Below are 54,688 nucleotides of genomic sequence, written 5' to 3'. Positions count from 1 at the left end.
GCGTGAGGAACATCTTCATCTGCTCGACGGTGGTGTTCTGCGCCTCGTCGAGGATCACGAAGGCGTTGTTCAGCGTGCGCCCCCGCATGAAGGCCAGCGGCGCGATTTCCAGCGCGTTGCGCTCGAATGCCTTCTGCACCTTCTCGTAGCCCATCAGGTCGTAGAGCGCGTCGTACAGCGGGCGCAGGTACGGATCGACCTTCTGCGTCAGGTCGCCCGGCAGGAAGCCGAGCCGCTCGCCCGCTTCCACCGCGGGCCGCGTCAGCACGATGCGCTGCACGGCGGCGCGCTCGAGCGCATCGACCGCGCAGGCCACTGCAAGATAGGTCTTGCCGGTGCCGGCCGGCCCGATGCCGAAGGTAATGTCGTGCTTGGCGATGTTGTCGAGGTACAGCGCCTGCGTGGGCGTGCGCGCGCGCAGGTCGGTGCGGCGGGTGACGAGCATCGCGAGGTCGTCGTCGCCGTCGAGCATCGAGCCGTCGCCGGCCAGCGTGAGCTGCACCACGGCCGGATCGATGACGCGCTGGGCGATTTCGTACAGCGCCTGCAGCACGTCCATTGCGCGCTGCGCGGAGGCCTTGGGGCCGTCGACCTTGAACTGTTCGTGGCGGTGCGCGATCTTCACGCCCAGCGCTTCCTCGATGCGGCGCAGGTGCGCGTCCAGAGGTCCGCACAGGTGGCCGAGGCGCGAGTTGTTCAGTGGGGTAAAGGTGTGTCGCAGAATCACGCCGGACATTTCAAGGAAAAAGGGCACCCATGATAGGCAAACTGACCGGCACGCTCGCTGAGCGCAATCCGCCGCAGGTGGTGGTGGACTGCAACGGCGTCGGCTACGAGGTCGATGTGCCGATGAGCACGTTCTACAACCTCCCCGGTACCGGCGAGCGCGTGTCGCTGCTCACGCACTTCGTCGTGCGCGAGGACGCGCAGATTCTCTATGGCTTCGGCACGGCCGAGGAGCGGGCGGCTTTTCGCCAGCTCATCAAGATCACCGGCGTGGGGCCGCGCACGGCCCTGGGCCTGCTTTCGGGCATGAGCGTGGGCGAACTGTCGCAGGCGATCACGACGCAGGAACTGGGCCGGCTCGTGAAGATCCCGGGCATCGGCAAGAAGACCGCCGAGCGGCTTCTGCTGGAACTCAAGGGCAAGCTCGGTGCCGACATCGGCCTGCCTGCGCACGCGGCGTCGGACGCGCAGGCCGACATCCTCCAGGCGCTGGTCGCGCTCGGCTATAGCGATAAGGAAGCTGCGCTCGCGCTCAAGGCGCTGCCGAAGGATGCGACCGTGAGCGAGGGGATCAAGCTGGCGTTGAAGTCGCTGGCGAAGTGAGCGTGATTCAGGGCGCGCTCACGCCAACGGGGGACATTCGCGGAGGAGAGCACCCGGTGGCCTTCGCACGCGCCCCAGAAGGGGCACTCAGGGATGGATCTTCTCGCCCTTGGCCAGCATCTCCACGAACTGCGCAATGCGCCGCGCCCGCGTCTCGGGCTTCTTCGCGCCCTGGGTACGGAACAGCACCGCGAAGCGGTTGCGCGAATCGAGCGTGGCGAAGAACTTCGCGGCCTTCTTGTTCGCATCGAGCGCAGCCTGCAGGTCGGGCGGCACCGTCGCCGCGCTGACGCCCTCATAGGCCGCGTCCCAGCGGCCGTCGGCCTTCGCGCGCTCGATCTCGGCATGGCCGGCCGGTTGCATGCGGCCTTCGTCGATGAGCTTCAGCACCTTGGCGCGGTTGATCCGCGACCAGATACTGCGCCTGGTGCGCGGCGTGAAGCGTTGCAGGAAGTACTGCGCATCCTCGCTCTTGCGCTGGCCGTCGATCCAGCCCCAGCACAGCGCTTCTTCCAGCGCGGCGGGATAGTCGATGGAGGCGATGCCGCTGTCCTTCTTGGCGATGCGCAGCCACACGCCGGCGGCGCTGGCGTGGTGGCGCTTGAGCCAGCGCGCCCACGACGCAGCGCTGCTGCACTCGATCGGCGTGTCGTGCGGAACGCGTTCCGTGCTCACGGCACCCACCAATAGCGCAGCGCGTGGAAGTAGATCGGCGCCGCGAAGATCACCGAGTCGAGCCGGTCGAGCATGCCGCCGTGGCCCTCGATCATCGAACCCCAGTCCTTCACGCCGCGGTCGCGCTTGATGGCCGACATGACGAGGCCGCCGAAGAAGCCCATCAAACAGATGGTGAGCGCCATCAGCGCCGCCTGCCACGGGTTGAACGGCGTGGCCCAGTAGAGCGCCGCGCCCAGCGCGGTGGCGCTTGCCACGCCGCCGACCAGGCCTTCCCAGGTCTTGGAAGGCGACAGCTCGGGCGCCACCTTGCGCCTGCCGAAGAGCTTGCCCCACACGTACTGCAGCACGTCGCTGCCCTGCACCACGATCACGAGGAACGCGATCAGCAGCAGGTTGCGGCCCTCGAAGCCCGGAATCTGCAGCGTGAGCAGCGCGGGCACGTGGCTGATGCAGAACACGCACACCATCAGCCCCCACTGGATCTTGGAGGTGCGCTCCAGGAAGCGCTGCGTGTCGCCGCCCATCGCCGCCAGGATGGGCAGCAGCAGGAAGGCATAGACCGGGATGTAGATCGAATACAGCCCGTACCAGTCGATCCAGATCAGGAAGTACTGCCCCGGCAGCGCGACGAAGAAGGCCAGCGCGATCGCCGCGTGGTCGCCGCGCCGCGTGTAGGCCAGGCTGATGAATTCGCGCAGCGCATAGAACGAGATCAGGTAGAACAATACGATCACGCCGCCCTTGCCGAAGGCGAAGGCAATGCCGATCACCGCCACCATCACCCACCACGCATTGACGCGCGAGTTGAGGTTGTCGATCACCGAATGCGGCTGGCCGCTCGCCACCCGCCACTTGAGCAGCGCGCCGATGGACGAGGCCAGCACCAGCACGCCGAAGACGCCACCGAAGAGCCTGAGCGTGGTCCACGCGAAAGGAGAGAGCTCGATCATGCGGCCGTCCCTCCGTCCTGCCTGCTGTTGGGTTCGAGGCGGTCGTATTCGGGGCGCAGGTCGAGCATTGCCGCGCGCGCGCGGGCCAGGAACGACACCTTCTCTTCCCCTTCCGCCAGCGTGATCGGCGTGCCGAAGCGCACCGTGCAGGCCAGCGGAATCGGCACCAGCACGCCCTTGGGCAGCACGCGCTTCAGGTTCTCGATCCACACCGGCACCAGCCGCACGTGGGGGCAGGCGCGCGCCAGGTGGAACAGCCCGCTTTTCAGCGGCAGCAGGATGTCTTCGCCCGTGTTGCGAGTGCCCTCGGGGAACATGATGAGCGAGTCGCCGCCCTCCAGCGCGTCCTTCATCTGGTCGACCGGGTTGCCGCCCTGGCCCGAGCCGTCGCGCCGGATCATCAGCGCGTTGAACACGTCCTTGCCGATGAAGTTGCGCAGCTTCGAGGCTTCCCAATAATCCTGCCCCGCCACCGGCCGCGTGAGTCCGCGCAGGTCGGGCGGCAGCGTGGCCCACAGCAGCACGAAGTCGCCGTGGCTCGTGTGGTTGGCGAAGTACAGCGTCTGCTCGGCCTTCGGCGTGGTGCCCGACCAGATGGCGCGCACCCCGGTCAGCAGCCCGGCGGCGCCGATGATGAGCTTGCCGGCCACGACGGCGAGGCCGCGCCGCAGCACCGTGCTGTCGGGCTTTTCTGTCCTGTCGCTCAAAGTGCTGCCTCCGGTGTGCGCGCTTGGTTCGGTGCGCACCGCGGAACCGGCTTCGCCGGGCCGCCGGTGCGGCCCCCGGCGAGGGGGGAGGAGGCCACACGCAGTGGGCAAGCCTGGGGGAGAGTCATGACAAGTCCTGTGTCATCAAGGCAAGTAGGAACAGCGCGCTCTGGCAGGCCACCACGATGGCGTGGCGCTGCATGAGCTGGCGGGTGCCCTGCACGCGGTCGTCGAGCGGGCGGGGGGCGTGCTGCGACGGCGGCGGCTCGCGCAGCCCGAGGGCCGAGAGCGCGCGATCGAGCGCATCGAGCGAGGCGACGGTGCCGCGCGCGAGGCCGTCGAACAGGGCCTCGTCGAAGCGCAACCGGAACGCGAAGTAGCGCTCCAGCGCGCCGAGGATCACGACCGCGCCGAAGCCCATGGTGGCTGTGGTCGAGAGCGAGCGCAGCGTCAGCGCGAGCACCAGCGCCGAGATGCAGGTGAGCGCGAAGCCCCAGAGGGCCAGCAGCGCGATGGCGCGCAGCAGGCCCGCCAGCGCGGCGCAGGTGGTTCGTTCGTTGTCATCGGTCATGGGGCGGCACCTCCGGCAAAGGCTTGAAGGGCTCCAGCGACAGGCGCCACGCACCTCGCAGCACGATCTGCGGCCGTGCGCGGCGCACCGCGTCCTCGGCCTGGGCGACACCGCCGGCCGCGCCGTAGCGGCCCAGCCAGGCGATCGCCGCGGCCGCGCTGCGCGAGAAGCCGAGTGCGCAGCAGACCCACACTGTCGCACCATCCGCGCTGCGCCGCTGGCCTTCGATGACGGCCGCCGCGCGCTGCAGGCGCACGGTGGGCGGCACCGTGAGGTCGAGCAGCGGCACGCAGCGCGCATGCGGCACGACGGCCGGCATCTGCAGCTCGGCGCACAGGCTCACCAGCCGGGGCTGCCCGGCGGCCAGCCATTCGGCGTGCGTCGGGCGGCGGCCGAGCCGCAGGCCGGGCACCACCTCGACCGAGGCCGGCAGCCTGCGCGTCCAGAGCCAGGCGTTGACGGCAGCGCCGAGCCGGTAGGGCGCCAGCATCCAGCGCGCCGCCCAGGCCATGCGGCCATGGCCGTCCATTTGAAAGCCGCGGGCGCCGAAGCCGGCGTAGTTCAGCGCCACCAGCGCGAGCGATGCGGCCGGCCATGCGAGCCACAGCGCGACGCCGCCGCCAAGCAGCGCGGCAGCCAGGAACAGCGCCGCGCCGGCCGCATAGAACCCCGCCAGCTTCCAGCGCTGGGCGTCCCGCGTGCAGCACCATGCGCGCGGCATCGACACCACGCGCTCCAGCGGCCACAGCCACACGCAGAACAGGCCGAGCAGCGCGCCGGTCGGAATGTCGATGAAGTGGTGCTGCCACGTCGTGAGCACCGAGGCGCAGATGGCGAAGGCCCACAGGTGCAGCACCAGCCGCGCCCACAGGGGCCGAATGAACTGGCGGTACCAGTCCCACAGGATGACCGCCAGCGCGATGTGCAGCGAGGGCGCCTGATTGAACGGCTGGTCGAAGCCGCGCAGCGCATTGAACAGGAAGGCTGGTGCCCCCTCGACCGGCGGCTGCCCGAAGCTGAAGTGCAGCGGCCAGACGATGAAGCAGCTGCAGGCGATGAGCGTGGCCGTCACCAACCGCAGCGCATGCCGGTCCAGCGTGTGCCGGCTGCGCGCGAGGAACAGCGACAGCGCGTAGAAGACGTTGATCGTCCAGTACGGGAAGATCGTCCACGGCCAGAAAGGCAACTGCCGCTCCCACTCGAAAGCCATCGACGGAACGTTGGCGCGCGTGGTGGCCCACCAGTTGGCGAGGCCGTAGGTCGCATAGAACAGCGGCCCCAAGAACACCAGCCATGCGGCCGCGCGCTTCCAGGGCCGTCGTGCCGCAGAGGCGATCATTGCGCGACGCGCACCGCCAGCGACACGGTGAAGATGCCCCACTCGTCGACCCGCTGGTCGATCTTGCGGAAGCCCGCTTCCTCCACCAGCTGGTCCATCTCGTGCTGCGTGCGGCGGCGCATCACCCAGGCTTCGCCCTGGCGGTGGCTGGTGAGGGCGCGCGCGATCATCTCGAGCTGCGGGTGCCAGGGCTGACCGGTGTAGACGAGATAGCCGCGGTCTTCCACCGCATCACCCACGCCCGCGAGCGAGCGGCGCACCATCTCGTTGTCGGGGAACAGCTCGTACAAGCCCGACACCACGGCCAGCGTGGGGCGCGGCGCCACGGTGGCGAGGCTCATGCGGTCGAAGGCGTCGGCCTGCACGAACTGCGCGACGTCTTCCAGGCCCTTCTCGGCGATGAGTGCGCGGCCGTCGCGCACGTTGATGTCGCTGTAGTCGCGCAGCAGGATCGAGCTGGCCTTCACGGGGCTTGCGAGCACCGCATCGAGCACGTAGCGGCCATGGCCTGCGGCGATGTCCATCACGCGCACCTCGCGGTGCATTTCGGCCAGGCGCTCCATGGCGACGCGGATCAGCTCCTCGACGTGGATCTTGCGCTGGCGGATGCCGCGCCAGCCGATGGAGTTCAGGTAGGTGTTGTCGATGGAGCGGCCGATGGCCGAGCTGCCCTGCGGGTGGTTGCGGTACACGTAGTCGAGCGTGCTGCCGGAGTCGAAGCCGGTGGCGTGGCCCAGCTTGATGCCTTCGGACATCGTGCCGCCCAGCTTCAGCCCGGCGCGGGTCATCGCCCAGTAGGCGCCGCGCGGCGACAGGGGCGACAGCGGCTCGGACAGCGCGCGCGACTCGTCGGCCGTGTCGCCGCTCAGGTGCGCCTCGCGGCGGTCGACCGGCACGGCCGGCTCGTCGAAGCGCTGCAGGATGAATTCGCGGATCGAGGCCACCGCCGGCGCCCGGTCTTTCTCACCCAGCGTGTCGTGGAAGAAGCCCGGCAGCTCGGTCTTGGTTTTCACCGCGCTGCCCAGGCGCTCGAAGAACTGGTGCTGCGGCTTGTGGTGTACCACCCAGTCGGCGCCCGAGATCAGCAGCTGCACCGGCAGCGTGATCGCATTGGCGTCGGTCACCACGCGGTCGGCCGCCTCGTACAGGCCCAGCAGGATGTTGACCGCGATGGGGCGGGAGATCAGCGGGTCGCTCTCGTAGCTTGCGATGCGTTCGGGGTCGTGCGTGAGGAACTTCGCCTTCACGTAGCTGTTGACGAAGAACAGGCCGCGCAGCTTGTGCATCAGCCCGAGCCCGGCGCGCGCGAACGGCACATACAGCTTCACCTTGAAGGCCGGCGAGGCGAGCGTGAGACCGCGCACCTTGGGTGCGTAGTCGTGCGCCCAGGTGGCGATCAGCACCGCGCCCACGCTCTGCGCGACGACGTGGATGTCCTGCTCGGGCACGCCGTGCGCGCTGCCGATGTGCTGCACGAAGGTCTGCACGTCGCGCACCGAGGTGCCGAAGCTGGGGCTGTAGCCGCGCTGCCCGGGCGAGCGGCCGTGGCCGCGCGCGTCCCAGGCGAAGAAGTCGAAGTCGGGCAGGTCCAGCTCGTCGACCAGATGCGCCATGCGTGCACCGTGCTCATGGCCCCGGTGGAACAGCGCGATGGCGCCGCGCCGCGTGGCGCCGGTGGCCGGCCAGTGGCGGTAGAAGAGCGATTCGCCGTCGTGCGTCTGGAAGTGATGCTCGGCGGCAAGGCGTGGAGTGGTGTCGTTCATTGAATCCCTGTGATCCTTGGATCTTGTCTTGTTCAGTGGCGGCCGGCCGCGTCGGCTTCGGCCAGCGCGCGGCGGATGCGGTTGACGGTGGTCCAGGCCACCAGCGCGGCCAGCAGCGGCATCAGCCAGGCCGTCCAGCCCGGCAGCGGCCAGCCCAGCGCCACGTACAGGCCGAGCGCGCCGAACACGAAGGCCCGGTCGCTCTTGCCCAGCGGGCCGTCGTAGCGGCGCGAGGCGCCTACCGTGGGGCCCAGCGCACCGGCGAATTCGCTCAGCCCGGCCAGCACGATCACCGCGCCGACCCAGAACGGGCTGAACGGCGCCACCAGCGCAAAGGGCAGGTAGAGCGCTGCGTCGGAGACCACGTCGGTCAGTTCATTGAGAAAGGCGCCCAGCCTGCTCTGCTGGTTGTGCTCGCGCGCCAGCATGCCGTCGATGGCGTTGAAGGCCATGCGCAGGAACATCCACAGCGCAATGAGCGCGAAGGCACGCAGAGAAGGCGCCGCGAAGAAGAGCCAGAGCCCGAGCGCGACCGACACCACGCATGCCGCCAGCGTGACCTGGTTGGCGGTGACGCCCATCGCATGCAGGCGGACCACCAGCGGCCGCAACAGGGCCTGGAAACGCGGCTTCAGTTCGTAGATCGACACGTGCTGGCTTCTCCTCGCTTGTTATATGGCCGGATACACGGCCGGAGCATTCTGCCAGTGTGGCAGGCACTAAACTCGCCGTCGAAGAACCCCCTCGCAATGACCATCCAGACCGACGACTTCGCGCCCGCCCCCCAACGCGTGGTGTCCGCTGCCCCCGCTTCGCCCAACGAAGAGGCGATCGAACGGGCCCTTCGACCGAAGCTGCTCGACGAGTACGTCGGCCAGGCCAAGGTGCGCGAGCAGCTCGAGATCTTCATCGGCGCCGCGCGCAAGCGGCAGGAAGCCCTCGACCACGTGCTGCTGTTCGGCCCGCCGGGCCTGGGCAAGACCACGCTGTCGCACATCATCGCGGCCGAGCTCGGCGTGAACCTGCGCCAGACCTCCGGCCCCGTGCTCGAGAAGCCCAAGGACCTGGCCGCGCTGCTGACCAACCTTGAGCCGAACGACGTGCTCTTCATCGACGAAATCCACCGGCTGAGCCCGGTCGTCGAGGAAATCCTGTACCCCGCGCTGGAGGACTACCAGATCGACATCATGATCGGCGAGGGCCCGGCCGCGCGCAGCATCAAGCTCGACCTGCAGCCCTTCACCCTGGTGGGCGCCACCACCCGCGCCGGCATGCTGACCAACCCGCTGCGCGACCGCTTCGGTATCGTCGCGCGGCTGGAGTTCTACACGCCCGAAGAGCTGGCGCTGATCGTGCATCGCAGCGCGGGCCTGCTCAAGGTCGAGACCGACACGGCCGGCGGCTTCGAGATCGCCCGCCGCTCGCGCGGCACGCCCCGCATCGCCAACCGCCTGCTGCGCCGCGTGCGCGACTACGCCGACGTGAAGGGCAATGGCCGCATCACCGAGGACATCGCGCACAGGGCGCTCGCCATGCTCGACGTCGACCCGCAGGGCTTCGACCTGATGGACCGCAAGCTGCTCGAAGCCGTGATCCATCGCTTCGACGGCGGCCCGGTGGGGCTCGACAACGTCGCGGCCAGCATCGGCGAGGAGCGCGACACCATCGAGGACGTGATCGAGCCCTACCTCATCCAGCAGGGCTACCTGCAGCGCACGCCGCGCGGGCGCATCGCCACGCTGGCGGCGTACCGGCACCTGGGCGTGGCGCCGCCTTCGGGCCGCGCCGAGGGGCCCGATCTTTTCGGAGCTTGAACCTTATGCACACCCATGACCTGAGCGCCTGGCAGCACGATCATCATTTCGGCGCCGACACCTCTTCGGCCGAGCGCAGCACGCGCCTCGTGATGTGGATCACCGCCGCAATGATGATGGTCGAGATCGGCGCCGGCTGGTGGTTCAATTCGATGGCGCTGCTGGCCGACGGCTGGCACATGAGTTCGCATGCGCTGGCCATCGGGCTGAGCGCGTTCGCGTATGCGGCAGCACGCCGTTATGCGCGCGACCCGCGTTTCGCCTTCGGCACCTGGAAGATCGAGGTGCTCGGCGGCTTCGCGAGCGCGCTGGTGCTGCTGGGCATCGCGGTGCTGATGGTGGCCGGCTCGCTGGAGCGGCTGTGGTCGCCTTCGGCGATCCTCTACCCCGAAGCCATTTCGGTGGCAGTGCTGGGGCTGGTGGTCAACCTGGTCTGCGCGCGGCTGCTGGGCGGGGCGCATCACCACCATCATCACGGGCACGACCACGGACATGGGCACGACCACGACCACGACCATGCACACGGCGATCACGGCCACGATCTGAACCTGCGCTCTGCCTACCTGCACGTCGTCGCCGACGCCGCCACCTCGGTGCTGGCCATCGCGGCGCTGCTCGGCGGCTGGTTCTACGGCTGGGCCTGGCTCGACCCGGCGATGGGCATCGTCGGCGCGGTGCTGGTGGCGGTCTGGGCCAAGGGGCTGCTGAAGCAAACCGGCAAGGTGCTTCTCGACCGCGAGATGGACCACCCCGTCACCGGAGAAATCCGCGAAGGCGTCGAGACGATGCTGGCCGGTTCGAAGACGCGCGTGGCCGACCTGCATGTGTGGCGCGTGGGGCGCGACGCCTATGCCTGCGCGCTGACGGTGGTGACGCATTCGCCCACGCTGACGGCCGACGAGGTGCGCGCCTGCTTCTCGATGCACGAGGAAATCCGCCACTCGACGGTCGAAATCCAGCGCTGCGTGGATTGAGTGGGTCTTGCTCCTTCCCGTTCCGGGGGAGGGAGAAATGCGAAGCCAAGGGCCAGTCACGCGTCACCGGAGTGTCACGGCAGCGCCATCATGCGGTCACGCCGCGGTGGGAGCCTACCCGTCCATGCAACGCGACGACGCTTTCCTTCGCGCATGGCGCGACACCGCGACCCGGGCCCTCGACCCGGAGGACGACGATCGCGCTCGTCCACCCCTGCAATTCCGTACCCTGTGGATCTCCGACCTGCACCTGGGCACGCCCGGCTGCCAGGCGCGTGCGCTGCTCGACTTCCTGAAGCACACCGAGTGCGAAACCCTGTTCCTGGTCGGCGACATCATCGACGGCTGGCAGCTCAAGCGGCACTGGTACTGGCCGCAGGCGCACAACGACGTGATCCAGAAGCTGCTGCGCAAGGCGCGCAAGGGCACGCGCGTGATCTTCATTCCGGGCAACCACGACGAGTTCGCGCGCAAGTACCTGCACCACAACTTCGGCGGCATCGACGTGGCCGATGAATGGATTCATGAAACCGCCGACGGCCGCAAGCTGTGGATCATCCACGGCGACCTGTTCGACGGCGTGATCCAGTGCGCCAAGTGGCTCGCCTACGTGGGCGATTCGCTCTACGAATTCACGCTCAAGCTCAACCGCCACCTCAACTCGCTGCGCGCACGCATGGGGCTGCCGTACTGGTCGCTTTCGAAGTACCTCAAGGGCAAGGTCAAGCGCGCGGTGAGCTACGTGGGCGACTTCGAAATGGCCGTGGCCCGCGAAGCCCGCAAGCGCGGCGCGCAGGGCGTGGTCTGCGGTCACATCCACCACGCCGAGATGCGCGACATCGACGGCATCCTCTACTGCAACGATGGCGACTGGGTCGAGAGCCTGACCGCGCTGGCCGAGCATGCCGACGGCACGCTGGAAATCATCGACTGGGCAAAGCACATGCCCGTGCCGGCGAAAGCCGTGCCGCAGCGCGAACCCGTCGCGACCTGAACGACGCGCTCAGCCCTTGCGGGCCGGGCCGTCCGCCGTATGGCCGAGCTGGTCGCGCCAGGTGTCGTAGTGCCTGAACATGCTCTTGCCCAGTTCGTCCATCCACAGCCACCAGGCCAGGGCGAGGTTCTCGGGCCCAGGAGGTTCCGCTGCTTCCCGCAGCGCAGGGGCCGGTGGTTCGGGCAGTTCGTAGTCGCACAGCCGTTCGACGCTGGCATGCGAGAAGCCGGGAATGACAGAGCTCAAGGTTGCTTCCTTCGAAGGTGGCGCACTTTTTCTGTGACGCCCGGAACGACTCCCGTACGAATTGAAACATCTGCCGGCGCGGCGGGATATCGGACTATCCCGAGTAAATGAAAACAAAAGTCTGCGCTAGTGATTGGCGCGAAGCGCGGCTCATCGCGTGCGCATTCGTCGCTTCCGACGATGCCTGCGGGGCGCCTGGGCGCCAAGATGGCGCCACACGGCAGGCGTTCCGCGCGGAGCCGAAGGAGACGAGGCATGGCGGGTCCACTGCAGGGGTTGCGGGTCATCGAGATGGCGGGCATCGGCCCCGGCCCGTTCTGCGCGATGCTGTTCGCCGACATGGGCGCGGAGGTGATCCGCATCGCCCGCCCGGGCACGCAGCCCGATGCGCATGACATCCTCGCGCGCGGCCGCAGCACGCTGCAGACCGACCTGCGCGCGGAAGGCGCGGCGCAATCCGTGCTCGATGCCGTCGAGAAGGCCGACGTGCTCATCGAAGGCTTCCGCCCCGGCGTCATGGAGCGGCTGGGCCTCGGCCCCGCGCCCTGCCATGCGCGCAATCCGCGCCTGGTCTACGGCCGCATGACCGGTTGGGGCCAGCACGGCCCGCTGGCGCATGCCGCGGGGCACGACATCAACTACATCGCCATCAGCGGCGCACTGCATGCCATCGGCCGCGCGGGCGAGCCGCCCGTGCCGCCGCTCAACTACGTGGGCGACTTCGGCGGCGGCGCGATGCTGCTGGCCTTCGGCATCCTCGCCGCGCTGCACGAGGCGAAGCAGTCGGGGCAAGGGCAGGTGGTCGATGCCGCCATGGCCGATGGCACGGCGCTGCTGTCGGCCATGATGTACGGCCTCAAGTCGGCCGGCCGGTGGAGCAACCAGCGCGGCGAGAACATGCTCGACGGCGGCGCGCATTTCTACGACACCTACGCCTGCGCCGACGGCAGGTACGTGGCCGTGGGCGCCATCGAGCCGCAGTTCTACGCGCTCCTGCGCGAGCGCTGCGGCATCGCCGACGACCCCTCCTTCGACGCGCAGATGGACGCCGACCGCTGGCCGCTGCTCAAGCTGCGCATGGCCGACCTGTTCCGCACCCGCACGCGCGACGAGTGGTGCGTGCTGCTCGAGGGCAGCGACGCCTGCTTCGCGCCCGTGCTCGATTGGGACGAGGCCCCAGAACATCCGCACAACGTGGCGCGCGGCACCTTCGCCAACGTGGGCGGCGTGGTGCAGCCCGCGCCCGCGCCGCGTTTCAGCCGCACCGCGCCGGTCGTGCCTCCGGCCGCCGCGCGCGACGACGGCGAGACCGTGCTGCGCCGCTGGGGCGTGGCGGCCCACGCCATCGCACCGCTGTGCGCTTCCTGACGAAGCAAGCCGACGACAAACGAAGAAAGGCGACATGGCCATCGATTTCCGCCGCTCCTGGAGCGATGAAGACCTGGAGCTGTACCGCGACAACGTGGTGCGCTTCATCGAAACCGAAGTGCTCCCGCACGACGAGGAAGCCCGCAGGCGCGGCCACGTGGGCCACGAGGTCTGGCGCAAGGCCGGCGCGCTCGGCCTGCTGTGCGCGGACATTCCCGAGCAATACGGCGGCGCCGATGGCGACTTTCGCCATGAAGCCGTGTTCTACGAGGAGATGTCGCGCCGCGCGCTCACCGGCATGGCCAGCTCGGTGCACAGCATCGTGGCGCACTACTTCCTCAACCACGGCACCGAGGCGCAGAAGCGCAGCTATCTGCCGCGCATGGCGCGCGGCGAGTTGGTCGGCGCCATCGCCATGACCGAACCCGGCGCAGGCTCCGACCTGCAGGGCGTGCGCACGCGCGCCGAGAAGAAGGACGGCGGCTATGTCGTCAACGGCTCCAAGACCTTCATCACCAACGGCTTCCTGGCCGGCGTGGTGCTGGTGGTGTGCAAGACCGACCCGACGCAGGGCGCCAAGGGCACCTCGATCCTCATCGTCGAGACCGAGGGTTGCAAGGGCTTCCGCGTGGGCCGCGTGCTCGACAAGATCGGCATGAAGGCGCAGGACACCTCCGAGCTCTTCTTCGACGACGTGCGCGTGGGCGCCGACGCGCTGCTCGGCGGCGTCGAGGGCCAGGGCTTCTTCCAGCTCATGAGCGACCTGCCCTATGAGCGCACCATCATCGGCCTGAGCGCGCTGGCCGCCATGGAAGGCGCCTACCAGGCCACGCTGGACTACGTGCGCGATCGCAAGGCCTTCGGCAAGCCGATCGCCGAATTCCAGAACACCCGGTTCAAGCTGGCCGAGATCGCCACGCAGATCAAGGTGGGCCGCGCCTTCATCGATCGCTGCGTGGAAGACCTCGTGGCCGGCAGGCTCGACACCGCCACCGCCTCGATGGCCAAGCTCTGGGGCTCGGAGGCGCAAGGCCGCGTGATAGACGAGTGCCTGCAGCTGTTCGGCGGCTACGGCTTCATGAACGAGTACATGGTGGCGCGCATGTACGCCGACGCGCGGGTGCAGCGCATCTACGGCGGCACCAACGAGATCATGAAGGAGGTGATTTCGAGGGCGTTGTGAGCAGCGCGTTCAGGAGAGCCGTCGGATCTCCGCCCGCGCAATTTCGCGGTGGTGGTACGACGGCGAGAGGCCGATGAACTGCGTGTACTTCTCGCGTGCCGCATCGGGATGGCCCGCGTCTTCCAGCTCCAGCGCTTCCAGCGTGAACTGGGTGAAGAGCCGGTTGGCATCGTTCTCGCGCGGCGAAGCGGCCAGCGACCCGGGCTGCAGCTCGGGCTGCGCGGTGTAGATCTTCCGCTGTACCTCGATCACCTCGATCAGCGCGCGGCCGATGCGCTGGATGTTCTCGTCCACGGGACCGAGATCGGTCGCCCGCACATCCGCCGCGGCCTGGTCCAGCAGGTGCGAGGCCACGCGCAGCAAGCGGTGAAGCTGCTTGTATTTCATGGGCGGGCCGCTCCGTGCATGCGGCTGCCACTGGTTTTCGCCGCTTCCGCGAAGCCGTTTTCTTGCAGCACTCTCATCCGCCGGCCCGTTTCGCGCCGGAGGCCGTGCGCTGCGAGGCCGCAGTCGCCGCGGCTTCCTCGGTGCGCTGCTTGTCGGCGAGCTGGCGCTCCCGCTCGGCGATGGCCAGGCTCTTGGCCACGTCGGTGCCGTGCACCTTCACCGAGAACGCCTTGCTCACGCTGCCCTTGCCCGTGGTGTAGGTGATGGCCAGCCAGTAGCCGGGATGGTTCGGCTTGGGCGTCTTGAAGTGGACACCGCTCACGCCGCTGGTGTTGTTGCGCCGGGTGATCTCCGACTTCGAGCGCTTGGCCGTGCGCGGCCCGGGCGCATGGGCCGACAGCCCCATGCGGATCGCCTCCTCGGCCGGGTGTATGCGCGCCAGCCCCGTCATGCGCTTGAGCTGCTGCGCGCGCTCCTGGACCGCCAGCGCCTGCGCGGCGTCGCCCAACTCCGCGACGGGGAAGTCGGTGCGAAGGATTTCGTCCGGTGCGATGTAGGTCTTGGCCATCCACGCCCGCACCCGGCCGCCCGGTGCCAGGTGGTGGAACACGCCTGGCACGCCGGTGCTGTTGTTGGCGCGGCGCTTCTCGGCCCGCACGCGGCGCGCCTGTGGCGGCACGTTGCGCACGATGAAGTCGCGCCAGTCCTGCGCATGGAGCAGCGCCTGCTCCGCGCCGCCATAGCTGGCCTTGCCGAACAGGCGGTGGTGGCGAACACCGTTGCGTACGATGGAAACTTCGAAACCCCAGGGCCTGGAGTAAATGCCATACATGGCTGCCGGATTGGGGATTCCTTTGGGCATTCTCGACGTGATGCTGCTCTCAGCGGTGCTGATTCCGATGGACTCCCCGAGTTGCCTGCCGCTCGTTGGCGCACGCATTTCGCAGCTATTTTGGCCGAAGCGCAATGACAACTCCGCGGAGGCAGTCATGCACCGGAAAATGCAGAAAAAGGGCCTCACTGCTGCGGCCTCGCCTCGACGGCGGCCTGGCCGTGCCGGCTGGCCCCCCGCCGAAGGGAAGGGGCGAGCGTGCCGGTGTCAGGCATCAGCTTCTGCTCGAGTTGGCGCTCGCGCTCCTCGATGGCCAGCAGCTTGGCCTTCTCGGGGCCGTGCTCCTTGATGGAGAAAGCCTTGCTCACGCTGCCCTTGCCCATGGTGTAGGTGATGGCGAGCCAGTAGCCCGGGTGGCCGGGGTTGGGCGCCTTGAAGTGCACGCCGCTCACGCCGCTGGAATTGGTGCTGCGCTTGATCTCGGACTTCGAGCGCTTGGGCGACAGCAGCCCGGCGGGAAAGGCCGGCGGGCTCTTGCGGATCGTTTCCTCGGCCGGATGCAGCCTGGCCAGCCCGGCCATGCGTTCCAGCTGCCGTGTCCGCTCCTCGACGGCCAACTCCTGCGCGGCCTCACCCACCGCGTTCACCGGAAAGTCGGTGCGCAGGATCTCGTCGTGCCCGATGTAGGTCTTGGCGACCCAGGCCCGCACTCTGCCGTCCGAGGCGATCTGGCAGAAGACGCCGGACACGCCGGTGTTGTTGTTGATCCGCAGCTTCTCGGCCCGGGTGCGCCGCGGCACCGGCGGCACGCTGCGCACGATGCCGTCGCGCCAGTCCTGCGCCTGCAGCAGCGCCTGCTCCTCGCTGCCGTAGCTGGCGCGGCCGAACTGCTTGAAGTAGCGCGTGCCGTTGCGCACGATCGACACCTCGAAGCCCCAGGCACGGCGATAGATGCCGTACATGGCGGCAGGATTCGGGGTTCCTTTGGGCATGGTGGCTCCGGCTTTCGCCGCTCCCTTACTCGCTATCTGTTGCCTGCTGTCGCGGCAGTTGGAAGACTCTGACCTCTGGAGGAATCCTAGGGATTGGCCAATGGCCGGGGAATCACCGGAATCAGTAGTAATCGAGGGGCGCCGGAGTGAGTCATCCTGGACAAGGTTGCCGGCCCTGCAAAACGGCCGCGACGCACGGGCAGAGTCCGCCTAGCGGATCACCCCGAGCTTGCGCGCAATCGCCACCGCCTGCGTTCGGCTCTTCGCATCCAGCTTCATGTTGATGTTGCGCAGGTGCGTGCGCACCGTGCTGTCCGACACGAACAGCTTTTCCGCCATCGCGTTGTTCGAGTACCCCTCGGCCAGCAACTGCAGCACGCGGATCTCCTTGCGGGTCAGCGGCTCCTTCATCGCATCGGCCGCGGGTGTTTCCACCTCGCCACTGCCGGCCGGCCCGGCCGCTTGCAGCAGCCGCTGCAGGTGATCGGCGAGTATCGGATCGCTGCTGCCGCGCGTGCCCTCCTGCATGGCCGCCGCATAACGGTGCAACAGCGTGCCCACCACCGGGCCTTCATCGAGGATCAGCCGCATGAATCCTTCCTGGCTCGCCGCCTGCAGCACCTCGCCGATCTGCTCGATCGCGGCGGCCGCGTCGCCGATGCGTTGCAGCGCCAGCGCGCGCAGCACCCTGAGCTTGAGCGCGCGCCGGTTGCGGGCCGAGGCCAGCGCCGCATGCAGCTCGGCGTCGAGCGCGCCCAGTGCCGCGCGCGCATCGCCGAAGGCGATTTCCCAGCGGGCCTTTGCCAGCGCGAGGTAGTCGAGGTCGTGCGCAGGCAGGCGCTGCCGCCGCTCGCTGTCCCACAGCGCGGGGTCGTCGGCGCGCAGCAGTTCGTCGCGTGATGCGGGACCGTTGCCCTGCAGAAGCAGCATGCGCGATCGCTCCAGCTTCGCGCCCGCCACCACGCGCGGCAGCTGCCGGTGGTGCCCCAGGTATTCGAGCTCGGTCAGCGCCTGGAACGCGGCGTCGATGTCGCCCGCATGGAACGCGAGCCGCGAGCGCATCACGTGGCTCAGGATCATGTGGTCCGGCAGGCCCACGTCGCGCGCCAGCGGCAGGTACACGTTCAGCAAATGCTCGGCCTGCACCAGCTGGTTGGTCTCGTACACGGCGCCCGCGTAGAGCACGCCCGCCCACGCATTGCCGTGGCTGTGGTTGTACGACACCGCATGCGTCGAATCGACCGCCATGCGCAGCCGCGCGGTGGCCTGTCGCAAGCGGCCTTCCTGCAGGTCGAACAGCCCGGCCAGCGACTCGGTGTACATGCGGTTGAAGGTGCTGTTGCCCTGCTCGCGCCGCGCCGCGTCGAGCAGGCGCCGCGCCTCGTGCGGGTCGCCGCGCACGGCCAGGATGTGGGCCATGGCGTTGAGCAGCACGCTGTCGGCGAAGGCCAGGCCGGTGGGCAGGCGCGCCAGGCTCTGGCGGCCGGCCTCGTAGGCCTCGTCGTGGCGGTCCTGCATCGCCAGCAGCAAGGGCACCAGCGTGTGGGCGCTTGCACGCACCTCGGCGATGGGGCTGTCGAGGCAGCCTGACTTTTCGAGCTGGCGCATCGCGTCCCACGGGCCGTGCGTGAAGCAGGTGGCCCACAGCGAGATGGGCTGCAGGAACGGATGCTCGCGCAGCTGGTGTTCGGGAATGGCAGAGAACCAGCGTGCCAGCATGCGCATGCGGCCCTGCTCCAGGAACTGCGTCGCGTAGCTGTCGAGCAGGGTCAGCGCATACGGATGGTCACCGCCTTCGATCGCGTGGTCGATGGCGGGCACGGGGCGGTCGTGCGACTCGTACCAGCCCGAAGCCGCGAGGTGCAGGCGCTCCAGCTCGCCGGGCAGTTCGCGCGCCAGCTGCGCGCGCAGGAAGTCGGCAAACAGGCTGTGATAGCGCCATGCACCGCCGTCGCCGCTCACGGGCGTGAGGAACAGGTTCGACGCGGCCAGCCGTTCGAGGATGGCCGCGCAGTCCACGCGCGGGCACAGCGCCTGGCACACCGATGCATCAAGCTGCCGCAGGATGCTGGTGCGCAGCAAGAAGTCGCGGATGTCCTTCGGCTGGTGCGCGAGCACGTCTTCGGCCAGGTAGTCGGCCACGGCGCGGTCCGAGCCCGAGAAGCGTTCGACAAAACCGGTCCCGGTGCCATGCCGCTGCAGCGCCATCGACGCGAGCCAGATCGCGGCCACCCAGCCTTCGGTCTTGCGGTGCAGCTGCGACAGCATCTCGGCCGGCAGCACCTGGGCCGCATGCAACTGGCGCAGCCCGAAGAAGGCGCTGGTCTCCTCGAGGCTGAAGCGCAGGCGGTCGGTGTCGATCTCCATCAGCTGGCCGCGCGCGCGCAGCCGCCCCAGGCCCAGGTCGGGCAGGCTGCGCGAGCCGATCACGATCTGCCCGCCGCGCGGCAGGTGCTCGACGATCTCGCGCACCACGCCCAGCACCGCCGGCTCCTGCACCCTTTCGAAGTCGTCGAGGAACAGCGTGAAAGGCGAGTCGTGCGCGGCCAGTGCGGCCACCGCATCGAAGGGCGCGTTGGCGCGCGGCTCTTCCACGCCCATGCGCTGCACGGCTTCGGCCAGGCAGTGGAGAAAGCGCGAGACGTCGTTGTCGGCGCGGTCCAGCGTGAGCCATGCCGTGGCCACGCCCTGCGCCTCCCTGCGCTCGCGGATCTGCGCCATGGCCGTCGTCTTGCCGAAGCCGGCCGGCGCCCGCACGAGCACCAGCTTCACGGCCGCCGCGGCGATCTCCTCGCCGATGGCCGTGCGCGGCACCTGCGTGGCGACGAAGGCCGGTGGGTTGAGCTTGGTTTCGAGAATCCGGGGTGTGGGGGACTGCATGCGGAGGCGAAATCCCGTCGTTTCCGACGATGTGTGCGGTCGATTCTGCTTCCTAAACTGGCGGGGGACAAACCCGCAAAGACACCTCAAGGACACCCAGAGATGCAACTCGATTCCAGCATTGGCGCCGTTGTCACCGGCGGTGCCTCGGGCCTCGGCGCCGCCACAGCGCGCCGCCTTGCCGGCCATGGCGTGAAGGTCGCGCTGTTCGACCTCAACGCCGAACAGGGCGAGGCCCTGGCGAAGGAACTGGGCGGCGTGTTCTGCAAGGTCGACGTCACCTCCGAAGAGCAGGTCGATGCGGCGTTCGCCAGGGCGCGCGCGGCGCACGGCCAGGAGCGCGTGCTCGTCAACTGCGCCGGCACCGGCAATGCCGTGAAGACCGCGAGCCGCGACAAGACGACGGGCGAGATCAAGCACTTTCCGCTCGCGAACTTCGACCGCATCATTCAGATCAACCTCGTCGGCACCTTTCGCTGCATCGCCAAGTCGGCGGCCGGCATGCTCACGCTCGGCATGCTGGAAGACGGCGAGCGCGGTGCCATCGTCAACACCGCCTCGGTGGCTGCGCAGGACGGGCAGATGGGACAGGCCGCCTACACCGCATCGAAGGCCGGCATCGTCGGCATGACGCTGCCCATCGCTCGCGACTTGATGGGCGAGGGCATCCGCGTGAACACCATCCTGCCGGGCATCTTCGACACGCCGCTGCTGCAGGGCGCACCCGACAACGTGAAGGCCGCGCTGGCGGCATCGGTGCCGTTCCCCCAGCGGCTGGGCAAGCCGGCGGAGTACGCCACGCTGGCGGAGCTGATGATCACCAACGGCTATTTCAACGGCGAGAGCGTGCGGCTCGATGGGGCCATTCGCATGGCGCCGCGCTGAACCGAACCACCTTGCGAACACAGGAGAACCCCATGCCCGAAGCATTCATCGTCGCCGCCGCGCGCACCGCCGGAGGCCGGCGCAACGGCCGCCTTGCCGGCTGGCACCCGGCCGACCTCGCCGCGCAGGTGCTCGACGCCCTGGTGGCGCGCACCGGTGCCGACCCCGCGCTGGTCGAGGACGTCATCATGGGCTGCGTCGGCCAGGCCGGCGAGCAGGCATCGAACGTCGCGCGCAACGCGGTGCTGGCCTCGCGCCTGCCCGAGTCGGTGCCGGCCACCTCGGTCGACCGGCAGTGCGGCTCGTCGCAGCAGGCGCTGCATTTCGCGGCGCAGGCCGTGATGTCGGGCAGCATGGACATCGTCATCGCCGCCGGCGTGGAAAGCATGACGCGCGTGCCGATGGGCCTGCCCACCACGCTGCCGCTGAAGAACGGCCTGGGCTTCTACGTGAGCCCTTCGATGCAGAAGCGCTACCCCGACGTCCAGTTCAGCCAGTTCACCGGCGCCGAGATGATCGCCAGGAACTACGGCATCGAGAAAGACGAGCTCGACCGCTATGCTCTCGAAAGCCACCGGCGCGCCATCGCCGCCACCCGGGCCGGCCACTTCGAGCGCGAGATCGTGCCCGTGGCGGTGCGCATGGCCGACGGTTCCGAAAACGGCGAGCAGCACACCACCGACGAAGGCATCCGCTACGACGCAACGCTGGAGAGCATCGCGGCCGTCAAGCTCATCGCCGAAGGCGGGCGCTGCACGGCGGCCACCGCCAGCCAGATCTGCGATGGCGCGAGCGGCCTGATGGTGGTGAACGAGCGCGGCCTGAAGACGCTGGGCGTGGAGCCGCTGGCGCGCGTGCACCACATGAGCGTGATGGGCCACGACCCGGTCATCATGCTGGAGGCGCCGCTGCCCGCCACGCAGCGCGCGCTGAAGAAGGCGGGCATGAAGATCGACGACATCGATCTCTACGAGGTGAACGAGGCCTTCGCGCCGGTACCGCTGGCCTGGCTGCAGGTGCTGGACGCCGACCCGGCCCGGCTGAACGTGAACGGCGGCGCGATCGCGCTGGGCCATCCGCTCGGCGCGTCGGGCACCAAGCTGATGACCACGCTGGTCCATGCGCTGGGCCAGCGCGGCAAGCGCTATGGCTTGCAGACCATGTGCGAAGGCGGGGGGATGGCCAATGTGACCATCGTCGAGCGGTTGTGAACCTGGGGCGAGCGCGTCATTCGCGGTTCCGTTCGCATGTTGCATATGGCTCCGATTGGATGGCATCGACAGCTTCGGCCAGCACCCAATCGTCGTGACCGGGTTCCACGGTGATCCTGGTCACACGCGTCGTGAGTCCGTGCATCAGTTCATCGCAGAGATGCGCATAGTTGGCCCAGAACCGATGCATGCCGCTCTCGCCTCGCAACCCATGGCGATGCGCGTAAGGTGTTTGTTCCAGGTACGCGGCAACCTTGCGCGTCCAGTCCGAACCACGGTGCGCTGCAGTCGCGCGCGAGTGGCGCTCTGCGTCCTCCGGTCGCAGGTAGATGAAGACCGGCCGCAGGGGGCTCAGGATTCCCTCGAATCTCCCGAAGTAATCGTCGATGTCGGTCCGGTTCTGCTCCATCATGAACCGCACCGTGCTTTGGAATGCGCTGCCTTCAAGGATGTTCAAGGTGCTGTCCGATCGCACCTCGTCAGCGAAGCGTTGCCAACCCTGGAGGCAACGCGAGGGATAGTCCGCCTCCAACCTTGCCGCATTCAGCGAATGGGGATGCACTGGATGATCCGCCGCCTCTTCCAGATACCACCTGCTCGCGCAGCCTTCCTGCAACGCGAGTGCGCACAGGCGTTCCGCCAGCGTGGTCTTGCCCGTTCCCGGCAGGCCTTCGATGAGCACCAGGCGCATGCTGCGATCACTTCGCAAGATACGCCTCGACCGCCGGACCCCACAGCCCTTGCTGCACGATCAGCATGTGCCCGTTCGTGCCGGGCTCCAGCGCATAGGTCTCGAAGGTGCCCTTGCCGCCAGCTGCCGTGAAGGCTTCGAAATTCTTCCGGCTGTGCGCCATCGCATAGAAGCTGTCTTTTTCGCCATACAGCCAGAGCGTGGGACGGGGAAAGGCGGCGCCGCGCGTGAAGCTCACGGGGTTGATCGCATCCGCGGTGCCATCGGGGCACTGGTCGCTCATCCAGCCGCCGACGAAATTGATGGCGCCCTGGAACACGCCGGGTCGGGTGCCGGCATAGGCGATCGCGAGGATGCCGCCGCGCGAGTGGCCGGCGATCTCCATGCGCTTCGTGTCCACGTCGGGGTTCTTCTGCAGCGATGAGACGGCGGCGTCGACATCGGCAAGCGCGTGGTCGAAGCCGGCCAGCGACAGGGCCGGGTCGCAACTGTAGTGCTCGCGCTTGGGGGTGAAGCCTTCGTCATACAGCCCGTCCGACTGGCCACGTCCGCGCCGCTGTGGAAACGCCACAAGCCAACCTCGCTGCGTGAACCACTTGGCGAGGCGCTCGGGCGCCCAGGTGTCCTTGAACAGCGCCGGCTTGTTGCCCATGCCCGTGGAGCCGTGGTTGAACACCACCGTAGGAAAGGGCCCTGCGCCTTCGGGCTTGTAGATCACCATCTCCAGCGTGACGGGCGCACCGCCTTCAATGAAGGGCGTGGGCACGCGAACGGTGCTGCGCTCCTGTGCCCAGCAGGATGCCGCGGCGAAGGCGAGCGAGGCGGCAAGGAGAATGAGCTTTTTCATTGGCGTGCACGTCCCTGGTGTTTCGCCGCATTCTGCCCGTGCCGCCTGAAGCTTCTATGCCGATGGCCGCGCCGCCTCCTTCGCGCCCCATCGAGCCACACCGCTCGCCAGCACGATCCCCGGCACCACCAACGCCAAAGCCAGCAGCACCGCACCGGTGACCGGCTCGTTCATGCAGGCCGCCGCGCCCAGTGTGGTCAGCACCGGCACCAGCGCCGCCGATAGCGAGGCGCGTGGTGCACCCAGCCGCACGACGGCCGCCATGTAGACAACCAGCCCGAGCAGTCCCGCGACCACGCCTTGCGTCGCGGCTTGCAGCGCGACATCGGGCCATGGCGCACTGAGCAGCCGCGGCGCGCCGACGGTCGACAGCACAGGCAACAGCAGCAGCGCCGACCATCCGTTCACGAACGCCGCGCCCTGCCACGGCGTGAGCCCGCAGTGCGCGAACGCGAGCGAGTGCACCGCCCACAGCATGGCCGCGGTCAGAAAGAGCAGGTCACCGCGCCAGTCGAGCGAGCCGCCGCGAAAACTCCCCGCAGCAAACAGCGCCATGCCGATGGCAATGCACGCCAGCCCGGCAAGCCTGATGCCTTCGACCTTCTGTCCCTTGTGCAGCCACGCGCCGATGGCGGTGAAAAGCGGCAGGCTGCCCGCCATGAAGATGCCCATGTGGCTCGCGGGGGCCCATTGGGCACCGGCCAGCACCAGCAGCCCGAAGGGCAGGCCGCCGCCGGCGACGAGCAGCACGAGCGCAACGCGCGAGGCCTTCGGTGCGATGCGTCTCTTCTTGCCGAACCACAGCGGCGCCAGCAGCAGGGCAGGAATGCCATAGCGCATCAGCGCCAGCTCCATTGGCCCGAGCGTGGTGGTCACGCCGTGGCGCGAGACGAGTTGCCAGGCGCTGCCGATGACGGCTGCGGCCAGCGCGGCGAGCAGGCCGGCGAAAAGATTGCGATCCATCGTGGCGAGTCTCGCGACCGCGCCGCGCGGCGGCTATCAAATTCGTGCGCTGGCCAGCATGCGGCGGGCTTCGCCCATCGTGACGCCCACATCGCGCCGGAACACCGCGCCCAGGTGGCTCTGGCTGCAATAGCCGAGGTCGTGCGCGATGCCCGCGAGGTCGCGGTCGCCATCGGCCAGCCGCTCCATGGCGGCAGCGAGGCGCAGATGTTGCCGGTACTGATGAAGGCTCAAGCCAGTCTGCTGCCGGAAGCTGCGCGCCAGGTGAAACGGCGAGCGCGAGACCGCATCGGCCACGTCGCGCATCGAAAGCTTCGCCTCGCAGTCGGCGGTTTCCGCGAGCAGCCGCTTGACGCGTGCGACCGCACCCGTCAACGGCGCCTGCCGGCGTGACATGCCGAGTTCATCGACCAGCGAAAAGATGGCATCTGCAGCCGCGTCGCCCGCGCGAAGCTGCCGCTGCGCCGAATGAACGCGGTACAGCGACCGAGGTGACAACAGGAAGAACGCCGGCGCTGCATCCGCGCGAGGCAAGCGGTGCTGGCTGACCACCATGCTGTGCCTGGCCGCGCGTGCCGCGAGCCGCAGCTGATAGACCATCGCGTCGTCGAAGTGCATGGCGGTGAGTCCGTCGGCCAGCCATGTGCCGTCGCCCGAGCGTACGTCGAGCACGGTGCGGCCTGCCGGGAAAATGATGCGTCGCGATTCCAGGGTGTAGAGCGCGCTCCAGTCAGGTCCCTGCTGCGCATGGGAACGCACGTGCTCGACCGTGAATTCGTGTCCGGTGTAAAGAAGGGTGCGTTCCTGGGGCATGGCGGGATTTTGCGCGCCGAGCCATCACGCAAACGGAAACGGTCCGTCCATCGTCCCGATGTGGCTCACATGGCTCACCATGCCGTGCGCTTCACTCCACAGATGCAGCATGCAGCCCGGTCGGCCCATGTACGAGGCAGGCGCCGCGCTGGCGTCCAGCTGCAGCGCGATCTCCGTCGTGCTGCTCGGGCACGAACACACGACCGTACCCGCCCAGCGCCGCAGCATGGTGCGGTGCACGTGGCCGCACAGCACCAGCTCGATGTTGTCGACGCTGCGCACGATGGCTTCGAGCGGCGCCGTGTCCATGCAGCGGTATGCGTCCATGTAGGGAATGCCGCTCACGAAAGGCGGGTGATGGAGCATCAGCAGCGTCGGCTTGATGCGGTCGGCTTCGAGCGTGCGGCGCAGCCACGCCAGGCCCTGCGCATCGACATTGCCATGGTGAAGCCCGGGAATGCATGAATCCAGCGCCACGATGCGCACGGGATGGTCGTCAATGCAGTAGTGCAGCGCGCCTTCGGCCGGCAGGTAGGCATGGTCCGCGAAGGCTGCACGAAAGTTCTCGTGGTGGTCGTGGTTGCCGGGGATCACGAGATACGGAATCGACAGCTTCGCGAGCAGGCGCCGCACCTGCGCGTATTCCTCGGGCCGGCCTTCGTCGACGAGATCGCCTGTCAGCAGCACCAGGTCGGGCCGGCGATTGAGCGCGTGCAGGTGGTCGATGGCTTCCTCGAACATGCGGTTCGAATCGGCCACGCCCTGGTAGAGCTGGCCGGCGGGGCGGACGTGGGGGTCGGAGATCTGTGCGATGAGCATGCGGCGCCTTGCTTGCGGATGCCACATCATCAAGCACGATCGGTTCCCCCCGCGGATTCAGATACCGACGAACTCCGCCACGTCGGCCAGCGGCGCGCGTTCGGTCACCAGCGCATCGAGCGGCCGGCTGCGGTCCGCGTAGCCGATGGCCATGCCCGTGAACAGCATGCGTTCGGGCGGCAGCGCGATGAAGCGGCCCACGGTCTGCGGGTAGATCGCCCAGCATTCCTGCGGGCAGCTGTCGAGCCCTTCGCCGCGCAGCAGCAGCATCACGTTCTGCAGCATCATTCCCAGGTCCGACCACTGCGGCGGGCCCATGCGGCGGTCGACGCTGCAGAACAGCGCGAGCGGCGCGCCGAACAACTGGTAGTTGCGCGCAAACCATTCGCGGCGCGCGGCCTTGTCCTCGCGCGGAATGCCCAGGCGCGCATACATCGCCTCGCCCACGGCGAAGCGGCGGTCGCGGTAGGGCGCGACGAGTTCGCGCGGGTAGATGTCGTACTCGCTGCCTTCGCCGGCAGGTGCCTCCTGCACGCGCGTGCGCATGATCGCCTTGAGTTCGGCAAGCCTCTCGCCGCCCACCACGTGCAGGTGCCAGGGTTGCAGGTTGCCGCCCGAGGGCGCGCGCAGCGCCTGCTCGACAACGCGGCGGATGACGTCGCCGGGCACCGGCGTGTCGAGAAAATCGCGCACCGAGCGGCGGGTGGCGATAGCGTCCTGAACGTTCATGCAATGGTCCTCTTGAGGGAGATGCTAGGGGCAACCTTCGCGGGTCCTCAATCGTCCGTTTCGACGATGCGTCGCGGCATGGTGCCTGCCTAGCATCGCCCCAGCGTACAGGAGACAAGACCCATGTTCGGATTGATGCAAGACCGCCCGCTGCTGATCTCGTCGCTCATCGACTACGCAGCCACCTTTCATCCGAAAGCCGAAGTCGTCGGCCGCACCGTGGAGGGGCCGGTGCACCGCACCAACTACGCGGAGATACAGCGCCGTGCCAAGCAGGTGGCCAATGCGATGACGGTGCTGGGCATCGAACCGGGCGACCGCGTCGGCACGCTCGCGTGGAACACATGGCGCCACCTCGCGCTGTACTTCGGCGTGTCGGGTTCGGGCGCGGTGCTGCACACGGTGAATCCGCGGCTCTTTCCCGAGCAGGTCGACTACATCGTCAACCATGCCGAAGACAAGGTGCTGTTCTTCGACACCACCTTCGCGCCGCTGGTCGAAAAGCTCGCGCCGGCGCTGAAGTCGGTGCGCGCCTTCATCGCGATGACCGACCGCGCGCACATGCCGGCCATCGACGTGCCCAACCTGCTGTGCTTCGACGAGCTCGTGGGCTCGCAGAGCGAGCAGTACGAGTGGCCCGAATTCGACGAGCGCACCGCCTCGTCGCTCTGCTACACCTCGGGCACCACGGGCAATCCGAAGGGCGTGCTGTATTCGCATCGCTCCACCGTGCTGCACTCGCTGATGGAGTGCGCGCCCGACACCTTCGGCGTCAACTCGCAGATGACGCTGCTGCTCGCAGTGCCGATGTTCCACGCCAACGCATGGGGCATGCCTTATGCGGCGGCGATGACCGGCATGAAGCTGGTCATGCCCGGCCCGCACATGGACGGCCAGAGCCTCTACGAGCTGATGCGCGACGAGAAGGTCGGCTTCTCGCAGGCCGTGCCCACCATCTGGCTCATGCTGTTCCAGTACTTCGACGCCCACCCTGAAATCGACACCCGCGCCATCGGCCTGAAGCGCATCGGCGTGGGTGGCGCGGCCACGCCGCGCAGCATGATCGAGCGCTTCGAGCGCGACTTCGGCGCCGACTTCGTGCAGGGCTGGGGCATGACCGAGACCAGCCCCATCGGCGTGATCGGCAACCTGCTGCCCAAGCACCTGTCGATGCCGAAGGAAGAGCAGACGCGCGTGAAGATGCGCCAGGGCCGAGGCGTGTGGGGCGTGGAGCTGAAGATCGTCGGCGAGGACGGCCAGCGTCTGCCGCACGACGGCAAGGCCTTCGGCCACCTGCACGTGCGCGGCCCGTGGATCGCGAGCGGTTACTTCAAGGGCGAGGGCGGCCCGGTGCTCGATGCCGAAGGCTTCTTCCCGACCGGCGACGTCGCCAACATCGACGAGGACGGCTACGTGCAACTGGTCGATCGCGCGAAGGACGTCATCAAGTCGGGCGGCGAATGGATTTCTTCCATCGAGCTCGAGAACGCCGCGAGCACACACCCGGCCGTGGCCGAGGCGGCGGTGATCGGCGTCGCGCACCCGAAGTGGCAGGAGCGACCGCTGCTCATCGTGGTCAGGCGCGCGGGTGTCGAAGTCACTCGCGAGGAACTGCTTACTTTCCTCGCGGAGCGCGTCGTGAAGTGGTGGCTACCGGATGACGTGGCTTTCGTCGACAGCCTGCCGCATACAGCCACCGGCAAGCTGCTGAAGACCAGGCTGCGCGAACAATTCAAGGGCTACGTCGCGACGGCATCTCTTTGACAGTTCGATGACTTGTTCGGGTTTTCTGTGGACAACTCTGTGAGTTGTGGGTGGAGGCGAAGAGGCGAAGCGAGAGCTGGCGTGGGTTCCCATCACGTTGCCTGTTGAATAGGCATCGCGCTGGCGGGGAAGGGGAAAGGGCGTGGATGTATGCAAAGAGAGACGGGCATGCGAGGGGCGATGCGCGCGGCGTTAGGCATTTCGTACTGATTCGACGAGGAGGGCTTGCGCCACCGCCTTCGATTGACAGCGGATGCCACTCACCGGACATCGCTTCGGCGGCTCCTGAGCGCTTCGCTTGGGATGCTGCCCGCCGGCATCGAAGGCTGGTGCGACCCTGCGTATTCCCGATACCGCGAAATTACTTGGTGCCCCGCGCAAGCTGCGCTCGCCCGAACGGCGTGATGCGCCGGATCACCGCCAGCTCCTGCGGCTCGCTGCTGCTCTTCCACGCCAGCGCGGGGCTGATCGCCGCATCGACGAACCCGGCCTGCTTCAGGGCTTCGATGCAGTTGATTTGCTGCGGGTCCTGCACGCGAAGCGGGAATGTCGAGCGTTCGATCGCGCGCAGGTAGTCCAGGGGCTCGGGGCCGGCCCTTGCGATCTTCGGTGCGGCCCCGACCCTGCCGCGGCCGCGCAGGTTGCCGATCTCGGCATGCCCCTCGTCGGTGATGCAGACCACCAGCGCCGCCTGCGCCAGCCTGTAGCTGCCCCCGGTGTCGAAAGCCGGGTCGATGGAGGCCTCGATGAGGCCGGTCGCTTTCAGGACGGAAACGCGTCGCACGTCCTGCGCGTCGGTCACATGCATCGGCAGGCGAGCATGCTCCAGCTGGAGAAGGTAACTGAGTGGCACCGAAGATCCCCTGTCTACGTCCCCCTCCGCTATCGATGCCGCGTCATGCCGCCCAGCCGAACAGGGACTGCAAGAACCTCCCCTGATTCCTGGACAACTCAGGCGCCCCCGAACAAACCACCCTTCCGAAAGGGTGGTGGCCGAAAAGGGTTTGATTGTGAATATTTATTCTTTCCGGCGATTCTTGTGGACCGCCCGGGCGGGCGCCATCACCGAAACTGGGTATGCCCGTTGGCCAGATGGCGGGCGTACCCGGGGAGGGCCCGCGCCGGCGCTGCCGGGCTGGAGAATCAGGCGTGCCCCACAAGGAAAAAAGCCTTGCAAGTCGTTGACTTGCAAGGCTTTTCGTTTTGTTGGTGGCTCTTCACGGACTCGAACCGCGGACCTGTGGATTATGATTCCATCGCTCTAACCGACTGAGCTAAAGAGCCGTCAGTGCAGTTTTGCACCGAGCCCAAAATTATAGCCCAGGCTGAGGGCCCAGTTCAACCACCCGCGGGCAACTTGCCCAATTCTTCGGAAACGAGCCTCACGATCAGCTTGTCCAGCGTCTGCACCGAGTAGTTGCCGACGTCGTGCACGGTCTGCGTTCCGGGGCCGCTGGCCGGGTCCGCCGCCTCCTTGTAGGTGAGGAACACGAAGCGCCCGCCGGTGTACTGCGCGATCTGGCGCTGGATGTATTCGCCCTGCTGGTCGAGCCCCGAGGCGCCCACGCTGAACACCTTGATGCCCTTGCCCAGCGCGGCGACCATGTCGTCGTCGTACTGAGGGCCGCCGTAGTCGAGGTGCGGCGGCGCATCGGCCAGCAGCACCACGAGGCGGGTGGTGCCGTTGCCGCGCCAACTCAGCTTGTGGACCGTTTCGTTCAGGGCCTCGTTCATCGCCTCGGGGTAGTCGCCGCCGCCCGCGGCGCGCAGGGCGTCGAGCACGCCCTGGAAGGCGTTCAGGTCATTGGTGAAGTCATGGCGGCGCACCAGGAAGTCGTCGGTGCGGTCGCGGTACGCCACCAGGCCGAAGCAGGTGTCGGGGCGGCTCGGCAGCCTCGCCACCTGGTCGGCGATGGTGCGCAGGGTGGTCTTCAGCTTGGCGATCTCGTCGTCCATCGAACCAGTGGCGTCGATCAGGAAGACCAGGTCGAGCCGGGCGCGCGCGGGTGCGGCGCCCGGCTTGCCTGGGAGCACGACGTCGACGGCATTCTTCTGGCCGCGCTGCAAGAAGGCGGTGCTCTGGCGGCCGTTCTTGCGCACGGTCACTTCGTACAACTCGCTGCGGGCCTTGTCGAAGGCGTTCGGGTGCAGCCACGCGCGCCCGCCCGCGTCGGTGCGCGCCCACATGGCGGCGCCGTTCGCGGCCTGCACGGCCACTTCGGCATCGGGCACGACGGCGCCGCGCGCATCGCGCACCTGGAGCAGGTAGCGCGCGCTGATGTCGCGTTCACGGTGGGCGACCTGGGTGCGGCCGCGGAAGGCGAGGTATTCGCCGAAGTCGGCGTTGTCGTCGACCATGCCGGCGGTGACGGGCTCGCTGGCCGGGCGTGGTGCTTGCGCCGGCGGCTGGACGGCGATGCGGGGAGCGGCGGATGCGGCGGGAGAGGGCATCGCCATCGCCGCGGGCGGGGCCTCGGCGATCGGCGCGGGAGAGGCGGCCAATGCGCCCGCGGCTTCTGCGCGCGACGGCTTGCGCAGCGCATCCGGCGGCGTGGCCGCGTCGGCGAGCGCGCGTCTTTCCCGCAGGGCGTGCCCTTCGAACTGGGCGTTGCGCTGCAGGCCCGGCGTCTCGTGCGTCTGGATCGGCCGGGCGCAGCCGGTGGCCGATGGCGCCTCGAAATTCGGCACGGCAAGCGTTGCCTGCGTGCGGCTGTCGGGCGCGGGCGTCGGCCATCTGACAGGGCCGTCGGCCGTGGCCGAGGGCTCGGTGGCGCCGCAGGCCGTCAGGAGCAGTTGGGCGCACAGCAGCACGACGAGCGGCCGGCGGAAGCGGGGAGCGAAGGCGTGGATCATGGAGGGACTCCGGGTGGTTGGGTGCAGGCTGATACGGCGGGCCGCCGCCAACGGGGTTGAGCCCCGCCGCTTTTTTTGCCGCCCTGAACCCCGATGCCTTCCGCCGCCCGTACAAGCTCGGGTGAAAATCCGCCGATGTCCGCGCTTCCCCGCGCCCCTTCCGCCAAGAACGCCCCCGAGCGCCAGGCCATGCCCGACGACCAGTTGATGCTGGCCTATGCGCAGGGCGACGCCGCCGCGTTCGACGTGCTCTACGCGCGCCACGAAGGCGGGCTGTTCCGCTTCGTCAAGCGGCTGCTGGGCGCGCGGCTGGCGGCGCAGGCCGACGAGGTTTTCCAGGACACCTGGGTGCGGATCATCTCGGCGCGCGAGAGCTTCTCGCCGCAGGGCGCGACCTGGCGCACCTGGGCCTTCACCATCGCGCACAACCTCGCGATGGACCGGCTGCGCGTGAGCGGGCGCGAAGTGGCGCTCGATGCGCATGCGGACGACGACAGCGATCCCGTCCCCACGCTCGACCGCGGTGTGCGCGGCGCTGTCGATGCGGCCGCGCATCCGTCGGCCGAAGAGCTCGCGTTCTGGCGCGCCGCGGGCCGCCGCCTGCTGGCCTGCCTCGACGAACTGCCGCCCGAGCAGCGCGCCGCGTTCCTGCTGCACCATGAAGACGGCCTGACCGTTGAAGCGCTGGCCGCGAGCCTGGAGATCGGATTCGAGACCGTGCGCAGCCGCCTGCGCTACGGCCTGCAGAAGCTGCGCGCCTGCATGGAGCGCTACCTGTCGGTGCTGGAGCAACGGGCATGAGCGGCAACACCACCGGTTTCGAAGACGGCCGCGACGACGACCTGCGCGACCCGGCGCTGCGCCGTGCGCTGGACCACGCGCCCGACGGCGAGGCCACGCCCGATCCGCGCACGCGCGACGCGATCCTGAAGATGGCGCACAACCTGGCTGCGGCGCCGGCGCCGGCGTCGACTGCGGGCACGGCCGCCAACAGCGCGAGTGCTCGGCCGTGGTGGCGCCGCCTGTTCGGCGGTGGCGCAGAGCCGCATCCGCGCATGCCGTGGAATGCGGCCTTCGCAACGGTACTGGTGGCCGCGTTCATTACCGTGCTGTGGCGCAGCGAACCGGTGCCCGATGCGCGGCTTGACGGGGAGGCGCGTGTCGGCGGCGCCGCCGCACCCGCGGCCGAAGCCCCCGCGGCTCCTGCAGCGCCTGCACCCGCGACGGCTGCCGCCCCTGAACCCGCGGCGGCGCCGCCGGCCGCGGCGAAGCAAGCCCCGCCGACACCGGCCGCGCCTGCTGCCGAACAGCGCGCCAAGGTGCCGCGCGACACGGCGCCTATCAAGGAAGCGGCACGCGCCCAGCCATCGCGCAGGGAGGCGGTGCCCGCGCCCACGCCCGTGGCGCCGGCGCCTCCCGCCATCGTCGCCGAGCAGGCCGCCCAAGCCCCCGCGCAGGACGAGCGTCGCGAAGAGCGCATGGAAAGCGAACGCCGGCGCGCCTACGCCCCCGCACCGGCCGCGCCCGCTCCATCCGTTGCATCGCCGCCGGCCGCCGCCCCGCTCTCCCGCCAGTCGCAGGACGCCTCGGCGCTTGCCAGCCAGAGCGGTGCCAGCGGGCAAGCCTCCGGTGCGTTGCAGGACGCTTCGCCGCGTGCGGCGAAGGCAGCGGCGTCTCGAGTCGACGGGCCGCCGTCCTTCTCCGCGCTGGAGCGCTGGACATCGTTCAGTTCGGACGCCGGCGCGCGGCGCGCGCGGGGCGACGTCGAAGGCTTGCCTGCCCTGGTGGGCACGGTGGCGCGCTCGGCCACCACACCCGATGCGCCCTTCGGTGCCCCGGTGGAGGCGCGACTGTCGCTCTATCGCGGCGACACGCTCATCGCCGTGCTCGAGATTGCGGGCGACCAGGTGCGCTGGACGCCGCACCCCGGCGGCACCGCGCTGGTCGGCACGCCGCCGGCGCAGGCGCTCGATGCGCTGCGCGCGCTGCTGGCGCGTTGAACCGGAGGCCCGATCGGGCGATCAGGCGTTCTTGAAGTCCGGTGCGCGCTTGTTCAGGAAGGCGTCCATGCCTTCCTTCTGGTCGGCCGTGGCGAACAGCGCGTGGAACAGGCGCCGCTCGAACATCACGCCGTCGCTCAGGCCGCTCTCGAAGGCGCGGTTGACCGATTCCTTGGCCGCCATCACCGAGACCTGCGAGAAGCCGCAGATGATCAGCGCCGCGCCCAGCGCCTCGTCGGCGAGCTTCTCGAACGGCACCACGCGGCTTACGAGACCGGCGCGCTCGGCTTCCGCGGCGTCCATCATGCGGGCGGTGAGCACCATGTCCATGGCCTTGCTCTTGCCCACCGCGCGCGGCAGGCGCTGCGTGCCGCCGGCGCCGGGGATCACGCCGATCTTGATCTCGGGCTGACCGAACTTGGCGTTGTCGGCCGCGATGATGAAGTCGCACATCATCGCCAGCTCGCAGCCGCCACCCAGGGCAAAGCCGGCCACCGCGCCGATCACCGGCTTGCGGATCGAGCGGATGGTTTCCCAGTTGCGCGTGATGTAGTCGCCCTTGTAGGTGTCGATGAAGCTGTACTTGGCCATCGCCGCGATGTCGGCGCCGGCGGCGAAGGCGCGCTCGCTGCCCGTGAGGATGATGCAGCCGATGGCGTCGTCCGCATCGAAGGCCTTGAGCGCCTGGCCCAGTTCGGTCATGAGCGCGTCGTTCAGCGCATTCAGGGCCTTCGGGCGGTTGAGGGTGATGATGCCGACCTTGCCAGCTTCGGTCCGCACTTCGATGTTTTCGTAGCTCATGGTGTCTCCGGGGGAAGGGAAAAAACGCGCTTCACTATACCCAGCATGGCCCGGAGTTCCCGATGCGAGAACGCCGACCCAGCGCGGGGGGAGGACAAAGAGGCGAGTTAACTGCCCAGCCAGTTCGCCACCTTGGCGGCGTCGTGCGAGAACAGGCGCCAGGTGGTCGCCCCGACGGGCAGCACCAGCGGCAGCCTGACCAGTTTGCGGTCGCGCGCCACGATGGCCGTGCACTTCGCCGCATCGCCCAGGTACAGCGCGAGGTCGTCGAGCTTGGCGATGCGCCAGGCCTGCGCCGGCCGCTGCTGGCCCTTCCTGCCGACAGCGGGCAGCTCGATGCCGATCCACTCGTCGTGCGCGGAAAAACCGGCCTTCTCGGCCGCGCCACCACGCAACACCACCTTCACCTGCACGCCGCCATTGGCCTCGGCCACGCGCAGGCCCAGCGCCTGCGCCTGCTGCGAGGGGTCTTCGAGCGTGGCCACGCCGTGCGCGCGCAGCAACTGCGCGAGCGGCAGCTCCTCGGTCGAATGCACCCAGCGCGCGAGCTCCGCCGCATACGAGCGGCCGCTCACGGCCTCGAGCGCGGCAGCAATGTCGGCCTCGCTGATCGGGCCGCCGCCGCTGTGCGTCCACAGGTGGCGCATCACGTCGTCGAGCGTGCCCTTGCCTTCATGGCGCAAGGTGAGGTCGAAGCACAGCGCCACCAGCGCGCCCTTGGTGTAGTAGCTCACCGTGCTGTTGGGCGTCTGCTCGTCCTGGCGGTAGTACTTGACCCAGGCGTCGAAGCTCGCGTCGGCCACCGGCTGCACCAGCCGGCCCGGCGTCTGCATGACTTGGTTGATGGTCTTGTTGAGCAGGCGCAGGTAGGCCGCATCGTCGATGCGCCCGGCGCGGCGCAGCAGCAGGTCGTCGTAGTAGCTGGTGAAGCCTTCGAAGAACCACAGCAGCTGCGTGTAGTTTTCCTGGCTGTAGTCGTAGCGCGCGAACTCTGCCGGCCGCATGCGCTTGACGTTCCAGGTGTGGAAGTACTCGTGGCTGATGAGTCCCATCAGCGTGGTGTAGCCGTCGGGCTGCTTCTTCTTCTCGCCGCGCTGCGGCAGGTCGCGGCGGTTGCAGATCAGCGCGGTCGAATGGCGGTGTTCGAGCCCGCCGTAGCCGTCGTCGACCGCGTTGAGCATGAACACGTAGCGGTCGATCGGCGGCTTCGGCCCGCCGCGCTTGCCGACCTTTTCGCCGTGCCAGAAGCGCATCTCTGCTTCGCAGATGGCCTTGGTGTCGGCGATCAGCTTGTCGCCATCGAACGAGGCCGCGGCACCCGCGATCACGAAGCGGTGCGGTACGCCGCAGGCTTCGAACTCGGCGCTCCAGAAGGCGCCCAGCTCGACGGGGCTGTCGGCCAATTCATCGTAGCCCGAGGCCTGGTAGCTGCCGAAGCCGTGCTTGTCGGCCTTCAGCGGCACCAAGGCAGTGGCGCACGACCAGCGCGCAGCGTCATCGGCCAACACGGGCGCGACGATCTCCAGCGCATGCGGCGCCTCGGTCTGGCCTTCGACGCGCAGGCACACGCTGGTGCCGTTGAAGAAGCCGCGCTCGGCATCGAGCCAGGCGGTGCGCACCGAGTTGTCGTAGGCGCAGACCCGGTAGTGCAGCACCAGCGGCTGCCCGGGCGTGCACTCGACGAGCCAGCTGCATTTGTCGAGCTGCGTGAGCGCCGGCTTGCGTCGGCCCTGCGTGGCGCGCAGGCCCTGCAGGTTCTTGGCGAACTCGCGCACCAGGTAACTGCCCGGAATCCACACCGGCAGCGACACGCGCTGCTGCGCCGTGGGCGCGTCGATGGTGAGCGTGATGTCGAAGAGGTGTGCGTGAAGATCCGCACATTCGACGCGATAGCGCACGCCTGCGGCGCGCTGCGCGAGAGCCTTCGCCGCCATCAGCTGGACGAAGCGGCGAGCTGCTTCTCGACCTGCTCTGCGGGAATGGCGCCGGGCGTGCGGGTGCCGTCGCTGAAGATCAGCGTCGGCGTGCCGGTGATGTTGTACTTGCGGCCGAACTCGACGTTGCGCTGCAGCGCGGTCACGTCGCAGCTGCTGGCCGCGGTGGCGGGTTTGGTGCTGGCTTCCATCCAGTCGCCCCAGGCCTTGCCCTTGTCCTTGCTGCACCAGATGTCGCGCGACTTGACGTTCGAGTCGGGGCCCAGCACCGGGTACAGGAACAGGTACACGGTGACGTTGTCGACCGTCTTCATGTCCTTCTCGAAGCGCTTGCAGTAGCCGCAGTTCGGGTCTTCGAACACCGCGAGCTTGCGCTTGCCGTTGCCGCGCACGATCTTGATCGAGTCCTTCAGCGGCAGCTGGTCGAAGGCGACGGCGCTGAGCTTTTCCACGCGCTCTTCGGTCAGGTTCTTGCGCGATTTCACGTCGATCAGGTTGCCCTGGATCAGGTAGTTGCCCTGCTCGTCGGTGTAGAAGATCTGCGCGCCGTTCACGCGCACTTCGTAGACGCCCGGGATCGGCGACTTCGAGACTTCGTCGATCGCCGGGAACTGCGGAATGCGCGCCGGCAGGTTCTTGCGGATCTCGGCTTCGCCGGCGGTGGCGGCCACGACCGCGCCCAGCGTGCAGGCGGCGAATAGGAGGTTGCGTACGAGTGTCATCGGGAGATCCGTTGGTTCGATTCGAGAATAAGTGGGCGCGTCAGGCCTTCAGGCCCATGGCTTGCGCCGTGATCCAGTGCTTGACGAGGCGCGTGCGGTCGAAACCGCGCATGCCCCAGTTGCGCAATGCAGGAAGCGGGCCGAGGTTGTGCGAGAAAAGCTGCTGCAGTCCATCGGTTGCGAGGCTCATCTGCAGCACGTCGGCACGGCGGGCGCGCTCGTAGCGGCGCAGCAGGCGGGCATCGCCCACGCTGCGCCAGTAATCGCGGTTCCTGATCACCTCGGCCAGCTCGGCCGCATCGGCCAGGCCCAGGTTCAGGCCCTGGCCGGCCAGCGGGTGCACCGTGTGGGCGGCGTCGCCCGCCAGGGCCCAGGAGCGGGTCGGCTGGCCGGGCATGGCGCCGGTCCAGCGGTCGGCGATGGCGCGCGCCAGCGGCCATGCGCCGCGCTCGCTCGTGAGCTTGAGCGCGCCGAGCGTGTTGTGGCTGGCCTCGGTGACGGCGGCGTTGAATTCGTCGTTGCCCTGTGCGAGCAGGTCGGGCGCGCGCAGCTGGTCGACCGACCACACCAGTGCGACCGTCTTGCCGTGCGTGCCGCCGAGCGGCAGCAGCGCGAGCACTTCGCCCCTGTCGTTGAACCATTGGCGCGCGATGCCGTCGTGCGACTGCTCGGCCTCCATGCGCGCCGCGATCGCGTGCTGCGGATAGCGCGTGACCTCGTAGCTCACGCCAAGCGCTTCGCGCGTGGTGCTGGCCTTGCCTTCGCACACCACGGTGAGCGGGGCGACGACGGGCTCGGCCACGACCTCGATCTGGGGCTGGAAGCGCACCGCGTCGGCCAGCTGCTGCTCGAGTGCGGGCACGTCGACGATCCAGGCCAGCGCATCGACTTTCTGGCGTGCGGCGCTGAACTGCACCCGTCCGCCTTCGTCGCCGTGCACCAGCATTTCGCGCACAGCGGTGGCGTGGACGGCGTCGGGCCAGGCGCGCAGCGATTCGAGCAGCGCGCGCGAGGCGGTGTTGAGCGCATACGCGCGGATGTCTTCCTTGCCCTGCGTGGCCGGCGGCACCACCAGCGCGACGCGCACACGTTCGCGCGCGAGCAGCAGGGCCAGCGTGCGGCCGACGATGCCGGCGCCACGAATGCAAACTTCTGGGGGGAGAGCCATCGAACGATTGTAGGAGTTGCCCGTCCAGGGCGGGGCGTGGGCCTTTTCCTGCGGCGGGGAGTTTTCGGGGCGCCTCGATGCCGGACAATTGCCGCCGAATTCCAAGGAACCCCCACCGTGTCCCAGCCTGCTTTCGACCTCGAAGCCACCATCGCGCGCCTGTTCATCTACCCGGTCAAGTCCTGCGCCGGGGTCGAGCTTCCTGAAATGCTGCTGACCGAGACCGGGCTGGAGTTCGACCGGGCCTGGATGGTGGTCGACGCGCAGGGCGAGTTCGTCACCCAGCGGCAGCTGCCGCGCATGGCGCTGATCAAGCCGCAGATGAAGCAGATGGAAGTGGTGCTGCGCGCCCCTGGCATGCTGGCGCTGCACCTGGCCTTCGACCGGGTCGAGAAGCCGGTGCGGGTGCGCGTATGGAAAGACGAGGTGCCCGCCTACGACATGGGCGACATCGCCGCCCAGTGGTTCAGCGATTTCCTCTCGGAGCCCGGCAGGCCGCAGACCCTGCGCCTCGTGCGCTTCGACCCCGAGCACAAGCGCCTGTCGAGTATGAAGTGGACCGCCGGCGTCGAGGCGCAGACCCAGTTCGCCGACGGCTACGCGCTGCTGGTGGCGAGCGAGGGCTCGCTGGCCGAGCTCAACGAACGCCTTGCGGCACAGGGCCACGGGGCCGTGGGCATCGAGCGCTTCCGCCCCAACATCGTGCTCGCGGGCATCGAGTCGCACGACGAGGACCGCATCGACGCGCTGCACATCACGACCGGTGAAGGCGAGGCCGAACTGCGCCCCGTCAAGCCCTGCACGCGCTGCCCGATCCCGGACATCGATCCGGCCACCGCCCTCAGCAGCCCCGAGGTCGGCGACACGCTGCGCACCTACCGCGCCGACGCGCGCGTGGATGGCGGCATCACCTTCGGCATGAACTGCATCGTGATCCAGGGTGTGGAGCACATGCTCAAGGTCGGCCAGTCCGTGGGCGCGAACTACAAGTTCGAATGAGCGAAGGCGCTCGAGCGGCGCCTCAGAACTTCACTCCGGCGATCAGGATGATGTTCGCGTAGGGCGTGCATTCGCCCGTGCGCACCATGGCGCGGGCCTTGGCGGTGCGGCGCTTGAATTCCTCGTGCGACACGGTCTGGGGCTCGATGCCCAGCGACTGCGGATACCAGCCCGGCAATTTCTTCGTGTCGCCATCGCCGTCGAGCGCCTCGTCGGCGATCACGATGCCTTCCACCTGCATCTCCGACAGCACCGCCTGCAGCACGTCGTCGAGTTGCGGCACGCCGCGCGCCACCGCGAGGTCGATGCGGCGCGGGCCATCGGGAATCGGCAGGCCGGCGTCGCCGAGCACGAGCATGTCGCCGTGGCCCAGCGAGGCGATCACATGGGAGAGTTCGGCGTGCAGCAGGGCGGTGCGTTTCACAGCGTGATCCAGTCGGGAGGCAAGGGACTGCGCAGCACGGCGTCGCGCTGCGGGATGGAAGGTTGGGCGCCGGGCTGCTGGATGCACAGCGCCGCGGCGCGAATGCCCAGGCGCACGGCCTCGTCGAAGGACTGGCCTTCGCCCAGCGCGACCGCGAGCGCACCCAGGAAGGTGTCGCCGGCGGCCGTGGTGTCGACCGCCTGCACCTTAGGCGCGGGATGATGGCGCGCGCCGTCGGCATCGACGGCCACGGCGCCGCGCGAACCCAGCGTGACCACCACGCGCGCGATGCCCTTGGCGCGCAGCGCCTGCCCAGCCTGCGCGGCTTCCTGCGGGCTGTCGGCGGACTGGCCGCACAGCGTCTGCGCCTCGATCTCGTTGACCACCAGCGTGTCGATCAGCGGCCACAGCGGCTCGGCGATCGCCTGCACCGGCGACGGGTTGAGCAGCACCTTGCAGCCCGTGCCGTGCGCCACCGCGATGGCGCGCGCGACCTGGTCCATGGGGGTCTCGAATTGCGTGACGAGGAAGGCCGCGCCCTGCACCTGCTGCTTCAGCGCGGCTTCGTCCACCTCTACCCGGGCGTTGGCGCCGGGAATCATCACGATGCGGTTCTGCCCGCTGTCTTCCACGAGGATCAGCGCCGTGCCGGTGGGCTCGTCGGCCACGGTGCGCAACGCGGCGGTGTCGATGCCGTCGTTCTGCAGCGCGTTGCGCAGCGCCGTGCCATGCGCGTCGCCGCCGACGCAGCCGATCATCTGCACTTGTCCGCCTTCGCGCGCACAGCTCACCGCCTGGTTGGCGCCCTTGCCGCCGGGAATGGTGGCGATCGAATGGCCGAGCAGGGTTTCCCCCGCGGCTGGCGCATGCGGTACGCGCAGCACCAGGTCCATGTTGAGGCTGCCGAGCACCACGATGCGCGGCGCCGGGGAGGGGCTGCTGGAAGAAGGCTTCGGGCTCACGGGGTGCGGGACTTTCGGGTTTGCGTTGCAGGCGTTTCGGTCGCAAGGGGCGCGGCGGGCTCGCGGAAGCTCGCATGCCGCGCGGTCGAGGCGCGCACGCGCAGCTCGGGCTGCAGCACCACCTTGCGCGCGTCGCGCCGCTTGCCGCCTACGCGTTCGAGCAGCATGTCGACCGCCAGCGCGCCGATGCGCTCCTTGGGCTGCGCCACGGTGGTGAGCGGGGGGCTGGTGTAGGCGGAGAGTTCGATGTCGTCGAAGCCGACGATCGAGAGTTCGTCAGGTACGCGCACGCCGCTTTCATGCGCCGCGCGCAGCGCGCCGATGGCCATCAGGTCGTTGCAGACGAACACGGCCGAGGGCTTGCGCTCGGTGCGCAGGATGGCGTGCATGGCCTCGTAACCGCCCTGGCTGGTGAAGCCGCCGCGCCACAGCAGTGCGCTGGCGTTCGCGATGTCGGGCGTCGCGCCGGTCTCGGCCAACGCCATGCGCCAGCCTTCGATGCGCTGCTCGCTCGGCATCACGCCCGCGGGCCCGCCGATGCAGGCGATGCGCTTGTGGCCCAGCGACAGCAGGTGCCGCACCGCGAGCAGGCCGCCCTGCATGTGGGCGGTTTCCACCAGGTCGCAGGCCGGGTCGTCGATCTCGCGGTCGACCAGCACGGTCGGCACGCGCAGGCCGTGCAGCTGCTTCGCCAGCGAATCGTCGTCGGCGGTGCCCGCGCCGGTCGACACCACGATCAGCCCGTCGATGCGGCGCTCGGCCAGCACCTTCAGGTAGACGCTCTGGCGGTGCGGTTCGTCATCGGTGTTGCACAGCACCAGCGTGTAGCCGGCGCCGAAGCAGCGGTCTTCCACGATGCGCACGATCTCGGCGAAGTAGGGATTCGAGCTGTTGGGAATCAGCATGCCCAGCGTCGAGGTGGTGTTGCTCTTCAGGCTTCGCGCCATCGCGTTGGGCACGTAGCCCAGTTCGCGGATGGCGAGCTCCACGCGCTCGCGCACCTTGGCGCTCACGTGGCGCGTGTCGTTGACCACGTGCGACACGGTGGTGACGGAAACGTCCGCCTTCAGTGCGACGTCCTTGATGGTGGCCATGGCTTTTTGTGTTCCTCGTGGGGCGGGATGCCGTCAGGCCAGGCGGCGATCCGCGCGGCGCTGGCGCAGCGTGTCGATGATGACGGCCACCACGATCACCGCGCCGGTGATGATGCGTTTGCTCGGCTCGCTGGCGCCCACCTGCGCCAAGCCGGCTTCGAGCACCGCGATGATCAGCACGCCGAAGAAGGTGTTGATCACCGAGCCGCGCCCGCCCATGAGGCTGGTGCCGCCGATGACCACGGCCGCAATCACCTGCAGCTCGATGCCGACGCCGGCGTTGGGGTCGGCCGCTTCGAGCCGGGCCGACTGCATCAGGCCCGCGAGCCCGGCCAGCAGGCCGGTGGCGGCGAACACGATGATGCGGATGGGGCGTGGGTCCACGCCCGCCAGGCGCATTGCTTCTTCGTTGGTGCCGATGCCCACCACGTGGCGTCCGAACACCGTGCGCGTGAGCACCATCTGCGCGATGACCACCAGCACCACTGCGAGCACGAAGGCGGCCGAGATGCCGCCGATCCACGGCGCGGCCAGGCCCGAGATGGCGTCGCCCACGTACTGCGTGCGCGAATCGGTCACGAGGTAGGCGCCGCCGCGCACCGCTTCGAGCATGCCCAGCGAGACGATGAAGCTCGGCAGCCGCCAGGCGACCGACACCGCGCCGGTGACCGTGCCGCAGACGAGCCCTGTCGCGAGGCCGAGCACGGCGGCCATCGGCACCGAGAGCTTCCATTCGAGGATGGCGGCCGCCGTGACCGCGGCGCTCAGCGCCAGCACGGAGCCGACGGACAGGTCGATGCCCGCGATGATCAGCACGAAGGTCATGCCGACGGCCATCACGGCCAGGGCGGGGATTTCATTCGCGATGGAGACGAAGGTCTCGCGCGTCAGGAAGTATTCGCTGAGCGTTCCGAACAGCGCGATCATGCCCACGAGCACGACCGTCAGGCCGAGGTAGGTGCCGAGCTGGCCCTTGAGCGCGGACGGTGAGGACTGCGGGGTGGTTTTCGGGGAGGCGGCAGCGTTCATGGTGTGTCGGCGGTGACCGGGGTCGGATCGGAAACGGGAGATACCGTCGGCGGGCTGGCGGCGCGTCCTGTCGCGTCGCTGAATGCGGCGGCCAGCAGCGATTGCTCGCTCCACGCGCCGCGCTCGAACACCGCGACCAGCCGGCCCGCGCTCATCACGCCGATGCGGTCGCACATGGCCATCAGTTCGCGCAGGTCGCTCGACACCATCAGCAGCGCCTTGCCGGCGCCGGTCATGCGGTCGAGTTCGGCGTACAGGTCGGCGCGCGCGCCCACGTCCACGCCGCGCGTGGGTTCGTCGAGCAGCAGCACCTTGCATTCGCGGTGCAGCCAGCGCGCGAACACCACCTTCTGCTGGTTGCCGCCGCTGAGCGTGGCGACCGGTTGCTCGATGCTGCGCGAGCGGACGCGCAGCAGCTCCACCAGCCGCTGCGCAATGCCGCGCTCCTTGGCGCGCTGCAGCCAGCCGGCATGGGAGATGGCACCGAGATCGCTCAGCGTGGCATTGACGCGGATCGACTGCGGCAGCAGCAGTCCTTGCGACTTGCGGTCTTCGGTGACCAGCCCGATGCCGGCGCGGATGGCCTGCATCGGCGAGCGCCAGCCCTTGCGCGCGTGCTGCGTGGGCTGGCCGTTTTCATAGAGGGAGATCTCGCCGCGGTCCGCGCGGTCGGCGCCGAACAGCAGGCGCACCAGTTCGGTCCGGCCCGAGCCGACCAGGCCGGCCAGACCCATGACTTCGCCCGCGCGCAGGTCGATGTCGACGTCGCGCACGGCCTGCGCCCGGCCGATGCCGCGCGCGCTCAGCAGCACGGGGCCCGCCACGCGGCGATCGCGGCCTTCATGTTCGTGCACCGCGCGGCCCACCATGCGCTGCACCAGTTCGGATTCGCGCACGCCGGCCATGGCGCGCACGTCGACCAGCCGGCCGTCGCGCAGCACCGCCACGCGGTCGGCGATGCGCTGCAATTCTTCAAGACGGTGCGACACGTAGACGATGGCCACGCCGCGCGCCTTCAGCAGCTCGATCTGCTCGAACAGGTGCGCGGTTTCGCGCGGCGTGAGCATGGCGGTGGGCTCGTCGAGCACCAGCACGCGCGTGTCGTCCTGCAGGTTGCGCGCGATCTCGACCATCTGCTGCTGGCCGATGCCCAGCCGCGCCACGGGCGTGGCCGGGTCGATGTTCTGCATGCCGATCTTGGCCAGCTGCTGCGCGGCCAGCTCGTGCAGCTTGCCGCGGCGGATCCAGCCGGTCTTGTTGGGCAGGCGGTCGAGCAGCAGGTTCTCGGCCACCGACAGTGTGGTGACGAGGCCGAGCTCCTGCATGACCATGCGCACGCCCAGCCGCTCGGCGTCGCGGCGCGAGGTGGGCGCAAAGGGCTTGCCGTCGAGCAGCATCTGGCCGCGCGTGGGCTGCACCAGGCCGCAGACGATCTTCGACAGGGTGCTCTTGCCGGCGCCGTTCTCGCCCGTGAGGGCCAGCACTTCGCCGGCGTTGAGCACGAGCGAGACGTCGTCCAGCACCGGCGCCGCATAGTCCTTGCCGAGCGCGCTCAGCGAGAGCACTGGCGTACTGCGATCGTTGTCAGCCATCGATGGGCAACCTCATTCATTCATTCCAGAAACACCACGGAACCGGCTTCGCCGGGCCGTTGGTGTTGCCCCCGGTAGGGGGAAGGCGCGCGCGACACGAAGTGCGCGAAGCCTGGGGGCGAGCATTATTTCGTGACCAGCACCACGTCGGTCTTCACTTCGGCGGGCATCTCCGACTGCTTCTTCTTGTCGGCGATGGCCTTCAGCGCGGTCTCGATGCCGAACACGGCCTGCTTGGCGGCGAACTGGTCGGCGGTGGCGAGCACGCGGCCGTCCTTGAGCATCGGCTTGATGGCGCCGATGTTGTCGTAGCCCACCACCAGCACCTTGCCGGTCTTGCCCGCGGCCTTGACCGCAGCCACGGCACCCAGCGCCATGCTGTCGTTGCCGGCGAGCAGGGCCTTCAGGTCGGGGTGCTCGCGCATCATGCCGGCGGCCACCGTGTTGCCCTTGTCGATTTCCCACTGGCCCGACTGCACGCCCACCACCGTTGCGCCGGCAGCCTTCATGGCATCTTGATAGCCCAGCGTGCGCTGCTGTGCATTGAAGGTGGTCGACACGCCTTCGATGATGCCGACCTTGTCGCCGGCCTTCAGCTCCTTGGTGAGCGCATCGCCCACCAGCTTGGCGCCGGCGCGGTTGTCGGGGCCGACGAACGGCACCTGGATGCCCTTTTCCTTGAGCGCGGCCGCGTCGAGCTGGTTATCGATGTTGACCACCAGGATGCCCTTGTCGATGGCGGCCTTGATCACCGGTACCAGCGCCTTCGAATCGGCCGGGGCGATCACCAGCGCGTTGATCTTCTGCGCCACCATCTGCTCGACCATCTTGATCTGGGCGGCGGTGTCGGTCTCGTCCTTGATGCCGTTGGCCACCAGCGTGTATTCGGAGGCATGGGCCTTCTGGTGCGCCTTGGCGCCGTCTTCCATGGTGCGGAAGAACTCGTTGGCCAGCGACTTCATGACCAGCGCGACCTTGGGCTTGTCCTGTGCGAAGGCGGGGGTTCCGGCAATGGCGCCCAGCAGCATGAGGGCGGCAGCGCTTTGCAGGGTACGGCGGGTGAACTTCATGGGAATGTCTCCTGGGATGGTTGATCAGAGCGGTACGCCGGTCTTTGCCGGGGGCTCCGATGTTAGCCGAGGGAAACGTTTGCGCAAACGTTTGCTAATCGGGGCTAACCCTGATGTTTTTGGGCAGGGAAGGAGGAGGTGAAGCCCTGCCCGGACCGGCCTGCAATCCCGCTCGCCTAAAATTGGCGGTTACCCAAGAGGACCCCCCATGAGTTTGCAATGCGGCATCGTCGGCCTGCCCAACGTCGGTAAATCCACCCTTTTCAATGCGCTGACCAAGGCCGGCATCGCGGCCGAGAACTATCCGTTCTGCACCATCGAGCCCAACGTGGGCGTGGTGGAAGTGCCCGATCCGCGGCTTGCGCAACTGAGCGAGATCGTCAAGCCCGAGCGCATCGTGCCCGCCATCGTCGAGTTCGTCGACATCGCTGGCCTGGTGGCCGGTGCCAGCACGGGCGAAGGCCTGGGCAACAAGTTCCTGGCGCACATCCGCGAGACCGACGCCACCGTCAACGTGGTGCGCTGCTTCGACGACGAGAACGTGATCCACGTGGCCGGCAAGGTCGACCCGATCTCCGACATCGAAGTGATCCAGACCGAACTCTGCCTGGCCGACCTCGCCACGGTCGAGAAGGCGCTGCACCGCCACACCAAGGTGGCCCGTTCGGGCGACAAGGACGCGCAGAAGCTCGTCGGCCTGCTCGAGCGCTGCCAGGCCGCGCTGAACGAGAACACGCCGGTGCGCGCGCTCGAGTTCACGAAGGAAGAGCAGCCGCTGGTGAAGAGCTTCACGCTGATCACCGCCAAGCCCGCGATGTTCGTGGGCAACGTGGCGGAAGACGGCTTCGAGAACAACCCCTACCTCGATCGCCTGCGCGAATACGCCGCCAAGCAGGGCGCGCCCGTGGTCGCCATCTGCGCCAAGATCGAAGCCGACCTGGCCGAGATGGATGACGAAGACAAGAAGATGTTCCTCGCCGAGATCGGCCAGGAAGAGCCCGGCCTGAACCGCCTGATTCGCGCCGCCTTCAAGCTGCTGGGCCTGCAGACCTACTTCACCGCCGGCGTGAAGGAAGTGCGCGCCTGGACCATCCACATCGGCGACACCGGCCCGCAGGCGGCCGGCGTGATCCACGGCGACTTCGAGAAGGGCTACATCCGCGCCCAGACCATCGCGTTCGAGGACTACATCGCCTTCAAGGGCGAGCAGGGCGCGAAGGACGCGGGGAAGATGCGGTCGGAAGGCAAGGAATACGTCGTGAAGGATGGCGACGTGATGAACTTCCTGTTCAGTTCGTAATAGGGCTCGCCCCCAGGCTGCGCGCACTTCGTGTCGCTTCGCCTTCCCCCTACCGGGGGCGACACCTGAGGCCCGGCGGAGCCGGTTCCTCGGTGTCTCGCGAAAGGGCTCCGTGGGCTTCCGAGGATGTTGTTGGATAGACTCCGCGCGCCCTCTCTTTCCTCCACAAGCCCCGCCCCCGATGCTCACCGTCCACCACCTCAACAACTCCCGCTCGCAGCGCGTGCTCTGGCTGCTCGAAGAACTCGAGCTGCCCTACGAGATCGTCCACTACCAGCGCGATCCGCAAACCAGTCTGGCGCCCGCTTCGCTGCGGGCTATCCATCCGCTGGGCAAGTCCCCGGTCGTCACGACGCAGGACGGGCTCACGCTTGCGGAGTCGGGCGCGATCATCGAGACGCTCATCGAGCGCCATGGCAACGGCCGCCTCGCGCCCGCGGCGGGTTCGCCCGAGGCGCTGCGTTATCGCTACTGGCTGCATTTCGCCGAAGGCACGGCGATGTCGCCGCTGCTGCTGAAGCTGGTGTTCGACCGCATCGAGACGAGCAAGATGCCCTTCTTCGCGAAGCCCATCGCCAAGGCCATCGCCGCAAAGGCGAAGTCGGCGTTCATCAACCCGAACATCGCGAATCACCTGAGCTACATGGAAGCCGAACTCGGCAAGAGCGAGTGGTTCGCGGGCGATGCCTTCACAGGCGCCGACATCCAGATGAGCTTCGTGGTCGAAGCTTCGCAGGCGCGCGGCGGGCTCGATGCGAAGCGGCCGAAGCTGATGTCGTACCTGGAGCGCATCCACGCGCGTCCCGCGTACAAGCGCGCACTCGAGCGCGGCGGCCCCTACGCTTTGTTGAACTGATCAGAAGACCTGCAGCAGCGCCACCGTCATGGTGATGTAGCGCAGGAATTTCCCGATCGCCATGTAGGCCACGCAAGACCAGAACGGCAGCTTGAGCCAGCCCGCCACCGCGCACAGCGGATCTCCCACCAGCGGCAGCCAGCTGAGCAGGCAGGCCTTCGGGCCGAGCCGCTCCAGCCAGCCCAGAACCCGCACATGGTGTTTCGAGTGCGAGTATTTGTCGGCCACCTTGTGCGCGCCGTAGCCCATCCACCAGTCGACCGCGCCCCCCAGCGTGTTGCCGATGGTGGCCACCGCGATGGCCGGCCAGAACATGTCGGGGTTGAGCTTGAGCAGCCCGAAGAGAAAGGGCTCGGAGCCCACCGGCAGCAGCGTGGCCGAGACGAAGGCCGCGACGAACAGGGTCGACAGACCGTATTGCGGCAGCGCCAGCAGCGCCATGAGGGAGTCGAGCCACGCTTGCATAAGGTGGGCGAAGTATAGGCAGTGCTCACCTCGCAATTCCGTGGGAGAAAGCCCCGGATCGCACCGGTATTTACACGGGTACCCAGACCGCAAATCGTTTCAGTCGCTGAAATGCGGCGTGGCTACAATCGTGCCTCATTTTTCAGCAGCCGAACGCGCACCGCTCCCCTTCCAAATGACCTTGCAGATCGGCACCCACACGCTGGAAAACCGCCTGTTCGTCGCGCCCATGGCCGGCGTGACGGACCGGCCCTTCCGCATGCTGTGCCGCCAACTCGGCGCCGGCTACGCGGTCAGCGAGATGGTCACGTCGCGCAAGGAACTCTGGGGCACGCTCAAGACATCGCGCCGTGCGAACCACGACGGCGAACCGGGCCCCATCGCGGTGCAGATCGCCGGCACCGACGCGGCCATGATGGCCGAGGCCACGGTCTACAACATCGAGCGCGGCGCGCAGATCATCGACATCAACATGGGCTGCCCGGCCAAGAAGGTCTGCAACAAGTGGGCCGGGTCGGCGCTGATGCGCGACGAGCCGCTGGCGCTTGAAATCGTGCAGGCCGTGGTCGATGCCGCGCAGCCTTTCAACGTGCCGGTCACGCTCAAGATGCGCACCGGTTGGAGCGAAGAGCACCGCAACGCGGTGAAGCTCGCGCGCGATTTCGAATCGGCCGGCGTGCAGATGCTCACGGTGCACGGCCGCACGCGCGAGCAGGGCTACAAGGGCTTCGCCGAGTACGACACCATCGCGGCGGTAAAGGCCGCGGTGCGCGTACCGGTGGTGGCCAACGGCGACATTCGTTCGCCGGAGAAGGCGCGCGACGTGCTTGCGGCCACCGGCGCCGACGCGGTGATGATCGGCCGCGCCGCGCAGGGCCGGCCGTGGATCTTCCGCGAGATCGCGCATTTCCTGGAGACCGGTACGCACCGCGCGCCGCCGCTGGTGGCCGAAGTGCGCCGCTTGCTGCTCGACCACCTGGTGGAGCACTATGCGCTGTACGGCGACTACAGCGGTGTGCGCACGGCGCGAAAGCACATCGGCTGGTATGTGCGCACGCTGCCCGACGGCGAAGCGTTCCGCGCACGCATGAACACCATCGAGGACTGTGCCGAGCAGCTGCGCGCGGTCGGCGGCTATTTCGACGGGCTCGCGGACCGCATGGACCGCATGCCCGTGCAGCACCTGGCGGACGAAGAGGCGTCGTCGGGTGAAGAGGAGGCGGCTTGCGCCGTCGATTGAGAAAAAGAGAAGAAGCAATGAGCAAGAAACATATCGAGGACTGCGTACGCACCAGTCTGGACAGCTACTTTCGCGACCTGCGCGGCACCGAACCCGACGGCATGTACGAAATGCTCGTGCGCGTGGTCGAGAAACCCCTGCTCGACGTCGTCATGACGCGCGCGGAAGGCAACCAATCCAAAGCCGCGCAATGGCTGGGCCTGAATCGCAACACGCTTCGCAAGAAGCTGGTCGAACACAAACTTTTGAAATAACTCCACGGCATATCCCATGGCCCAGACCGCACTCATCTCCGTTTCCGACAAAACCGGCATCCTTGAATTCGCCCAGGCGCTGCATGCGCTGGGCATCAAGCTGCTGTCCACCGGCGGCACCGCCAAGCTGCTGGCCGATGCCGGCCTGCCCGTCACCGAAGTCGCCGACCACACCGGCTTCCCCGAAATGCTCGACGGCCGCGTGAAGACGCTGCACCCGAAGATCCACGGCGGCCTGCTCGCGCGCCGCGACCTGCCCGCGCACGTGGCGGCCATCAAGGAACACGGCATCGACACCATCGACCTGCTGGTGGTCAACCTGTATCCGTTCGAAGCCACGGTGGCCAAGCCCGGCTGCACGCTCGAAGACGCGATCGAGAACATCGACATCGGCGGCCCGGCCATGGTGCGCAGCGCGGCCAAGAACTGGAAGGACGTGGGCGTGCTGACCGACGCATCGCAATACGCCGTGGCACTCGCCGAGTTGAAGGCCGATGGCAAGCTCAGCGACAAGACCAAGTTCGCGTTCTCGGTCGCCGCGTTCAACCGCATCGCCGACTACGACGGCGCCATCAGCGACTACCTCTCGGCCATCGACTTCGACGCCAGCATCGGCCAGCCAGCGCCCAAGCGCTCGCTGTTCCCCGCGCAGAGCAACGGCCGTTTCGTGAAGGTGCAGGACCTGCGCTATGGCGAGAACCCGCACCAGCAGGCTGCGTTCTACCGCGACCTGTACCCGGCGCCCGGTTCGCTCGTGTCGGCCAAGCAGCTGCAGGGCAAGGAGCTCAGCTACAACAACATCGCCGACGCCGATGCCGCATGGGAATGCGTGAAGAGCTTCGACGTGCCCGCCTGCGTGATCGTGAAGCACGCCAACCCGTGCGGCGTGGCCATCGGCAAGGATGCGGCCGAGGCTTACGGCAAGGCTTTCAAGACCGACCCGACCTCGGCCTTTGGCGGCATCATCGCCTTCAACCGCCCAGTGGACGGCGCGACCGCGCAGGAAATCGCCAAGCAGTTCGTCGAAGTGCTGATGGCGCCGGGCTACACGCCCGAGGCGCTCGAAGTGTTCCAGGCCACCAAGGCCAAGCTCAACGTGCGCGTGCTCGAGATCGCGCTGCCCGCGACCGCAGGGTCGCCCGGCTCCCGTGGCGGCGCCACCGACTGGGACAACGGCCGCAACGCCATGGACGTGAAGCGCGTCGGCTCGGGCCTGCTGATCCAGACCGCCGACAACCACGAGCTGGCCGCCAGCGACCTCAAGGTGGTCAGCAAGAAGCAGCCCACGCCGCAGCAGCTGCAGGATCTGCTGTTCGCCTGGAAGGTCGCGAAGTACGTCAAGAGCAACGCGATCGTGTTCTGCGCCAACGGCATGACCATGGGCGTGGGCGCGGGCCAGATGAGCCGCCTCGATTCGGCGCGCATCGCCAGCATCAAGGCCGAGCACGCCGGCCTGTCGCTGAAGGACACGGCCGTGGCGAGTGACGCCTTCTTCCCGTTCCGCGACGGCCTCGACGTGGTGGTCGATGCGGGCGCGAGCTGCGTCATCCAGCCGGGCGGCTCGATGCGCGACCAGGAAGTGATCGATGCCGCCGACGAGCGCGGCGTGGTGATGGTGCTGTCGGGCGTACGGCATTTCCGCCACTGACGACGCTCCCTTCCAGAACACCGCGGAACCGGCTTTGCCGGGCCGCTGGTGTTGCCCCCGGTAGGGGGTTGGCGAAGCGACACGAAGTGCGCGCAGCCTGGGGGCGAGCCAAGGGCTACCGCGGAACCGGCTTTGCCGGGCCGCTGGTGTTGCCCCCGGTAGGGGGTTGGCGAAGCGGCACGAAGTGCGCGCAGCCTGGGGGCGAGCTCATTCCCCGAACCGGTATTTCAGCTGCAAGGTGAGTGCGCCGTACAGCCGGTTCTTGATCGTCGGCACGTAGGCGATGTTCAAGCCCCAGTGCCTGCCTTCGATGGCGGCCACCGGAAGGATGGCCGGGAACCAGTTGCTGTTGCGGTAGTTGGGGTAGCCGTCGAAGCCGCCGACCACGGCGCCGACCTTCACGCCGTAGAACTCGAAGGGCAGCACGTACAGTCCGAGGTAGTTCGATTGCCTGCGGTCGCTGTTGTGGAAGGTGCCCGCCGTGATGCGGTACGTGTCGTTCAGCGGGTACTCGACGCCGAGGCCCTGGTTGACGTTCTCCAGCCCCTTGTTGCGGTCGAAGTGTGCCGAGTAGAAGCCGGGGTTGACCCAGATGTTCTTCGGCTCGAAGGCGTCTTGTGCGCACGCGAGTGCCGGAAGAAGAAGGGCCGCCAGCATCGGCAGCGTGCGCAAGGGGATCATGGGCCGGAACGTCTTCGGTGTCTGTACGTGCAGGGCCGCTTCGATGGCAGGCGCACTTTTCTTGGAATCCCTGGTGCCGCAACCCGTGAAGCCGCCTTCGCCAAGTGCCGGCGCAATATACCCGGCGCAATCACGAAATTCGTGACACCGCGCCGCGATTCGCGCGGCCTCAGCGCTTCCTGAAGATGTCCTGCGCGGCCTCGACGGTGGCGGCGATGTCGTCGTCGGTGTGGGCCGCGCTCACGAAGCCCGCTTCGTAGAGTGCCGGCGCGATGTACACGCCGCGGTCGAGCAGGCCGTGGAACAGCGCATTGAATTTGGCGTTGTCGGTGGTCATCACGGTGGCATAGTTTTGCGGCAGGTCTTTCATGAGGAAGAAGCCGAACATGCCGCCTTCGCTGTCGGCATTGAAGGGCTGGCCTTCGGCCGCGGCTGCGGCCTTCAGGCCGTCGACCAGCGAGCGTGTCTTCTTGCCGAGCGCTTCATAGAAGCCGGGCCTGGCGATCTCCTTCAGCGTTGCAAGGCCGCAGGCCGTGGCCACCGGATTGCCCGACAGCGTGCCTGCCTGGTAGACCGGGCCCAGCGGCGCGAGCTGCTCCATGATCGCGCGCGGACCGCCGAAGGCCGCGAGCGGCATGCCGCCGCCGATGACCTTGCCGAGCACCGTGAGGTCGGGCTTGATGCCGAGCACGCCCTGTGCGCCGTGCAGGCCCACGCGAAAGCCGGTCATCACTTCATCGAATATCAGCAGCGCCCCGTGCTGCGTGCAAAGCTCACGGCAGCGCCGAGCGAACTCGGGCGTGGCGCGCACGAAGTTCATGTTGCCTGCGATGGCCTCGATCATCAGGCAGGCGATGTCCTTGCCGTGCAGCGCGAAGGCTTCTTCCAGCTGCTGCAGGTTGTTGTACTCGAGCACGATGGTGTGCTGCACCACTTCGGGTGGCACGCCGGCGGAGGTCGGGTTGCCGAAGGTGGCGAGGCCGGAGCCGGCCTTCACCAGCAGTGCATCGGCATGGCCGTGGTAGCAGCCTTCGAACTTGACGATGCTCTTGCGGCCGGTGGCGCCGCGCGCGAGGCGCAGCGCGCTCATGGCGGCCTCGGTGCCCGAGCTCACGAGCCGCACCATTTCCATCGACGGCACCAGCGCGAGGATGGCTTCGGCCAGCTCGATCTCGCGCTCGGTCGGCGCGCCGTACGAGAAGCCTTCGAGCACGGCCTTCTGCACCGCCTCGACCACGGCGGGGTGGCCGTGGCCCAGGATCATCGGACCCCAGGAGCCGATGTAGTCGATGTAGCGCTTGTCGTTGGCGTCCCAGAAATAGGCGCCATGCGCGCGCTGGATGAAGCGGGGCGTGCCGCCCACGGCCTTGAAGGCGCGCACGGGCGAGTTCACGCCTCCGGGGATCACGGCGCGGGCGCGCTCGAAGAGGGTGTCGTTGCGGTCAGTGTTGGGCATCGGAGGCAAATGGGTGGTTATTCAGTGGAGGGCCGCCGCGCACGGCCGCCCGAAGCGGCCGGCACGCCCCCGGTAGGGGGTAGGCGAACCGACACGAAGTGCGGGCTGCCTGGGGGCGAGCAACATGTCAGTGCCGGGTGTCGTGGGGTGGGAGGGCGAAGTCCGGTTCGGCGCCCGGGTCTTCATCGTCATCGTCGTCCTCGGGCTCGGCCCAGAACAGGCGGTCGGGCAGCACATGGCCCATGCCGGGGCGGAAGCCCGCGTCGAGGCATCGGTCCATGTAGGCCAGCGCTTCGCTGGTTGCGGCCACGAGGTCGGTGCCGCTGGCGAGCAGGGCGGCCAGCGCGGCCGACAGGGTGTCGCCGGCGCCGGCGAAGACGGCCTCGAGCCGCTCGTATTTTTCGCTGGCGAGCACCGACTGCGGGGAGGCCAGCACGTTGTCGATGAACTGCTCGGGCAGCATCAGGCCGGTCACGAGCGTATAGGGCACGCCGAACTCGCCGGCGGCCTTGGCAATGTCGCGCGCAGTGGGCGGACGCTCCCCGTTCCAGTCCGGAAGCAGCCAGCGCCACAGCGTACTGTGGTTTCCTACCAACACTGTGGTTTGCGGCAAAACAAGTTCCCGAAAAGCGTCCAGATAAGGCTCGATCAGGTTCTCGTCCCACCACGAAAGGTTGGGCATGTAGGCCACCACGGGCACCTCGGGATAGTCGGCGGCGGTCTCGGCGATGGTGCTCAGGGCCTCGGTGGTGCCGGCAAAGCCCACCTTGATCAGCTGGACTTCCACGTCCTCCAGGATGGCGCGCGCCTGCTCGGCGATGGCCTCTTCATCGAAGGGAAAGTGGTCGAAAATCTCGGCCGTGTCCCTGGCGTAGGCCCCTGTGACAACGGGCAGGATGTGTGCGCCCACCGACGCCATGGCGAGGGCGTCGGCGCCCAGTCCGCCCGCCCCGCTGGGATCGCTGGCATTGAACACCAGCACGCAGGGGGGATTCAGGTCGTGTTCGGCGACCGATTCGTCGTCCTGCGAGGGGTCGTTAAGATCGCCCGGTTTGCGGGTGTTGTCTGCGGAATGTAAGTAGATGGTCATAAGCCGGGCGGAATCCCCTGGATGGTGGCATAGGCGCGACGTTTACCGTCCGTCAGTGAGATACGCATAGATACACTCGTTGCATTTAATGAACAAGGACTTTAAGCTCCGATGAATACGAAAACTTGGATGTGCCTGATTTGTGGGTGGATCTATGACGAAGCAGTGGGTGTACCGGAAGACGGCATCGCGGCAGGCACGGCCTGGGCCGATGTGCCGATGAACTGGACCTGTCCTGAGTGCGGTGCGCGCAAGGAAGACTTCGAAATGGTTGAAATCTGAAAGCATGGCATAGATAGAGCTACGCGGTCTGCGTCGGTGTTCGGCGCGGCGGGCTTCCAAGTCTCATGAGCAGGAGCATTTGCAATGGGCCCGAATGGATCAGGTTACAAGGTGCTTGTCATCGACGACAGCAACACCATCCGGCGCAGTGCCGAGATTTTTTTGAAGCAGGGTGGGCATGAGGTTCTTCTCGCGGAGGACGGCTTCGACGCGCTCTCGAAGGTCAATGACCACAAGCCGCATCTGATTTTCTGCGACATCCTGATGCCGCGGCTCGACGGCTACCAGACCTGCGCCATCATCAAGCGCAACGCCAATTTCTCCAACGTTCCGGTCGTCATGCTGTCCTCGAAAGACGGTGTATTCGACAAGGCCCGCGGCCGCATGGTCGGTTCGCAAGACTACCTGACCAAGCCTTTCACCAAAGACCAGCTGCTGCAGGCCGTGCAGCAGTTTGGCATCGTTCAACAGGAAGCGCAGTAATGCCCATTCGAAAAATCCTCGTCGTCGACGACTCCAAGACGGAACTGATGTTCCTGACCGACCTCCTCCAGAAGAACGGCTTTGCCGTGAAGACGGCCGAAAACGCCGACGACGCCATGCGCCGCCTGGAGGAAGAGCAGCCCGACCTGATCCTCATGGACGTCGTGATGCCCGGCCAGAACGGCTTCCAGCTCACGCGCGCCATCGCCCGCGACCCGAAGTACGCAGCCATCCCGATCATCCTGTGCACCAGCAAGAACCAGGAAACCGATCGCGTCTGGGGCATGCGCCAGGGCGCACGCGACTACATCGTGAAGCCGGTCAACGCGACCGACCTGATGTCCAAGATCAGCGCGTTGGCCTGAGCGGAAGTCTGCTGAGCCCATGGCGAATCGCGACGCTCTGAGAGCCTTCCAGTCCCGGCTGGGGGGGCCCCCCCCCGCCGCGGCCCCCCCCCGGCGGGGGCCCCCCGGGGGGGGGGGGGGGGGGGGGGGGGGGGCCACAAGAAAAAACGCCGGGGCCCCCCCCCGCCGAAAGATCGGTGCGGCCCCCCCCC

Annotated in this window: 55 protein-coding genes and 1 tRNA gene (1 of these 56 cut by a window edge); 20 read left to right on the top strand and 36 right to left on the bottom strand. The window is 68.1% G+C overall.

The window, feature by feature from the left end; genetic code table 11:
* On the bottom strand, nt 1-727 hold the 5' portion of the coding sequence (locus ACCD11_RS17580) for a PhoH family protein (RefSeq protein WP_042672571.1). The gene continues 221 nt to the left of window position 1, outside the view; only the first 727 of its 948 coding nucleotides appear in the window; the start codon lies at nt 725-727; its stop codon lies beyond the left edge, outside the window.
* Nucleotides 728-756: 29 nt separating this feature from the next.
* On the opposite strand from ACCD11_RS17580, the gene ruvA reads away from it, so the two are divergent.
* The gene (gene ruvA, locus ACCD11_RS17575) at nt 757-1,329 is read left to right on the top strand and encodes a Holliday junction branch migration protein RuvA (protein WP_007827972.1); all 573 of its coding nucleotides are present in this window, start codon (nt 757-759) and stop codon (nt 1,327-1,329) included.
* Nucleotides 1,330-1,416: 87 nt separating this feature from the next.
* Here the strand turns inward: ruvA and ACCD11_RS17570 are convergent, their stop codons facing one another.
* The 7 genes from ACCD11_RS17570 to ACCD11_RS17540 form a co-directional block, all read right to left on the bottom strand.
* A complete protein-coding gene (locus ACCD11_RS17570) occupies nt 1,417-2,004 on the bottom strand; it encodes a YdeI/OmpD-associated family protein (RefSeq protein ID WP_413314849.1) in 588 nt (195 codons plus the stop codon).
* Nucleotides 2,001-2,957, bottom strand: a complete 957-nt coding sequence (locus ACCD11_RS17565; RefSeq protein ID WP_007827976.1) for a phosphatidate cytidylyltransferase — start codon at nt 2,955-2,957, stop codon at nt 2,001-2,003. Before ACCD11_RS17565 ends, ACCD11_RS17570 begins: the two co-directional genes overlap by 4 nt.
* Complete coding sequence (locus tag ACCD11_RS17560) at nt 2,954-3,664, bottom strand: lysophospholipid acyltransferase family protein (RefSeq protein ID WP_007827978.1); 711 nt, start codon at nt 3,662-3,664, stop codon at nt 2,954-2,956. The genes ACCD11_RS17565 and ACCD11_RS17560 overlap by 4 nt, the downstream gene beginning before the upstream one ends.
* Nucleotides 3,665-3,788: 124 nt before the next feature.
* Nucleotides 3,789-4,235, bottom strand: a complete 447-nt coding sequence (locus ACCD11_RS17555) for a hypothetical protein (protein WP_413314847.1) — start codon at nt 4,233-4,235, stop codon at nt 3,789-3,791.
* Nucleotides 4,225-5,574, bottom strand: coding sequence for a phosphatase PAP2/dual specificity phosphatase family protein (locus ACCD11_RS17550; RefSeq protein WP_413314846.1), 1,350 nt, complete (start codon nt 5,572-5,574; stop codon nt 4,225-4,227). The genes ACCD11_RS17555 and ACCD11_RS17550 overlap by 11 nt, the downstream gene beginning before the upstream one ends.
* Entirely contained in the window at nt 5,571-7,337 is a 1,767-nt protein-coding gene (locus ACCD11_RS17545) for a bifunctional alpha/beta hydrolase/class I SAM-dependent methyltransferase (RefSeq protein WP_413314844.1), read from the bottom strand. The genes ACCD11_RS17550 and ACCD11_RS17545 overlap by 4 nt, the downstream gene beginning before the upstream one ends.
* A 32-nt stretch (nt 7,338-7,369) precedes the next feature.
* Nucleotides 7,370-7,987, bottom strand: coding sequence for a CDP-alcohol phosphatidyltransferase family protein (locus tag ACCD11_RS17540; protein ID WP_413314843.1), 618 nt, complete (start codon nt 7,985-7,987; stop codon nt 7,370-7,372).
* Nucleotides 7,988-8,086: 99 nt separating this feature from the next.
* On the opposite strand from ACCD11_RS17540, the gene ruvB reads away from it, so the two are divergent.
* The 3 genes from ruvB to ACCD11_RS17525 all read left to right on the top strand — a co-directional run bounded on the left by ruvB (nt 8,087) and on the right by ACCD11_RS17525 (nt 11,119).
* Nucleotides 8,087-9,151, top strand: a complete 1,065-nt coding sequence (ruvB, locus tag ACCD11_RS17535) for a Holliday junction branch migration DNA helicase RuvB (RefSeq protein ID WP_042672563.1) — start codon at nt 8,087-8,089, stop codon at nt 9,149-9,151.
* Nucleotides 9,152-9,156: 5 nt separating this feature from the next.
* Nucleotides 9,157-10,125, top strand: coding sequence for a CDF family Co(II)/Ni(II) efflux transporter DmeF (gene dmeF, locus ACCD11_RS17530; RefSeq protein WP_413314842.1), 969 nt, complete (start codon nt 9,157-9,159; stop codon nt 10,123-10,125).
* Nucleotides 10,126-10,249: 124 nt separating this feature from the next.
* On the top strand, nt 10,250-11,119 hold the full coding sequence (locus ACCD11_RS17525) for a UDP-2,3-diacylglucosamine diphosphatase (RefSeq protein ID WP_413314841.1): 870 nt from the start codon (nt 10,250-10,252) through the stop codon (nt 11,117-11,119).
* Between the two features lie 9 nt (nt 11,120-11,128).
* On the opposite strand, the gene ACCD11_RS17520 is transcribed toward ACCD11_RS17525, so the two are convergent.
* Complete coding sequence (locus ACCD11_RS17520) at nt 11,129-11,365, bottom strand: hypothetical protein (protein ID WP_413314840.1); 237 nt, start codon at nt 11,363-11,365, stop codon at nt 11,129-11,131.
* Between the two features lie 255 nt (nt 11,366-11,620).
* Between ACCD11_RS17520 and ACCD11_RS17515 the strand changes: the two genes are divergently transcribed.
* Both ACCD11_RS17515 and ACCD11_RS17510 read left to right on the top strand, forming a co-directional pair.
* A complete protein-coding gene (locus ACCD11_RS17515; protein ID WP_413314839.1) occupies nt 11,621-12,733 on the top strand; it encodes a CaiB/BaiF CoA transferase family protein in 1,113 nt (370 codons plus the stop codon).
* 34 nt (nt 12,734-12,767) lie between these two features.
* Nucleotides 12,768-13,916, top strand: coding sequence for an acyl-CoA dehydrogenase family protein (locus tag ACCD11_RS17510; RefSeq protein ID WP_413314838.1), 1,149 nt, complete (start codon nt 12,768-12,770; stop codon nt 13,914-13,916).
* Between the two features lie 9 nt (nt 13,917-13,925).
* Here the strand turns inward: ACCD11_RS17510 and ACCD11_RS17505 are convergent, their stop codons facing one another.
* The 4 genes from ACCD11_RS17505 to ACCD11_RS17490 form a co-directional block, all read right to left on the bottom strand.
* Nucleotides 13,926-14,303: a hypothetical protein gene (locus tag ACCD11_RS17505; RefSeq protein WP_007828879.1), complete on the bottom strand. Its 378-nt coding sequence runs from the start codon at nt 14,301-14,303 to the stop codon at nt 13,926-13,928.
* A gap of 73 nt (nt 14,304-14,376) precedes the next feature.
* Nucleotides 14,377-15,165 (bottom strand): AP2 domain-containing protein, encoded by a 789-nt coding sequence (locus ACCD11_RS17500; RefSeq protein ID WP_413314837.1) that lies wholly within the window; start codon nt 15,163-15,165, stop codon nt 14,377-14,379.
* A 155-nt stretch (nt 15,166-15,320) separates the two neighbouring features.
* Entirely contained in the window at nt 15,321-16,127 is an 807-nt protein-coding gene (locus ACCD11_RS17495) for an AP2 domain-containing protein (RefSeq protein WP_413314836.1), read from the bottom strand.
* 210 nt (nt 16,128-16,337) lie between these two features.
* Nucleotides 16,338-19,007: a LuxR C-terminal-related transcriptional regulator gene (locus ACCD11_RS17490; protein ID WP_413314835.1), complete on the bottom strand. Its 2,670-nt coding sequence runs from the start codon at nt 19,005-19,007 to the stop codon at nt 16,338-16,340.
* A gap of 102 nt (nt 19,008-19,109) precedes the next feature.
* Here ACCD11_RS17490 and ACCD11_RS17485 point away from each other — a divergent pair, with 102 nt between their 5' ends.
* Together ACCD11_RS17485 and ACCD11_RS17480 are read left to right on the top strand one after the other, a co-directional pair.
* Nucleotides 19,110-19,892, top strand: coding sequence for an SDR family NAD(P)-dependent oxidoreductase (locus tag ACCD11_RS17485; RefSeq protein WP_413314834.1), 783 nt, complete (start codon nt 19,110-19,112; stop codon nt 19,890-19,892).
* 32 nt (nt 19,893-19,924) lie between these two features.
* Nucleotides 19,925-21,103 carry an acetyl-CoA C-acetyltransferase gene (locus tag ACCD11_RS17480; protein WP_413314833.1) on the top strand — a complete coding sequence of 393 codons (1,179 nt, stop codon included), beginning with the start codon at nt 19,925-19,927 and terminating at the stop codon, nt 21,101-21,103.
* Nucleotides 21,104-21,119: 16 nt separating this feature from the next.
* Here ACCD11_RS17480 and ACCD11_RS17475 read toward each other — a convergent pair whose 3' ends face one another.
* Genes ACCD11_RS17475 through ACCD11_RS17450 form a run of 6 tightly spaced genes read right to left on the bottom strand, consistent with a single transcriptional unit; the run spans nt 21,120 to nt 25,965 of the window.
* Nucleotides 21,120-21,794: a hypothetical protein gene (locus ACCD11_RS17475; RefSeq protein WP_413314832.1), complete on the bottom strand. Its 675-nt coding sequence runs from the start codon at nt 21,792-21,794 to the stop codon at nt 21,120-21,122.
* Nucleotides 21,795-21,801: 7 nt separating this feature from the next.
* Nucleotides 21,802-22,641, bottom strand: a complete 840-nt coding sequence (locus ACCD11_RS17470; RefSeq protein ID WP_413314831.1) for a dienelactone hydrolase family protein — start codon at nt 22,639-22,641, stop codon at nt 21,802-21,804.
* Nucleotides 22,642-22,695: 54 nt separating this feature from the next.
* A complete protein-coding gene (locus ACCD11_RS17465) occupies nt 22,696-23,604 on the bottom strand; it encodes a DMT family transporter (protein ID WP_007828894.1) in 909 nt (302 codons plus the stop codon).
* Between the two features lie 36 nt (nt 23,605-23,640).
* A complete protein-coding gene (locus tag ACCD11_RS17460; RefSeq protein ID WP_413314830.1) occupies nt 23,641-24,417 on the bottom strand; it encodes a helix-turn-helix domain-containing protein in 777 nt (258 codons plus the stop codon).
* 24 nt (nt 24,418-24,441) lie between these two features.
* Nucleotides 24,442-25,236, bottom strand: a complete 795-nt coding sequence (locus ACCD11_RS17455) for a phosphodiesterase (RefSeq protein ID WP_413314828.1) — start codon at nt 25,234-25,236, stop codon at nt 24,442-24,444.
* Between the two features lie 57 nt (nt 25,237-25,293).
* The gene (locus tag ACCD11_RS17450; protein WP_007828897.1) at nt 25,294-25,965 is read right to left on the bottom strand and encodes a nitroreductase; all 672 of its coding nucleotides are present in this window, start codon (nt 25,963-25,965) and stop codon (nt 25,294-25,296) included.
* Between the two features lie 123 nt (nt 25,966-26,088).
* On the opposite strand from ACCD11_RS17450, the gene ACCD11_RS17445 reads away from it, so the two are divergent.
* A complete protein-coding gene (locus ACCD11_RS17445; protein ID WP_413314827.1) occupies nt 26,089-27,729 on the top strand; it encodes a 3-(methylthio)propionyl-CoA ligase in 1,641 nt (546 codons plus the stop codon).
* Nucleotides 27,730-28,090: 361 nt separating this feature from the next.
* Here ACCD11_RS17445 and ACCD11_RS17440 read toward each other — a convergent pair whose 3' ends face one another.
* The 3 genes from ACCD11_RS17440 to ACCD11_RS17430 all read right to left on the bottom strand — a co-directional run bounded on the left by ACCD11_RS17440 (nt 28,091) and on the right by ACCD11_RS17430 (nt 30,582).
* A complete protein-coding gene (locus ACCD11_RS17440) occupies nt 28,091-28,537 on the bottom strand; it encodes a hypothetical protein (RefSeq protein ID WP_413314826.1) in 447 nt (148 codons plus the stop codon).
* A 399-nt stretch (nt 28,538-28,936) separates the two neighbouring features.
* Nucleotides 28,937-29,013: transfer RNA gene (locus ACCD11_RS17435), tRNA-Met, on the bottom strand.
* 54 nt (nt 29,014-29,067) lie between these two features.
* The gene (locus tag ACCD11_RS17430; protein ID WP_413314825.1) at nt 29,068-30,582 is read right to left on the bottom strand and encodes a vWA domain-containing protein; all 1,515 of its coding nucleotides are present in this window, start codon (nt 30,580-30,582) and stop codon (nt 29,068-29,070) included.
* A 135-nt stretch (nt 30,583-30,717) separates the two neighbouring features.
* Here ACCD11_RS17430 and ACCD11_RS17425 point away from each other — a divergent pair, with 135 nt between their 5' ends.
* A complete protein-coding gene (locus tag ACCD11_RS17425) occupies nt 30,718-31,383 on the top strand; it encodes a sigma-70 family RNA polymerase sigma factor (RefSeq protein ID WP_007828902.1) in 666 nt (221 codons plus the stop codon).
* Complete coding sequence (locus ACCD11_RS17420) at nt 31,380-32,582, top strand: hypothetical protein (RefSeq protein ID WP_413314824.1); 1,203 nt, start codon at nt 31,380-31,382, stop codon at nt 32,580-32,582. The genes ACCD11_RS17425 and ACCD11_RS17420 overlap by 4 nt, the downstream gene beginning before the upstream one ends.
* Before the next feature lie 21 nt (nt 32,583-32,603).
* Here the strand turns inward: ACCD11_RS17420 and ACCD11_RS17415 are convergent, their stop codons facing one another.
* The 4 genes from ACCD11_RS17415 to ACCD11_RS17400 all read right to left on the bottom strand — a co-directional run bounded on the left by ACCD11_RS17415 (nt 32,604) and on the right by ACCD11_RS17400 (nt 37,207).
* Nucleotides 32,604-33,383 (bottom strand): enoyl-CoA hydratase, encoded by a 780-nt coding sequence (locus tag ACCD11_RS17415; RefSeq protein ID WP_056595470.1) that lies wholly within the window; start codon nt 33,381-33,383, stop codon nt 32,604-32,606.
* Between the two features lie 107 nt (nt 33,384-33,490).
* Nucleotides 33,491-35,317, bottom strand: a complete 1,827-nt coding sequence (locus tag ACCD11_RS17410) for a M61 family metallopeptidase (protein ID WP_413314823.1) — start codon at nt 35,315-35,317, stop codon at nt 33,491-33,493.
* Nucleotides 35,317-36,039, bottom strand: coding sequence for a DsbC family protein (locus tag ACCD11_RS17405; RefSeq protein ID WP_007828910.1), 723 nt, complete (start codon nt 36,037-36,039; stop codon nt 35,317-35,319). Before ACCD11_RS17405 ends, ACCD11_RS17410 begins: the two co-directional genes overlap by 1 nt.
* Before the next feature lie 40 nt (nt 36,040-36,079).
* Nucleotides 36,080-37,207 (bottom strand): FAD-dependent monooxygenase, encoded by a 1,128-nt coding sequence (locus tag ACCD11_RS17400; protein ID WP_413314821.1) that lies wholly within the window; start codon nt 37,205-37,207, stop codon nt 36,080-36,082.
* Nucleotides 37,208-37,324: 117 nt separating this feature from the next.
* Between ACCD11_RS17400 and ACCD11_RS17395 the strand changes: the two genes are divergently transcribed.
* On the top strand, nt 37,325-38,206 hold the full coding sequence (locus ACCD11_RS17395) for an MOSC domain-containing protein (RefSeq protein ID WP_007828914.1): 882 nt from the start codon (nt 37,325-37,327) through the stop codon (nt 38,204-38,206).
* A gap of 22 nt (nt 38,207-38,228) precedes the next feature.
* On the opposite strand, the gene rbsD is transcribed toward ACCD11_RS17395, so the two are convergent.
* The 6 genes from rbsD to ACCD11_RS17365 all read right to left on the bottom strand — a co-directional run bounded on the left by rbsD (nt 38,229) and on the right by ACCD11_RS17365 (nt 44,377).
* Nucleotides 38,229-38,630 carry a D-ribose pyranase gene (gene rbsD, locus ACCD11_RS17390; RefSeq protein ID WP_007828915.1) on the bottom strand — a complete coding sequence of 134 codons (402 nt, stop codon included), beginning with the start codon at nt 38,628-38,630 and terminating at the stop codon, nt 38,229-38,231.
* A complete protein-coding gene (gene rbsK, locus ACCD11_RS17385; protein WP_413314820.1) occupies nt 38,627-39,592 on the bottom strand; it encodes a ribokinase in 966 nt (321 codons plus the stop codon). The genes rbsD and rbsK overlap by 4 nt, the downstream gene beginning before the upstream one ends.
* Entirely contained in the window at nt 39,589-40,686 is a 1,098-nt protein-coding gene (locus tag ACCD11_RS17380) for a LacI family DNA-binding transcriptional regulator (RefSeq protein WP_007828917.1), read from the bottom strand. Before ACCD11_RS17380 ends, rbsK begins: the two co-directional genes overlap by 4 nt.
* A gap of 33 nt (nt 40,687-40,719) precedes the next feature.
* Nucleotides 40,720-41,715 (bottom strand): ABC transporter permease, encoded by a 996-nt coding sequence (locus tag ACCD11_RS17375; protein WP_413314819.1) that lies wholly within the window; start codon nt 41,713-41,715, stop codon nt 40,720-40,722.
* A complete protein-coding gene (locus tag ACCD11_RS17370; RefSeq protein WP_413314818.1) occupies nt 41,712-43,307 on the bottom strand; it encodes a sugar ABC transporter ATP-binding protein in 1,596 nt (531 codons plus the stop codon). Before ACCD11_RS17370 ends, ACCD11_RS17375 begins: the two co-directional genes overlap by 4 nt.
* Nucleotides 43,308-43,432: 125 nt before the next feature.
* Complete coding sequence (locus ACCD11_RS17365) at nt 43,433-44,377, bottom strand: sugar ABC transporter substrate-binding protein (RefSeq protein WP_413314817.1); 945 nt, start codon at nt 44,375-44,377, stop codon at nt 43,433-43,435.
* A 208-nt stretch (nt 44,378-44,585) separates the two neighbouring features.
* On the opposite strand from ACCD11_RS17365, the gene ychF reads away from it, so the two are divergent.
* A complete protein-coding gene (ychF, locus tag ACCD11_RS17360) occupies nt 44,586-45,677 on the top strand; it encodes a redox-regulated ATPase YchF (RefSeq protein WP_007838310.1) in 1,092 nt (363 codons plus the stop codon).
* Between the two features lie 181 nt (nt 45,678-45,858).
* On the top strand, nt 45,859-46,533 hold the full coding sequence (locus ACCD11_RS17355) for a glutathione S-transferase (RefSeq protein ID WP_413314816.1): 675 nt from the start codon (nt 45,859-45,861) through the stop codon (nt 46,531-46,533).
* On the opposite strand, the gene ACCD11_RS17350 is transcribed toward ACCD11_RS17355, so the two are convergent.
* Nucleotides 46,534-46,998, bottom strand: a complete 465-nt coding sequence (locus ACCD11_RS17350) for a YqaA family protein (RefSeq protein ID WP_413314815.1) — start codon at nt 46,996-46,998, stop codon at nt 46,534-46,536.
* A gap of 175 nt (nt 46,999-47,173) precedes the next feature.
* Between ACCD11_RS17350 and dusB the strand changes: the two genes are divergently transcribed.
* From dusB to purH, 3 genes are read left to right on the top strand one after another with little or no spacing between them, the layout of a single operon-like run.
* The gene (dusB, locus tag ACCD11_RS17345; RefSeq protein WP_056595435.1) at nt 47,174-48,238 is read left to right on the top strand and encodes a tRNA dihydrouridine synthase DusB; all 1,065 of its coding nucleotides are present in this window, start codon (nt 47,174-47,176) and stop codon (nt 48,236-48,238) included.
* Between the two features lie 17 nt (nt 48,239-48,255).
* Entirely contained in the window at nt 48,256-48,492 is a 237-nt protein-coding gene (locus ACCD11_RS17340; RefSeq protein ID WP_007838304.1) for a Fis family transcriptional regulator, read from the top strand.
* A 16-nt stretch (nt 48,493-48,508) separates the two neighbouring features.
* Nucleotides 48,509-50,140 carry a bifunctional phosphoribosylaminoimidazolecarboxamide formyltransferase/IMP cyclohydrolase gene (purH, locus tag ACCD11_RS17335; protein WP_413314814.1) on the top strand — a complete coding sequence of 544 codons (1,632 nt, stop codon included), beginning with the start codon at nt 48,509-48,511 and terminating at the stop codon, nt 50,138-50,140.
* A gap of 207 nt (nt 50,141-50,347) precedes the next feature.
* On the opposite strand, the gene ACCD11_RS17330 is transcribed toward purH, so the two are convergent.
* The 3 genes from ACCD11_RS17330 to thiD form a co-directional block, all read right to left on the bottom strand.
* Nucleotides 50,348-50,821: a hypothetical protein gene (locus ACCD11_RS17330; protein WP_413314813.1), complete on the bottom strand. Its 474-nt coding sequence runs from the start codon at nt 50,819-50,821 to the stop codon at nt 50,348-50,350.
* Nucleotides 50,822-50,990: 169 nt separating this feature from the next.
* On the bottom strand, nt 50,991-52,277 hold the full coding sequence (gene hemL, locus ACCD11_RS17325; protein WP_413314812.1) for a glutamate-1-semialdehyde 2,1-aminomutase: 1,287 nt from the start codon (nt 52,275-52,277) through the stop codon (nt 50,991-50,993).
* Between the two features lie 127 nt (nt 52,278-52,404).
* Complete coding sequence (gene thiD, locus ACCD11_RS17320) at nt 52,405-53,367, bottom strand: bifunctional hydroxymethylpyrimidine kinase/phosphomethylpyrimidine kinase (RefSeq protein WP_007838396.1); 963 nt, start codon at nt 53,365-53,367, stop codon at nt 52,405-52,407.
* A 111-nt stretch (nt 53,368-53,478) separates the two neighbouring features.
* On the opposite strand from thiD, the gene ACCD11_RS17315 reads away from it, so the two are divergent.
* From ACCD11_RS17315 to ACCD11_RS17305, 3 genes are all read left to right on the top strand, one after another.
* On the top strand, nt 53,479-53,649 hold the full coding sequence (locus ACCD11_RS17315; RefSeq protein ID WP_007838397.1) for a rubredoxin: 171 nt from the start codon (nt 53,479-53,481) through the stop codon (nt 53,647-53,649).
* Nucleotides 53,650-53,733: 84 nt separating this feature from the next.
* The gene (locus ACCD11_RS17310; RefSeq protein ID WP_007838399.1) at nt 53,734-54,132 is read left to right on the top strand and encodes a response regulator; all 399 of its coding nucleotides are present in this window, start codon (nt 53,734-53,736) and stop codon (nt 54,130-54,132) included.
* The gene (locus ACCD11_RS17305) at nt 54,132-54,497 is read left to right on the top strand and encodes a response regulator (RefSeq protein ID WP_007838401.1); all 366 of its coding nucleotides are present in this window, start codon (nt 54,132-54,134) and stop codon (nt 54,495-54,497) included. Before ACCD11_RS17310 ends, ACCD11_RS17305 begins: the two co-directional genes overlap by 1 nt.
* The last annotated feature ends 191 nt before the right edge of the window (nt 54,498-54,688 follow it).

This window comes from Variovorax sp. Varisp36 (genome assembly GCF_047304235.1).
In the GTDB taxonomy this organism is placed as follows: Bacteria; Pseudomonadota; Gammaproteobacteria; order Burkholderiales; family Burkholderiaceae_C; genus Variovorax.
The sequence above is the reverse complement of the archived record's forward strand: the minus strand, read 5'-3'. Positions and strand labels throughout refer to the sequence as shown.

Coding starts and splice junctions, on each gene's coding strand:
- ruvA (WP_007827972.1), top strand. CDS start 757: ATGATAGGCAAACTGACCGGCACGCTCGCTGAGCGCAATCCGCCGCAG.
- ACCD11_RS17565 (WP_007827976.1), bottom strand. CDS start 2,957: ATGATCGAGCTCTCTCCTTTCGCGTGGACCACGCTCAGGCTCTTCGGT.
- ACCD11_RS17555 (WP_413314847.1), bottom strand. CDS start 4,235: ATGACCGATGACAACGAACGAACCACCTGCGCCGCGCTGGCGGGCCTG.
- ACCD11_RS17550 (WP_413314846.1), bottom strand. CDS start 5,574: ATGATCGCCTCTGCGGCACGACGGCCCTGGAAGCGCGCGGCCGCATGG.
- ACCD11_RS17545 (WP_413314844.1), bottom strand. CDS start 7,337: ATGAACGACACCACTCCACGCCTTGCCGCCGAGCATCACTTCCAGACG.
- ruvB (WP_042672563.1), top strand. CDS start 8,087: ATGACCATCCAGACCGACGACTTCGCGCCCGCCCCCCAACGCGTGGTG.
- dmeF (WP_413314842.1), top strand. CDS start 9,157: ATGCACACCCATGACCTGAGCGCCTGGCAGCACGATCATCATTTCGGC.
- ACCD11_RS17525 (WP_413314841.1), top strand. CDS start 10,250: ATGCAACGCGACGACGCTTTCCTTCGCGCATGGCGCGACACCGCGACC.
- ACCD11_RS17515 (WP_413314839.1), top strand. CDS start 11,621: ATGGCGGGTCCACTGCAGGGGTTGCGGGTCATCGAGATGGCGGGCATC.
- ACCD11_RS17510 (WP_413314838.1), top strand. CDS start 12,768: ATGGCCATCGATTTCCGCCGCTCCTGGAGCGATGAAGACCTGGAGCTG.
- ACCD11_RS17505 (WP_007828879.1), bottom strand. CDS start 14,303: ATGAAATACAAGCAGCTTCACCGCTTGCTGCGCGTGGCCTCGCACCTG.
- ACCD11_RS17500 (WP_413314837.1), bottom strand. CDS start 15,165: ATGCCCAAAGGAATCCCCAATCCGGCAGCCATGTATGGCATTTACTCC.
- ACCD11_RS17495 (WP_413314836.1), bottom strand. CDS start 16,127: ATGCCCAAAGGAACCCCGAATCCTGCCGCCATGTACGGCATCTATCGC.
- ACCD11_RS17490 (WP_413314835.1), bottom strand. CDS start 19,007: ATGCAGTCCCCCACACCCCGGATTCTCGAAACCAAGCTCAACCCACCG.
- ACCD11_RS17485 (WP_413314834.1), top strand. CDS start 19,110: ATGCAACTCGATTCCAGCATTGGCGCCGTTGTCACCGGCGGTGCCTCG.
- ACCD11_RS17480 (WP_413314833.1), top strand. CDS start 19,925: ATGCCCGAAGCATTCATCGTCGCCGCCGCGCGCACCGCCGGAGGCCGG.
- ACCD11_RS17475 (WP_413314832.1), bottom strand. CDS start 21,794: ATGCGCCTGGTGCTCATCGAAGGCCTGCCGGGAACGGGCAAGACCACG.
- ACCD11_RS17470 (WP_413314831.1), bottom strand. CDS start 22,641: ATGAAAAAGCTCATTCTCCTTGCCGCCTCGCTCGCCTTCGCCGCGGCA.
- ACCD11_RS17465 (WP_007828894.1), bottom strand. CDS start 23,604: ATGGATCGCAATCTTTTCGCCGGCCTGCTCGCCGCGCTGGCCGCAGCC.
- ACCD11_RS17460 (WP_413314830.1), bottom strand. CDS start 24,417: ATGCCCCAGGAACGCACCCTTCTTTACACCGGACACGAATTCACGGTC.
- ACCD11_RS17455 (WP_413314828.1), bottom strand. CDS start 25,236: ATGCTCATCGCACAGATCTCCGACCCCCACGTCCGCCCCGCCGGCCAG.
- ACCD11_RS17450 (WP_007828897.1), bottom strand. CDS start 25,965: ATGAACGTTCAGGACGCTATCGCCACCCGCCGCTCGGTGCGCGATTTT.
- ACCD11_RS17445 (WP_413314827.1), top strand. CDS start 26,089: ATGTTCGGATTGATGCAAGACCGCCCGCTGCTGATCTCGTCGCTCATC.
- ACCD11_RS17440 (WP_413314826.1), bottom strand. CDS start 28,537: ATGCATGTGACCGACGCGCAGGACGTGCGACGCGTTTCCGTCCTGAAA.
- ACCD11_RS17430 (WP_413314825.1), bottom strand. CDS start 30,582: ATGATCCACGCCTTCGCTCCCCGCTTCCGCCGGCCGCTCGTCGTGCTG.
- ACCD11_RS17425 (WP_007828902.1), top strand. CDS start 30,718: ATGTCCGCGCTTCCCCGCGCCCCTTCCGCCAAGAACGCCCCCGAGCGC.
- ACCD11_RS17420 (WP_413314824.1), top strand. CDS start 31,380: ATGAGCGGCAACACCACCGGTTTCGAAGACGGCCGCGACGACGACCTG.
- ACCD11_RS17415 (WP_056595470.1), bottom strand. CDS start 33,383: ATGAGCTACGAAAACATCGAAGTGCGGACCGAAGCTGGCAAGGTCGGC.
- ACCD11_RS17410 (WP_413314823.1), bottom strand. CDS start 35,317: ATGGCGGCGAAGGCTCTCGCGCAGCGCGCCGCAGGCGTGCGCTATCGC.
- ACCD11_RS17405 (WP_007828910.1), bottom strand. CDS start 36,039: ATGACACTCGTACGCAACCTCCTATTCGCCGCCTGCACGCTGGGCGCG.
- ACCD11_RS17400 (WP_413314821.1), bottom strand. CDS start 37,207: ATGGCTCTCCCCCCAGAAGTTTGCATTCGTGGCGCCGGCATCGTCGGC.
- ACCD11_RS17380 (WP_007828917.1), bottom strand. CDS start 40,686: ATGGCCACCATCAAGGACGTCGCACTGAAGGCGGACGTTTCCGTCACC.
- ACCD11_RS17375 (WP_413314819.1), bottom strand. CDS start 41,715: ATGAACGCTGCCGCCTCCCCGAAAACCACCCCGCAGTCCTCACCGTCC.
- ACCD11_RS17370 (WP_413314818.1), bottom strand. CDS start 43,307: ATGGCTGACAACGATCGCAGTACGCCAGTGCTCTCGCTGAGCGCGCTC.
- ACCD11_RS17365 (WP_413314817.1), bottom strand. CDS start 44,377: ATGAAGTTCACCCGCCGTACCCTGCAAAGCGCTGCCGCCCTCATGCTG.
- ychF (WP_007838310.1), top strand. CDS start 44,586: ATGAGTTTGCAATGCGGCATCGTCGGCCTGCCCAACGTCGGTAAATCC.
- ACCD11_RS17355 (WP_413314816.1), top strand. CDS start 45,859: ATGCTCACCGTCCACCACCTCAACAACTCCCGCTCGCAGCGCGTGCTC.
- ACCD11_RS17350 (WP_413314815.1), bottom strand. CDS start 46,998: ATGCAAGCGTGGCTCGACTCCCTCATGGCGCTGCTGGCGCTGCCGCAA.
- dusB (WP_056595435.1), top strand. CDS start 47,174: ATGACCTTGCAGATCGGCACCCACACGCTGGAAAACCGCCTGTTCGTC.
- ACCD11_RS17340 (WP_007838304.1), top strand. CDS start 48,256: ATGAGCAAGAAACATATCGAGGACTGCGTACGCACCAGTCTGGACAGC.
- purH (WP_413314814.1), top strand. CDS start 48,509: ATGGCCCAGACCGCACTCATCTCCGTTTCCGACAAAACCGGCATCCTT.
- ACCD11_RS17330 (WP_413314813.1), bottom strand. CDS start 50,821: ATGATCCCCTTGCGCACGCTGCCGATGCTGGCGGCCCTTCTTCTTCCG.
- hemL (WP_413314812.1), bottom strand. CDS start 52,277: ATGCCCAACACTGACCGCAACGACACCCTCTTCGAGCGCGCCCGCGCC.
- thiD (WP_007838396.1), bottom strand. CDS start 53,367: ATGACCATCTACTTACATTCCGCAGACAACACCCGCAAACCGGGCGAT.
- ACCD11_RS17315 (WP_007838397.1), top strand. CDS start 53,479: ATGAATACGAAAACTTGGATGTGCCTGATTTGTGGGTGGATCTATGAC.
- ACCD11_RS17310 (WP_007838399.1), top strand. CDS start 53,734: ATGGGCCCGAATGGATCAGGTTACAAGGTGCTTGTCATCGACGACAGC.
- ACCD11_RS17305 (WP_007838401.1), top strand. CDS start 54,132: ATGCCCATTCGAAAAATCCTCGTCGTCGACGACTCCAAGACGGAACTG.